Below are 47,502 nucleotides of genomic sequence, written 5' to 3'. Positions count from 1 at the left end.
ACGTGTCAGTTCGATCCGAGCGGATTTCAAAGAACCGCCCCTGCAATCATTCAGAGAGCACCCTTCACACAGGATGCGCGAAGCGACGGATACGGTTACCGTTTTCCGCCGGACCTCGCCGAGGCCGCTCGGACTTCAGCTGAAGCACGTTCGGTTTCGTTAGCAACAGTGTCGACCGTAGACCGCGCAATCTCACTCGTTGTATCGGCAACTTCGTTCGCTATTCCACGGGCCGCGTCTGCGCCCGTCGCGATCGCACTCGAGAGCGCTTCGATCGAGCCTGCGTATGTCGCGTGACTACGTGTTTCGTTCCATATATCAGTCTCCGTCGCACGAACGATTGCCAGAAAATGTCGCGTGTAAGCCGCGGCTTTCTCCGGGAACTCGGCAATGAGCGTCGATTGCCAAGTCATCCAGTCGGTCGGCGATGCCGTAGAACCCGCCTTTAATACCGTGGAGTTCTCTGCAAACACCGTATTCACCGTTTGCACGTTCAGCTCAGCGATTTGCTGCATGCCCGACGCATAGCGGCGAGCGACGTTGACGAAAGTTTGCAAGTTTGGTGCACCAAGCAAGTTCGCCGGTGGAAGAAATAGGTTGAGCATCCGCGCCTCCCGGTAAAGTTTGCGAGCGAATGAATGGCTTGTCTACCTAGTGGTGAATTGCTGCATCGCAACAATACCTATCATACGGGAGCGGTGAGATTCGTCAAGCACAATCCAATACTTCGTTATCCTATACACATCTGCTCGGCAGCTCGCTCACTTCCTCGTTGCCTTCCTAAGATTTTCGCGTGCCCGTTTCCGCGAAAGGCTGATGGCACCGCTGGCGAGTCCGTTCTTCGAAATTGTCGGTGGTGGTTTTCACAATCCGGGAGATGCCGGCGGGTGGAGCGCGCCCGTGCGACAGTGAGGCAGTAGAAGCGACCCTATTGAAAAAAACGACTGCTGAAACCGAGCGTCATCTCCTTGGCCTTCCGTCGATGCAATAAACGCGGAATGCGGCGAGTCTACGCGAGGCGTCAGCATCGCGATGCGATGAACCGCCAGGTCTCGATGGAAAGGCTTGCGTCGCACGCAGAGTCAACGCAGTCGTGGGGCACGTCCACCTGTTACTCTCGACAGCAAGGGCGCACGGGGCGCAATATCCTTGAAAAAGACGACGCGGTTGTCGATACCGTCGTTTTAAGGAGCCGCTGCTATGACCCGTCACCATTCCAACGGAAAAGTGACCTCGGAGAACGGAAACGTTTCCGCGGCTATTCATGAAAATCTCGACAAGATCTCGGGCTTTGCCAAGCGCGAGGAGGCGGAACTCACTTCGCTGCAACGGAGCATTGAGCGGATTAGCTTATCCTTCAGCGAACCGCGCTTTCTATTGACGTTCATATGTGCGTGCGTTGCCTGGATCGTTAGTGACCTCGTCGCGCACCGGATGGGCTACGCCTATTTCGATGCCCCGCCCTTCTCCATGCTGCAGGGAATCGTGACGTTCATCGGGGTGTTGGTCACGATGGCGGTTCTCGTTCGTCAGAACCGTCTGGCTCGCGCCGAAGACGATCGGGCCCATCTAGAGCTGCAAGTGAATTTGTTGGCCGAGCAGAAGGTCACACAAATCATCATGTTACTCGAGGAACTGCGACGTGATCTCCCTGGTGTTCCCAATCGGATTGACGAGCGCACCGAGACGCTGCAGGACATCACCAATCCGGATGCTGTCCTGGACGCCATTGCGCAGCGAAAATCAAAAGACACGAACGGTATGGCTCAAGGAAAAGCTGAATAGCCTCGGCTCTCGGTTCAGCACCGCTCAATCACAGCGGTCAACTCCGATGCTGTCACCGGTTTGGGGAGATAGCCATCGAATCCACCATTTTTCGCATCATCATGAAAGTCTCGGCATCCGGTCACCGCAACGATACAGGCTTCATGCGAAGCACCGGCCGCGCGCATGTAGCCGCACAGCTGGCGTCCGTCGATGTCTGGCAGACCGATGTCCATGAAGACGGTGTCATAGCGCGTGTGTGCAGTCATGCGCAACGCATCGCCGCCCGAATGTGCAACCTCGGCGCGATGGCCGAGCGATGCAGCGAGCTCCGCAAACGCTTTGGCCACGTTCTCATCATCTTCAACGAATAGAAATAGCATGCCGACTCCATCAATTACGTTTGCCGCCCTGCCCTAGTTCATTCACGAGCGTCGCATTCGGCTTATATCTTCAATCAGTGTGTCTAACTTGGCGAGATCGACGGGTTTCGAGAAGTGTCCATCGAATCCAGCGGTAAGCGCGGCCTGTCTGTCCTTCATGCTGCCATATCCTGTCACTGCTATCGCACAGATGACGTTGCCGGATGGAAGGGCGCGAAGTTTGCGAACCAATGCATAACCGTCTATTTCCGGTAAGCCGATGTCACTCAGCAATATGTCCGGCGCTCGCTCCTGCATCATCCTTAGTGCACCGTGGGCGTGGTAGGCCGTTCGCACCGTATGGCCCGACAGCTGGTAGTAAGCGGCAAGCGCGTCCGCCGTATCCACACTGTCATCGACAACGACAATGTCGAGCACACAGGCGGCACGGGTCTTCGGTTTCTTCTTTCGTGTCTCTTCGGTGGGCGTCGCTTGTTTGAGCGTCAACGTAAATTCGCTGCCATGCCCCAAGGGGTCGCTGCGCGCGCGCAGCGACCCGCCATGCCACTCCGCCAGGCGTCTGGCGAGCGGTAGACCAAGACCCATGCCGCCGCGCGCGCGGTCGAGGGATCGGTCGCTCTGGCCGAAGATCTGAAAAATCTCCTCCATATCCGCCGCGGCAATCCCAATCCCCGTATCAGTCACGCAAATCGTTACCGTTTGGCCGTTGCCCTGAATGTCGATATCAACAAGACCGCGTTCCGGCGTATATTTGGCGGCATTCGTCAGGAGGTTGGCAATGATCAATGGACACTGCACACGATCGGCCATGACCCAAGGATGATCGAGCGACGAGCGCGTGACACGATGCTGCCGCTGAGCGAGCAGCCCTTCCGCCATCTCCAGGGCTTGGTCGACGAGTTCGTCGACGGCGATCGGCTCCAGCCTGAGGTCGATGGCACCGAGTGAAACCAGGGATGCCGACAGAAGGTGCTCGACAATCTGGCCCAGATGTCGAACGTGCCGCGCGATCAATTTTCTCGCCCAACTCCGCTGCTGCGTCGAAATCGCGCTACGCCCTAGCACCTGCACGGCGGTCAGGATCGGCGACATGGGCGCGCACAACTCGTGGGCAAGCATCGCCAAAAACTGGTCCCGGCCGCGCCGTGCCTCCTCGATCGTCAACTCGATCTGCAGCATCTTCTGCAAGAGCAAAGCGACCTGCTCGCCGAGCATTCGCAGCATCTCCATTTCATGAATAACGGGCTCCCGGGAGACGCGATCCTTAATACATAGCGTTCCGAGTGGCAATCCGGCGGGTGTTCGCAGCACAAACGCCATGTAAAACAGCGTCCCCTCGTTGCCGGCGCATTCCGGATGCGTCCGCAGATCGTCGTTCCGGGTCGCGTCGAACATCACCAGGTCGTCGCCTTTCAGGAGCGCAAGCGCACAGAGCGACTCCGCGTGAGTAACGGCCTTTCTCATGCTGCCCCATGCCGACTTGCACCACGTGCGCGCGCCGTCGACAAAATTAATAAACGCTTGTGGTACGCGAAGAGCGTGCGCGGTCAGCCTGGTCAAGGCGTCGAAATGCGGGTCCGCAGGCGTATCGAGAATGCGTATGCTCTCCAGTGCGGCCAGGCGGGCGGGATCAAGAAGCAGGCTCATTTGCGGACATTCCAAGGTTCCTGATGCTCAGCAACGACTGTTCCCCAAGAAAAGGCATTGTTTGTGGTGCGTGCGTTAGCCAACTTCAACGAACACGCGCTATGGGCACTCTCGAACCACCGACACCGCCTCGCCGAAAGACGCACATGAAAAGATCGTCATCTGCGAAGCCAGAATTTCGGGCAGGCGCTATCGAAAGTTGAAAAGGATGACTTGTGTCTGATCGACATCAAGGAGGACGTCACAGCCGCCGCGCCCCGTTACTCGAACACAGCAATGCCGCGGGTTAGCGCGGAACGCGTCGTGGAAGGCGCACTTGGTGACCTGATGCGATCGTCCGACGTCAGGACCGCTCGGTCTTGATGCGTGAGCTCTTCCACAGGACCTCGAACTGTGAGTTCGAGGAGCTCAGCCAGACCGAAGCGATGAGGGTAGCGCATTACCTTGCGTCAATCGTGGAACAGGTGCACGCAAGGCAAGATGGTCAGTGCAACTCTTCGATCCTGGCCGGCGGGTCGCTGACGGATCAACACGAGGTGGATGGATACGCCGCTCTGGCTGTCACGTAGTGTTCTCGCGCTGGCCGGTGCAGATGAAATCGGCTACCTCGAACACTGCCGACGATGCGCACTCGGCAAATTTGCATCGCGAGATTCGACGCATACGAGCAGTCACAAAGGCTCAGGCGGAACAAATGCTGTCGGATTTTCGATTCTGAGCACCGATCGCACCACGCAGATTTCGCACAATTGTTGTCCACCCGGTCCGTCCCTGAATGCTGATCGGGTGGGAGCGGGATGGAAGTATTACCGAGGGGTGCTCATCCCTGTCGCTCAGTGTCGCGCAAAATCGACCCGCGCTCCAGGCAAGGAAGCGCTACCTTGTTTTCGAGAGGCTCGAATATTCCAAAATGTTCTCGTGCAGCCGCGCCGTCACGGCTAGTGTTGTCCGACGTCGCGGATGAGCTTAAGGAATGACTCGACGTCAACGGGTTTTTCGATGACCAAGTCAGCGAGATTGTTGGCTCGCAGGCCAGGGACGGCTGACCAGAGAATAATAAAGGCATGCCGCAGCGTCTCATCACTTCGGATCGATGCACATGCCTCAAGGCCGTCCATCCCCGGCATCATAAAATCGCAGATGATGACATCGGGTCGGTGGGCACGCGCGTTCCGAATTCCGTCCTCACCGTCCGCGGAGGTGATGACCGCTATCCCTGCAGCCTCCAACACCATCGACCAGGCCGCGCGAATATCCTCCTGATCATCAATTAGTAAGACGGTCGGCTTGCCGCAGAGTGAGGGGGCGGAATACGAGAGTTTCATCGCGGACACAGCTTAGTAATGCATCATCCACCACGTCAGCAACGATCGAGCCGCGACCTGTGCGACTTTTTCATTGCAGGGCTGGCAACAAGCACGACTGGGGTCCGACGAGCAAACGCTCGTACCCTAGGTTAAGCCTGCGAACGCCCTAGCGCCACCCGGCATCTTCTTTGCGCTGACCTTGTTATGCCTGCATCCGCAGACATAACCGGAGAGCGACCATGAATGAAGACCAGGTGAAGGGCGTCGGGGAGAAGGTCAAGGGCAAAATCAACGAGGGTCTTGGCAAAGTGACGAACGATCCTGCACAAGAAGCGAAGGGCGACGCGCAGCAGGTGGAAGGCGAAGCGCGAAAGGAGTTGGGCGACGCCAAGGAGGATCTGAAGGACGCCGCGGATGATGCGGCAAAGCCGTAACGGACTGCCACTAGCCAACGCCCGCCTTGCGCGGCGTTGATTTCTTTAGTGCGCCCGGCAGGGCGCACTCACTTGGAAGTGAGAGTCCTCTACACACCCGGCAAGGGAAGTGTTAGCCAGAGGCAAGGGTTTCGCGGGTGACTGAGACTCTGAACGAAGCCCGAGGCGACGCGCGGGATGAGGCAGCTAAAGAGGCCAAAATACGTTACTTGCACGGAACAATGCGGGGTATATCCGACAGGCATAAACGTGAAGGTGGGCGTCATACGTGGGGAATTCTGCACGGCTGCCACATGCTACCCCGGCGTCGAGTACCGACGGGATGGTTGTGCAGAAGTCGGCAGAGGGCATAGTAGGCGGCAAGGCTGAAGGCCCGAACATGAAGGACCGCGACTCGCGCAGGCGGGGCCACGGTGCGAAACCGGAAAAAAGTCCAGGGATGCGCTGATGATGTCGAGGCAGGCACAGCGGCTAACGGGCATACGAAAGCAGAGGAACTCCACGTTCTAACCGCTCGCAATGGGTCAAAAGCGAAGCTCGGCGTGCTCATGGGACTCACTGGCTCCAACATGGCCCACCGACTACATGGCCAGAAACGCATGGACGATGCTGAAGCGAATCGTTTCACGGAACGCCTCGGTTTGCCGGGTGGTTGGCTGGATACTTCTAGCTCGGAAGCAGAGATTCCAGAATCTGTGTCCCGCCTGCTGGAGCCTGCCTCACGCAAAAAGACGTCTGTTTCTGAGCATCAACCGAGCACCCATCCCGATGGCTCGCCGATTTCCGAACGTGTCTCGCCTGATGTGGAACCGGTTCTCGTCAGCGAAGATCATGCGGTCACCTCCTCTGAGCTAGCCGATGGCCCAGTTCGAGAGAGCTACGCCTCGGTGCCCGGATAATCGAGCAGGCTCCGGTAGCGCCCGTGCCGCAGCTTCACGCGACGCCACACGCGATAACTTCCACGACAAGTCTGGAAAATCTTGACGGTATCCAACCAATTGCGGAGGCGTTAATCAAGACACTTGCAGGCAAAGCACGCACTGGTCGATTAGACGAGTTGAAAGCGCTTGAGCTCTTGCAGCAAGCAGTGTTGTTGTGAAGCAAGCGACAAGGTAAAACTCGTTTCGAATAGCTTAACTAGGCGCGCGACTAGAGAGCCGATCCAGACATTGGCGAAGTTCATCCGGAATCTTTGCCGAGTTGCGTGCTGCGCTGATCTCGTCGGTGCTCCGGTCCCGGCGCGCGGCCCGCTTCATCATCGGGTCCGCATACAATCTGTTGTCAGACTTCGCTCTCAATTTAATTCGACCATAGCAGGCGCGACGATCGACTGCGCGAGTGCGTCTCGTCACGCTGAGACGGAGTCGCCATTCGCAGCGGGGGCCGTGGAAACGCATCAGCACGCAACTGCAAACCTTCGACTTTCGTCCCTGAGTCAGATGATCGAGCCCATCGATCGCGGCGCTCAAGAGATTCAGCGACCTACCGATAACCGGGCAATGGAAGCCAAAGCTAAATTTCCTACGAGTTCCAGCGAGCTGCGATCGACGGACACCGAACTTGCGCATCTGCGCAACATGAGTTTTTGCCGTTCGCGTTTCAATTCAGGAGCATCAACGCCCGCCTTGCCTCTGCCAATTCCTTGGTGTATTTTTCCCGCGCTAATGCGTTCACCGCAGTCGCCAAGCGCACTTCCAACTGTTGCACCTTCTTAAGCAGTTCGGTACGCCGCGCGTCAGCGGCCCGCTTCTCTTTTGACATACGACAAGTCGTCCCTTTTCCCAAATTGATAGTGGCCCGTCGAGTAGTGGGCAAGCCAGTCCATTTCAACAAGCGCAGAATCGAAAACCTGAGCGAACTCTCGACATCGGCCACCGTGTGTTTCACAGACTCTCGCCCCCCTACGGCCGACGGCGTTCATACGCTTTTCCGTTGTTTTTGATCATGCGAGCGCCGGAGGCTGCACCTTTCACTTCGAGATAAATGCCTGTTACCGCAACCGCGGAACAAACCATTCGAGAGCGAACTCGATTCGGCGGGCATTTAGTCACCGTCGTCGAACGGCTAGTGGGCGATTTCTGTTTCAATGTCTTGCCGCGCTCGGTACGTAGGTATGACCGGCTTAGACTTCATTCCGCGAATCAAGCGCTCGCGCGTGTAGCGACTCGAATACTTATCATCAACCGGCGTTGTCGCTGGCGTTCTCGATGCCACGCCGCCCAGAAGCAGCGAGCGCATTTGCTGCCGTTGCTAATCGAGGCGGATCGATTCCCAGACATATTCGCTGCTAGTACCATAAACCCCGCTCGCTGACTTGCTCATCGACGCAGCATTTCAGCGAATCCGGTAAGGAAAATGTTCATAGTCGTCGTGGTGACCAGCTTAGCAGACGTGTCAAAATTTGCCAAAAGATACGGTGCGAGCCAACCTCGATAGCGCTATCGCGTCGCGCTGCCGGGCACGGATGGACCGTTGCGCGTCACGGCGCCGGGCGATGTCAAGGGCGGACGCTATGTGTCGAACCTCGTGAAGCTGGAAGTTCATACCGCGACGTCGACCGTGGCGGCCAGCGGCGGCGGCGCCAGCACACAGTTCCAATTGCTGGGCGCCATCACGCATCCGGCGACGTTCGATCTCGCGGCGCTGCAGACGTTGCCGGCCGTAACACGAACCGTCGGCGGCAGCATCTACACGGGCGTGAGCCTGTGGAATCTGATCAACGCGTCGGGCATCCAGACAAACGCGAGCGTCAAGAACGACCTTCTCGGCTTCTACGTCGTCGCGACGGGGACGGATGGATACCGTGTGGTCATTTCACTGGGGGAACTCTCGCCCGATTTCGGCAATCAGCCGGATATCGTCGCGTTCGCGGTCAACGGTGCGTCGCTGGGGACGAACGGCTTTGCCAGACTGGTGATTCCCAATGACGGGAAAGCCGGGCGATATGTGTCCAATCTGGTCGGGCTCGAAGTCGTGTCAGCGCCGCGATAATTTCCATCGTGAACAATAGCCATTGTATCAGCCACCCGTACGCCACCATCACGCAAGCACAAGTGTTTCGTCGCCGGTCTGCCGATCTCAAAAGCCCATCACTCGCCGTACAAACTATTTTGAATAAGCTTTATTATTAACCATAAATTAGGATACCGAATAAAAGAGATTTCGCAGTGAGCGCCCCTTGCTGCGACAACTGTCAATCGACGTAGCAACCTGCTTTACTGGTCCTCGTCAGGGGTAAGCGCTGCTTCGTAATCTTGGCCGCCGTAAAAGACACCACGATCGAGACAACCTTCGGGTCCAACGTATAGGCGATGATGGCTCACTTGCGGAAATGAGTGACTCGAAGTCCGGACAGCAGATCGTCGCATGCGACACCACGCGCCGGGAACGTCTGGAGCTTCATGCAGAAATCGACGACCGAATCAACGTATAGTTCTGCTGTGATCGGAGCGCCAGCATTGACGATTCGCTTCTCAAGTTTTCGCAGCTGTTCGAGCGCTTCTGGCGCAAACTGAACGCGCCAATTCATTCGTGGCGCGTGCGAGATTTTTTCAATTCAGCACGTACCTGGTCAGCTGACAGTGCGCGGCTTGGATCGTCCCGAAGTGCTTGCGCTGCAGGAACGACTTCGTTACGCAACCACGCATCAATTGCACGGTCACGCTCGCGGAGCGCGCGAAGTGCGTCTCTCAGCACTTCGCTGTCAGACGCGTAGTCGCCGCTTGCGACTTTTGTGCGAACAAATTCGGCCATCTCGTTGGGTAGAGTGATGCTCATCTGCTGCGTTGTTCGCATGGCAGTCTCCGGTCAGTAGGAATTAATCCTATTCGCTTCCACCTTCGCCTGCAACGATCCCTGCGTGGTAGGCCCTGCCCGTTCGATCTCTCCCGCCCCAGAAAAAACGGGGACAAATGGATTTATGTAAAGTTCAGGTGCAAATCAACACGTTGCCGACATCCACTGAACGCCAGCATCGTGGACGCCACCGACCACACCATCAAAGGCATCGAGCGACGTGCTTGTTGGTACCACGACGAGGAATACTTCATTCTGACAATCCGCGCCGCATCTCCCTTAAAGATCGATGAACCAAAAAAAGGCCGGCATTCCAGCCGGCCTAAAAGTCCCCGTTGCGAGGACCCTGAGAGATCTAAAGTTCGAAGTCGCGCAACCGGCGTTTCAGACTGCTCAGAAGCCGGGACTTCGAAGCAAAACCACGTCGAGGGCTTTCTCGCGTCGTTTCGTGGACGGGGCCAAAAAGGGTGAGTTAGCCGTAAAGGCGACGCCTTATGCTCCATTCGGAGCGGAACGCCCCCGTAACCGTCGATGTGACAACCGCGTCGTCTCTCGCCTATAGGCGTAAATATTCGGACGACGCAACGTTATTCCGTTAAGTTCGCCACTAGAACATATGCCGAATGCCGATGTTCACCGCCGTAGTCGTTGCGCCGGTCGGAACAGCGAACGACTCGGGAGCCAAGACCGCGAGATTCGTCTTGAACGCACCTTGGTTATGAACGACGCCGACCTGGGTGTACACGATCGTGCGTTTCGACAAGGCGTAGTCTGCGCCGAACGCGAACATTCTCGACTTATTCTCGGATTGCCCCTTGTTGACGGCGTAATAGAAGCCACCGTTCAAGCTGAACGCAGGCGTGACGGCGTACACTGCGCCGACGCCATACACGTTGACATTCGACAACGGAGCCGAAGACGACGGATTGAGATAATTGACCCAATCAACCTTCGCAGTGACCGGCCCAATCGTGTACGCCAAGCCGGCTGTTTTGCCGATCGCGACTGTCTGGCCAGTCTCCGGATCCGCATGCGTGTAGTAGGCGCCGTTGGCCGAAAAAGGACCGTGGCTGTACGTCAGAGAGGCAGACATGCTGCGCCCGTTCTTGGTCGACCCTGGGACACCTCCGACCGCATATTCGACGGCGCCCGTGAATCCATACAGGTTGGGCGTCGTATAGACAATGGCGTTGCTGTCGAAGATCCCGACGATACCAAACTGCTGGAAATATTGTACGAGTTGGCTGCCGAACTGCGGCATTCCTCGTGGATCACCGCTCGTAACCGCCAGGAAGAATGGCGAGAACTGCAGGCCGAACTTGACCTCACCGAAGGGGCCTGCAACCCCAACGGTCGCCGCCCGCCCGAAGATCCCTCCGTTGGAATCACCCAACGCGCCCGTGCCAGTCGAGAAGCCTCCTTGCAGGTTGAAATTGACCGTGTAGCCGCCGCCGATGTCTTCTGTACCTCGGAATCCATAGACCGACGGCAAATAAGCTCCGTCGACGAAACTGAAACCGCTACGCCCGTCGGAGGCGGTCTTATTCTGATAGAGCAGACCTGAATCGAGAATACCGTAGATCGTCACGCTGCTTTGAGCTGCTGCGGTTGCGCTGAGTCCGAGCAACAAACTCGCGACCAAAGTTCGTCTCATGCTTGTCTCCTGATATTTTTATGCACATGCCCTTCGGGCTATGTGTCGTTTCGTCACTGAGTGACCGGATGCCTTATCGCTGGATAGCTTTGTGCGCCCGTCTCGTCACGATATTCAGGGTTGGGAATGAGCGATAGGTCGTGCACCGATAAAAACAAACCCGTGTTTCTATCCGCGAGCGCCCCACTTGCGTGCAACTGCGTGGCAATTCACGAGCGCTACTTAAGTAGAACGAACAGGGATGATTCGGGTTCGTGAGTCCTCAAAAAGAAAGATGCCGCAACCAAGTCCGGTCGCGGCATTGTGGGTAAAAAAACTGACGGGCACGCCATGTTCGCAGTAAGAGAATCAGTATGCGAGGGTCAGGTTGCCCCTTTCTTTGACGCTACAACGTGGGAGCCTGTACCTGCGCCTTTGCTCTGAGTTCGCGCCGCAAGACCTTCCCTGAGCTGGTCTTCGGAAGGTCGTCCACGACCTCGATCGCGCGCGGCACCTTGTAAGCAGCGAGTCGCTCTCGGCAAAACTCTAGAACTTCGTCCGTGTCAATCTCGACGCCGGGCTTGCAGACGACGAAGGCCTTGGCCAGCTCCCCCTTCGTATCGTCCGGTATGCCGACCACTGCGGCCATCGTTATGGCAGGATGCTCGCACAACACCCGCTCGAGTTCTGCCGGATAAATGTTGAAGCCGCCGGTGATGACCATATCCTTCAAGCGGTCGACGACAAATATAAACCCCTCTTCATCCATATGAGCCAGGTCGCCTGTGTGTAACCAGCCGTCGGCATCGAGGGCTTCGCTGGTCGCCTCAGGTCGGCCAAAGTAGCCCATCATGGTCATGGGCCCTTTAACTTGAAGTTCCCCGATTTCGCCGGTAGGCATATCTGCGAGCGGATGCTCTAACGAGCGAATCCTCGCGTGGAGGAAGGGAAGCGGGATTCCAATTGACCCGTGCCTTCTCGGACCATAGAGTGAATGTGTCGTACCGAGCCCTCCTATTTCGGTCATGCCCCATAGTTCCAACAACGGAGCGCCTAGGCGACTCTCGACCTCCCTCATCTTGTTCGTCGGCATCGTCTGTCCTCCGACGGTGCAACGCGTGAGGCTCGCGAGGTCATAGTCGCCTGCGACCAGAACATTCAGCAGATACATATACATCGTCGGCACGCCTTCAAACATCGTTGCCCGATGCTTCTCGATACTTGCCAGGATGGCTTTCGCGTCAAAGACGGCGTGCAGAACGAGCGTCATCCCGCATGCGATGGCGCTGTTCATGACGATATTGCCGTACACATGAGAGCACGGCAGAGCGCTGACGACAGTATCGTGCTTGGTGCGCACATGGTAGGTCGCGGTCATCGCCGTGTTGAGAAGAATCGCCCGATGCGAGAGCATGGCGCCCTTCGGGTGGCCGGTTGTTCCCGATGTGTACCCGATGGTACTGAGGTCATCGAGCCCGATACCGTCCATGGGGTACACGTCCGGTTCCTCGTCTACAAGCAGGTCGGCGAAGCGTTCTATCCCGGCGCCGGGGCCTCCGAACGAGATCAGTCGAAGGTGTTCTCGACCGAGGGTGTCACGTAACGGCACCAACTTTTCCAGCGACCCCAATACTGCGACGGCTTTGCAGTCTTTCACTGCATAAGCCGCCTCTGCAGGGGTGAGCATCAGATTCAGCGGATTGACGACGGCCCCGAGTTTGAGGATGGCATAGTAGGAGATCACCCATTGCGAACAGTTCGGCGAGTAGAGTGAGACCACCGACCCTCTTCCCACGCCGCGCTTTCGCAAAGCGCTCGCCAGTATCGACGAGCAATTGTCCAGCTGGCGAAACGACCAGCCTTCCCCGTTGACGATCAGAGCGGTTTTTTCACCGAACTGTTGGGCCGAACGCGTAACAAGAGCCCCGATTGACTGCTCCATTTCCCTCTCCACTTAGTCTCGAACTCTTGATCTCGTAATGCGCTGTAATGTATTGCACAAGCGCTGTTTCAGTTGGGCAGTGCGCGCTCCATGATGGTTTGCATGTTGCAGTACTCGGACAAGCCGTGAAGCGAGTTCTCGATTCCCATGCCTGACTGCTTGTGTCCCCCGAACGCGATGTCGGGACCGAACACGTGGATCTGGTTGATCCAGACCGTCCCTGATTCGAGGCGACGAGCGACGGCCTGCGCTTTCTCGATGTCTTTCGACCACACCGATGCGGCCAGTCCGTATTCCGTGCTGTTCGCGCGGCGGATAGCTTCATCGACGTCCTTGAATTTCAAGATGGGCAGCACCGGACCGAAGGCTTCCTCGGCCACGCATCGCGAGTCGTCTGGCGGGTTGTCGATAAGCGTAATGGGAATGAAGTAGCCCACCGAGTCGGAAGGCGCCCCTCCCAGCAGGATTCGGTGCCCTTGGGCGACCGAGTCCTGCAGCAAGTCGCTCACCTTCTCGTACTGCATTCGATTTTGCAGCGGCCCCAACTGGCTTTCGACCAATAACCCGTTGTCCACCTGCACGGTCTTCGCGTAATCCACAAGCGCCGCTACCACGTGATCGTAGATTTCTTCGTGAACATAGAGGCGCTTCGTCGCGACGCAGAACTGCGAGCTGTTCTGAAAGCTCGCCCAAAACAGATCTTGCGCAATGGCTTCTGGGTCCACGTCGGGCAACACGATTGCCGGGTCGTTACCGCCCAATTCGAGCGTCAATCGCTTGAGGTTCGAGGCGGCGGATTGCATCACCCGTTTCCCGGTCGCCGTGGAGCCCGTGAACGCGATCTTGCCGATTCCTGGATGTTCGGTCATCCATTGACCGAGTTCGTTTCCGCCCGAAACAACATTGAGCACGCCCGGCGGGAGTACAGACTGCGCGAGCTCCCCAAACCAGAGCGTGCACAGCGGCGTATACGGCGAAGGCTTCAGAACCATCGTGTTGCCCGCCATCAGCGCGGGGGCGATCTTCCACACCGCGAGGAGGAGCGGGAAGTTCCAAGGCGTTATCCCGCCGATGACGCCAATCGGGGTGTAGCGGGTCACTACCCGATTCTCGCCGTCATCGCGCACGACTTCGTCGGGCAACGACTGCTTGCCGATCTCGCGCAGCCAGTGAATCGAGCCACCGATTTCCCATTCGGCCCCTGCACGCGGTTTGCCCTGCTCGGTCGTCAGAAGCGTGAGAAACGCCTCATAGTTCTGCTCGATGAGGTCCGCGAGCTTCTCCAGTGCAGAGCGACGCTCGGCGATGCCCGTTTCGCGCCACACCTCGAACGCTGCGTTCGCTGATTCGACAGCAAGGTCGAGATGTTGCCGACTTGCCAATGGGAAGGGGGCAATGGGCTGCTCGGTCGCCGGGTTGATCGCAAAATCGGTGTGTTCCGACGCGATCCGACGACCATTGATGGACATCGCGAATTCGCGAACGGGGATCTCGGTCCCCCAAATTGCTTTCTCGACCTTCATTCCTGTCTCCGGGTGAATTTTTTGCGCCAAGCGCTGGGCGCTTATTCCATATGCAGGACTGCCTTGATGGCGTGCCCCTCTTCTGTCTCCGCCACCGCCTTGTTGATTTCGTCAAACCGGTAGTGCGTCATGATCTTCTCGACAGGGAATTTTCCTTGCTGATGCAACTCGATCAGGCGGCCGATGAAAATCCCTGGCACGCTATCGCCTTCGATGATGCCGCGCAGGGTTCGGCCGAACAGGATCGACAGCATGTCCAGCGTCACTTCAGTGCCTGCGGGCGGAAGACCGATCGAGCCACAGACGCCTCTGGCGTGAAGGCATTCGACGGCCTGCCGAAGCACCTGCGGAAGCGCAGTCGTTTCCAGCGAATAGTCCGCACCACGACCGCCCGTCACAGACTGCACGAATTCGACCGGGTTGTCGGCTTTCGCATTGACCACATGGGTGGCGCCGAGCTTCATCGCGAGCGAAAGTCGAGATTCGTTCAGATCGACCGCGACGATCGTCGTGCAACCGGCCAATCGGGCTGCCATGACGGCCGACAGACCCACCGAACCTGCGCCATAGACTACGATCGACGTACCCGCACGCGGATTGAGTGTATTGAGTACCGCGCCCGCACCGGTCTGGATACCGCAACCGAATGGTCCATAAAGCGGTAGGAGGTCGAGCGACACGGAATCGGGTACCTTCACGACGTTGCGCACGTTTGCCAGCGCGTGCGTGGCGAACGACGACTGCTGGAAGAAGTTCGCGCTGATTTCAGCGCCCTTCCTCGTGATCGACGCCGAACCGTCGATCCGACGACCGCTGAAGTTGTTCGGCATCAGGTGGTCGCAATACGCCGGCGCACCCTCTTCGCAGCTCGGACAATGGCCGCACGAGTGATAGGAGAGGACGACGCGGTCGCCCTTTTTGACGCGGGTCACGTCTCGCCCGACAGATTCAATGACGCCCGCTCCTTCATGCCCCAGCACAACTGGAAGCGGGATCGGCACGTATTGATCGCGCACGACCAGATCGGTATGGCAAACCCCTGATCCCACGACCCTGACCAAGATCTCGTCAGGACGCGGATCATCCAGACTGACGGTCTCGATGCTGAACGCGCCCGACTTCTCATTTACGACAGCCGCCTTGATTTCCATGTGCTCCTCCGATTTTGGCAACTTAGACTGGCTTCGTGTCTCTTCCGACGCGACAGCCTGCACCTAAATCAATGCCTAGTTGTACTAATCGAAATAGAATGTCCGCGTGAATCTTTGTCCGGAATTCAGCGATCGAAGTGAAGCAAGAACCGTCAGCATGCTTCGCCACTCGCCGAATCCGGAGCGAGTTCAGTGTGCTTCGTCTCCTGCGTCGGCCGTCTCGGCGACGTGTCCCAAACAAAGACGCAGTGCTTCGATGCGCTCTGGCGGAACAGAAAACTGCCGGTAGCCCAGTGCGTACAACTCGCCGATCACCTCGGTCGCCGGTGCCGCGCCCATCTCCAAAACGACGCGCCACTGGCGATCTCGCGCGGCCACGGCCAGTTGCGAAAGGGCACTCAACAGAAAGCCTTTCAACGTCCGCAGCGGCGAGTGCGAGAAATTACCAGCCGCTTCGTACTTGTCGAAGACGTCAGCGGAGAACGACAACTCATCGGGCCACCCGTGAAAAGTCCGAACGAGTTCCGGCACATCGACCCAGATATCGACACCCTCAACCGAAGCGTTCGGCAGTTCGGAGAGCAATGCGGCGTTCTGGACGAGAATCGCTGGCTGCACCTCCGGGCTTGAGCCGACACTCTTTTTGAACGCCGCGATCTCCAGCACGTCCGACACTGCCGGGAGGACGACGGTCACCGAACGGGCTTCCACTTCTTTGGCTGCACGTGCGACGCCTTTGAGCAGTGCCGTCATGAGCCGAGGCGCGCCGAGTGGAAGCAAGAGCGCAGGTTCAAGCGAGGCCCAGCCATCGACCATGTGACGCGCCCGCGAGCCGCTCAATCGTGGCAGACGTAGCGCAACGGGATGGGCGTGCGACGCACCGAGAAATGCCTTGCAGGCGTCGGCCACCGAATCGAGGAAGCGCTCCTCGACTTTCGAGGCAGGCGCAGTCGGGTTCGCGCTGAGTGCCTGTACTGCCTCGATGAGCCCCGCCGCCTGACCGCTGCCGATCAGCAAGTCGACAATCGGAACGATGCCGACACCGGTGGGATTACGCTTGCCGATTGCCAACAGTTCTGCTGCCATGCGCGCGGAGGCCCACACCGAGGCGCCTGACGTTTCCTCGGCCCAGCGCAACAACTGGTTCAGGTACGCGTTCGACGTGCCCGCCTCGTCCAACTCGATTGCGCCGAAGTAAATTCGGCCCGTCTTTCCGTCGATGGAGATCTCATCGCCTTCGCTAAACCTGCGCTCGCCCACCGTGAACGTTCGCGCGTCCTCGTCGATTTCCAGCGCGCCACAACCCACCACGCACGGTTTGTCCAACGCACGTGCGACCACCGCGGCGTGGCTTGCCGAACCGCCTCGAGCGGTCACGATCCCCTGCGAGTGCAGCATGCCCCGCACGTCAAGCGGACTGGTCGTCGGCCGAACCAGGATAACGTGCTCCCCCGAATCCGCACGTTCCACGGCGCGGTCGCTGTCCAGCACGGCCACGCCCGTCGCATGGCCCGGCGAGGCGGCGACCCCTTCGAGCAGCAGCGCCCCATTCGTGTCGGCTGCCTCCAGATTCGATGCTACAAACCCGGGGCGTACTAGTTGCCGAAGCTGCTCCTCCGTCACCCGACGAAGCGCCGTCGGTCTGTCGATCAAACCCTCGTTTGCCATTTCGACCGCAATCCGGACGGCCGCTGCCGCCGTGCGCTTGGCCGCCCTGACCTGAAGCAGGTGCAGTTGTCCACGCTCGACCGTGAACTCGATGTCGAGCGCGTCTTTATACATCGCCTCCAGGTGGTTACCGACCGACCGGATCTGGTCGGCGATTCTGGCGATGGCAGCCGATGGCGCGCTCAGTGATTCCGGAGTTTTCGTCCCGGCGACCAGATCCTCGCCCTGATGACCGGCAAGGTACTCACCGAACAGTCGGCGCTCACCCGTCATGGGGTCACGCGTAAAGGCGACGCCCGTACCGGACTGCTCGTCCAAGTTGCCGAACACCATCGCCTGGATAACGACAGCCGTGCCCAGGTCGTCCGGGATCTTATGATGCTTGCGATAAGCCTTGGCGCGCGCCGAATGCCACGACTCGAAAACCGCCGTGACCGCGCGTTCGAGCTGTTCCCTCGGCACGGCCGACGGCCGCTCGCCCGCTTCGGCGTGGATTGCCGAGAGCAATTCTGATTCAACTTGTGCAAACGTCTCGGCTAAGGGGCCGGTCGACGCTGCAGATGGCTCCTCCAATTCCGGCACGAAGGCCTCCGCGTCAACGCCAAGCACGGTATCCGCATACATCGCCCAGAAACGCAGCCAAGTATCGCGAACAAAAGCATGGTCGCCGCAGGCAGTCGCGAACTCAGCGGCGGATCCAGCGTCGAGGCCGAGGTTCAAGATCGTGTCCATCATGCCCGGCATGCTGATCTTCGCGCCCGATCGGACCGACAGCAATAGCGGAACGCCGGTCCCGCAAAAAGCCTTGCCCGTGCGCTGTTCGAGGAGGTGTATCGCCGTATCGATCTCGTCGCTGAGCGACGCGGGCAACTTCCCACCGTTCTCGTGAAAGGCCTTGAAGGCATCGGTGCTGATGACGACCGCCGGCGGGACGGGAAGCCCCATCTGCCGCATCTTTGCGAGACCGCTCGCCTTGCCGCCAAAACGCGCTGTGTCGGAGGGATCGATGGCGTCGACATCCCATAGGTACTTGATCGCAGCCATATTCAGTGCACATCCTCTACGGTTTCGCGCGGCCGCCCCACCACCGCGAGGATGTCCTCGTGGAATTCAAACCAAATGTTGTGAATCGAATCCGCGCGAGGATTGGTGACGTACGATTTGTCGCCCACGTCGACGCGCTCGATGGCCGTGACAAAGCGATCGGCGTACACGTCGTATCGGGGAATATCGTCTGCGATCTTGCGCAGCGCGGTGATTTGCCGTTCGACTACCTTCATCAGCTGCGACAAGACGCGGGTGTCGCCCTCCGAGGTCTGCCACTCGCTCACGAGCTTCAGGAACTGGCTATTCAACACCTCGAACCGTTCATACCAGGCCGTCACTGCCTCGCGTTTGGGCAGGTATGTCTCCTGGTAGTACTCGAGTACCGCGCGACGCCCCGGCACGTCGAGGAGGTATTCACCGCCCAACGCGACGATCCGTCCGTCGTCAAGCGCCTCATCGATCACGCCTTGTACATCTGCGTCAGGCAGGCGCACACACTCCACCAACCCGCCGAGGTCCGCCATCTTCTTCAGATACAGCGCGTTGAGGACCAGGAATGCGGTTTCCGTCAACATATTGATGTCTCCCAGTTTGTGACGGGCGGAGCCTGCATCGCTCCGCCGCATGCCGTTATGTCAGAGCCAGGCGTACTTCGAGTGCCGAATGTCCGCGTCTTTCGAGAACGGCAGATAGCCCTGTCCCGAGAAAATCTTCTGCGGAACCACCGACTGCACGAAGTTGCGCTTCGTGATCTCGTAGTAGTAGTTCGACACGCGCTGATCGAGCTCCCAGAAATTCAGCTTCTCGTTGACGTAATCGTAAAGCCCCGCCTTGCGCAGATGCGGCAGGATCATGCCGACGTAGTAACTGTAGATACCGTTCGTGCAGAGCTCACGACGGGGCATCTTCAGCGTCTTCTTGTACAGCTTGAAGGTTGCGTCCTTGATCTTGTCAAGGTGCGAGGCGAGGTCCTTGATGGCGACTGGGTATACTTCACCCATCGGCGTATCCCATGCTTCGCGAACGAACACGGCCGCGCCGCAGATCGCCGGCACATAGTTCTTCGGGACGGTGAAGGTCGTCGAAATGTCGTTGACACGAATCTCTTCGAGTCCGAGTTGTTCCGGATCGATGACGAGGGCAAGGGTATAGCAATGCGGCAGCCCTTCGCACACGTCGCTCCAGTGGTACACGTCCTCGTTGACGAACAGGTCGCGGATGATGAGGATCTTGCCGTCCTTCAGTTCGTACGGGCCGGTGTCGCCCAAGCCGAGCCGACAGTCGTAGTGGTCGAAGAACGCGAGAAGTTCAGCCGCTGCATTGAACGCCGTCAGCTGCTTGTACGTACCCGACTCGTGCTCGAAATACTCGACTTCATTGACCAGCCGGTCGATGAGTTCCTGATCATGAATCTGGCAACGGTAACGATCCTGCGAATTCAGGATGTAGCCGTCCTGGCGCTTCCCCCACAAGACGCGCTGTGCGAACTTCAGGATTGTGTTGCTTTCCTCGACATAGTCGTCGGGCCGGATCGCTTCGAGCGCTAGGAGACCGCAGCGCCCCATACCGAACGCGACTGCCCCCAGACACCAGTCGTGCACACAGTTGATTTTGGTACCGATCTCCTTGCGAGCGCTCGCGCCGATGTCCATCACGCCCTCGGCACCGAGCTGGTCCGTCATGAGACGCATGAACTCCGGGTAGCGGTAAAACTCCTGCATGAACGCAAGAATCTCGTACTCCTGGCGCGGGATCATGCCTGACACGCCTTCTGTCGCACGCATCACGAGCACATCCCAGATGTTCCAGGCGAAGTAGTTGTTCAGGTCGTTGAGCTCGTCGATAGTGAACTCGTCTTTCAGCACATCTTCGCGCGTGACCTTTTCGAGCACGCGGGTCTTCATGCGCGCACGCATTTCCCGGTCACCGGCAATACCGTCGGGCACGGGAGGAAGATCCTTGTAGTTGCCCGTGTACTGCAACGCCTGGAAACGCAGGCCTGCGTCGCCTTCGTCGTACCGCTTCTTGTACGTGCTCTTTCTCAGCTGATCCATGCTTGTCTCCCTGATATTATCGGTGCCTTCAGACGACGACCTGTCCGCGCTCGGCGTTCGCGCACTTCAGCGTGACCTGTTTCCCGTTCAGTTCCTTGACGATTTCGTCGAAGTGCGCGGCGTCCGTGTTGCCGACTTCATAGCGCGAGCTGCTGCTGCTCAGGTGCGCGGTCATGATGCAGGGGATCTGAAATTCGCGAGAGAGAATGCCCAGGTGCGACTCGGGAGCGCCAGACATCGTGATCACACCGATGGCGCCCATCGAAAGCGCCGGCGCGAGAAACGTGGTGGTACCGCCGCGCACGAGCAGAATGTGCTCTTGCAGTTTGCCGCTCTGAATCAGCTTCACAACCGACTGCGGATCGGCAAGGTACATTACCGTCCCGGAAGGCTCCTTGTCGGTTTCGAACGCATTGAATCCTTCTGCCACTACGGTCATCGCTGTCTCCTATTGATGGCACCGTCGGTGCTCTTTGATCGGGCTTTGTCACGACTTCCAAACTACGGCTATCTGCTTTCCATCTTAGGCAATCTCTAACGACCTCTCTTTATCCGCCAGCGATAAAAATCGGTCGCCGTTTTTCAAAATCTTTCTATTCGATGAAGCTTGCGAAGAACACCGGCTATCGAGCCTCTGACGCGTCGCCCTCTCTGAAATGAATCAACAACTCCTCGGGCCATACCGCCACGAACTCTGCACCTGCCCTTTCAAGTTGCGAGGCAGAATGCATCCCCCAAGACACGCCCACGGCCCGGGCACCGGCGGCGAGCGCAGCTTTAACGTCGCCGACCGTGTCGGTCACGAGCACCACATCGCCTACGTGGCAGCCGGCGGACTCGTCGTAGCTCGGTGTTCCTTGCCGTCCTAATCCGTAGCTCGGATCGCACAACACTTTCTGGATCGCGCTCTCCTTGTCGGGTTCAACGTCACCAGAAAAGACGTGCCCGAAGCAATGAGCCAGGCTCGCATCGTCCAGTACATTGCGGATGGCGCCCATCACGTTCGACGAGATGACCGACAAGGGATATCGGCCGGCGAGGCGTTGCACCACGTTGCGCATGCCCGGTATGACAGGGGGACGGTATTCAGCGAGAAGCAACTGGAAGAAATATTCCTTTACCTCTCTCGCCCGATCCTCATCTGGCGATCTCTCTCGAAGCGCCGCGAACAGGTTGGCTTCGGATAAGGCGTAAAACGCTTCAGCGGTATCGACGCCGAGACCAAAGTGGCGATTGACCTTCTCGAACACGCGCCACGACGCCTCTCTCGTCTGCACCAGTGTTCCGTCGAGGTCGAACAGAATCATGCGCAGGGACACGGCTATCCCCCGTTTCTCGAGACCGAGCCCGCTTCGACGCTGTTCAAGCGGGTCAAAGAAGGCACTTCGAAGAAGTCCATGACTTCGCCATACCCCGTCTCACCTTGACAATGCCACTCCGTCAGCGTGTTGAAGGCCACCATGTTCGGCCAGCACTGCCACGGAAACGTGGTCTTCGCATCACCGCGGAGTTCCCAGGTACGATCGGCGCTGTCGGTCACAGCAAGCTGGATATGCTCGGGATAGCGGTCATGCACACGGATCGTATTGCCGGTACCCGCTTTGAGCCCGTAGACCTTGCCATCCTGCAGCACATAACCATGGCTTAGCGATAGCGTCTTGCCGCCTTCTTCTTCATTGAACGAAAAAATGGCGTGCATAGCAAAGCGCTCGGAAAAATGAGCGTGCAGCCAGCTCATGTTGGGCGCGCCGCGCTCGGGACGAGGTCCCCAACTGTGGTCCATGGTCGACACGCAGTCGATCTCATATCGCTTCCCACGCAGGACGATATGCCCCTTCACAAGGCCTGTCTGATCGAAGTGACCGTTGTACGCGGTTCCCCACGCGAATTTGCCCGCCTCCTTCTGTGCCGCGACGATCGGATCCATCTCGGGATCGTGGATGTCGAACGGTTGCATCAGGGCAGAGTACTTGACGTGAATCTCGGTCTGGTGGCCGTCGTCGTAATCGATGGTCCACACCATATTCGGTTCGAGACACTTCACGCTCAGGCCGTTCGCCAGGCCGTAGTCGAGAAGATTCCTCGGTTCCGGGATGGGCAGGTGAGCCTGAAGATCGTTGAAGTCGGCGTGCCATGGCGTAAGCGCACGGCGTGAATTGATGCTAATCGTCGAGTTGACGACGCCGAGGTTCGGCCGAAAGAGCGCGTAGACCCCGACATTGATATTGGCTTCCGCTGAAAAGAAGCCAAAGTAGTTGGTCTCCGCCCAGTTCGGCTTGTCTGCGTCTGCTGCGTGGAATTGAGCGTCTTCAGCCTTGATCATGTCCTCTCCGTGTTCTCAAGATGGATAGCCTGTATCTCTGTTTCTAGTCCGCCTCTGTCGTCGCCCTTCAGAAGGCGGCCCATGTTGTTGCGTTCATCGTCGGTCGCGCTGCGTCAGGAGGAAAGATCCGCCAGGTTCCATCGCGGTGACGAAAGAAGAGCAGTTCTATCGCGTCGCTGGTGACAAAGAGGCGAACCGTCACTCCGCGGTGCCCCGTCGCGCCGTCGCGACGAAATCGCTTCACGCTCAACTGGCCCCGCTGCGCTGGCGAGAACCATTTATCGATGGCTTGTTGAAGGGAATCTCGTCTCATACGCACCTCTCGACTGCACCCGCGCTTTCTCAACGGTGCATTAATCCCAACCCGCGGCGTCCTTGCCGACACGCGTTGAACCGATACCGGTTGTAAGTCCGCGCTCCTTTTTTGCGCTGGGCACCGACGGCGTCCGGCGTTGAAACAATCATAACGACGCGGCCGCGCGCCTCGTATAGCGCCGAGGGGAGGAATGCCCGTGGGGTTTTATCGCTGGGGGATAAAAGTCACCTAGACTTGCCCGCTTCGCTGCCCAAACGGGGCTCAGAAATTAGCTTCTAAGGGAAAACGCGTATGGAAGCCCATGCCTGCGTCGGCGATACAGAACATGTTGTAACTGTGGTCTATTTGAGCTGCGACGCAGCATTTCTACGATTCAAAACGGTGCCGATGATATGGATAGCTCGCACGCAGGGACGCTCGTTTCCTCGATAGAGGCTTGTGCGACGCACGAAGTGTCGTTACAAGGCGCGCTTGATACGCTCTCGGGTGCGGTGCTCGAAGGCAGTGAATCGGTGACGAGTCTTGCCGTTGATCTCATTCAGGCCAGTACAGGCGCGCCGACGGCGACTGTGCTTCGACGAACCCAGGGTGCATGGGTACCGCAGGTCCCCCTAAGCGGGGACAACAGTCAACTTCTTGAGCAAGGCATCGAAGACCTGGTTCGCGATGACAGTCGGCTCAACGAAGGGACGTATGGTTGTTTCGTTCCTCTAGCGCCTGGGTCGGAAGCGATTTTCCTTCCGCGTTTTCAGCCGTCCCTCGTCCAGCGGGGCACCCTGCGTCTTCTCGCCTCCGCCTTCACCCTCGCCTCAGCTGCAGCCAGCCGAGGGCGTGCCGTTGTGGCGGCTCTCGACGAGATCAGCAGCCTTCAGAGCGTCGTCCGGGAGACACTCTCGGCCCGCGAATTGAATCAAGTGCTTTCGTGTGCGACGCACGAGACCCTTCGACTGCTTTCATCCAACATCTGCGGCGTCTTTCTCAGGGAAGGCGACGAGGTAATCATGAGAAGTTGCGTGGGCAACCTGCGTGTAGAGACGGCGCAGTTGCGGATGAAACGAGGCCAGGGGGTGGCCGGTCGGGTATTCGAGACGGGTGAAGCCTGCCGTGTCGACGAATATGTGAAAGACAACACAATCAGCCAGGACTACATGGACTTGGCACGTCTTGAACATGCCTACTCTGCGCTCGCCGCGCCGCTGAAGGTGCACGACGAAATCGTCGGGGTTCTGGAAGTATGGCGACGCAGAAAATCCACGTTCTCCGACCGCGACGTCCGCCGGATCAAGGCGCTTGCAGATCTAGTCGCAATCGCAATTCAGAACGCACGTCTCAACGAAGCGCAGGAACAAGCAGTCGAGCAACTTGCTTCCGCTAATCGCCAGCTAAAGAACCAGAACAGCGCTTTTGGGCAATCCGCTGAGATCCAGCAGTCGATGATCGACGCGGTTCTTGTTGGCGAAGGTCTCGATGGAATCGCCCGCGTAATCGGCCGATACGCTGGAGCAGAAGTTGCGGTCCTCACTGAGGACATGCAGCCCATGACGACCGGCGTCATTTCCCAAAGCGTCATCGCGGTGTTGCCGGAGCTTGAAAAATTACTTCATGCAGCACACGACTCTCCAATTGACCGGTGCGCTGTTGTAGGAGACACCTGGATTCGTGCCCAACCGATTACCGTGTCAGGAGAAAAGGTCGGTTGGGTCTGCATCGTCGCTGACGCAGAGCCGAACGAAATAGCCGAAATGGCACTCAGCTCAGGTGTAATTGCCTGTGCTCTGAGCTATCTTGAAAGCCGCGCAGCAATGCTCGCCAGGGCTGAAGTGAGCAGCGAAATTCTCTGGGATCTGTTGGAAGGCGATCCAAAAGTCAGGTTCGCCGCTTTCACGCGCGCTAAGGGTCTGCGAATCGATCTCAACGGGCCACATCGCGTCCTTCACTGTTCGTTGGAGCAACTCGACGCCCTCGCTCGTGCAGGCGGATGGGACGCGTCTACAGCGGAAAGAAACCGAAGGATTGCTCTCGACGGTTGCACGCGCGGCCTTGAAAGGACGGGGCTGCGTCTGCTGACCGTACGCGGGAATCTCTTGGTCGCACTAGTGTGTGCAAAAAGCAGTGACGAAATACGCCGCAGCTTGAGCTCTCTTCGCGCCGACGTCAGCGAACGAATTATCGGCTTCGCCCCAATGTGGGGAGTAAGCTCCGTCAGCGGAGGCAGCGGCGACTTTAGAACGGCTCACCGAGAGGCAGCGATCGCCTTGCTCGCTGCGACGAAATTCAGCACTGAGAACATCGCCATCTCTGACGAACTGGGCGTTCTGGGCTTACTCCTATCGATTCGACACGACAGTGATCTTGAAGGCCTCGTCGGCGCCATACTTGGCGATGTGATCGAATACGACAGCCGTCATAGCCACGCGCTATCCAAAACACTGAGAACCTATTTCGATTCCGACTGCAGCCTTCAGACGACTGCAACCGCCCTGAACGTGCATCAGAAGACGGTCCGATACCGGCTGACTCAGTTTGAGCAACTCAGCGGGATGGATCTCCGGCGCCATGAAAGCAGGATGATGGTTGACATCGCCCTTCGAATGCAGATGATCCGGCGCGAAGCGTCCAACGCGGCTTAGAAATATTGGAATAGTCCGAAGGGATCAAGCGGGAGCAGCCCTTGGCGACGAAGAATAGCTCGTCTTCGTGCTGGTGATGATTCCCGTTGAACGTACCGCTGAACTTGGGTAACCGCGGGAGCGACTTTGCGATCTCGTTGGCTTGGCGGGTGGCAAATTCCTTTATGTCAAAAGCTTGCGGCGTTGACTCTCACCATGTCTGGTTGCTGGACAACCGACCGACTGTACCGGCATCGTCAGTTTTTCGCGGGCCTCATGCCATTGCCGGCCGAGAGCCCTCGCCCTCGCGGGCTCGTGCGTCAGATCTGACCAGCGTTCCGGCAGTTCAGGTGTTCAGGTACAAACGGCACGTCTACGCTTCGTCCGATACTTCCTTCACAAGAAAATATTCAACGGACACGAACGCGCCAGCCAGATGGAAATTGATACCACGGAATGGTTTCCCTTGAACCACTATACTCAGGCCCGCGGGGGCTGGTATCAATTGAAGCTAACGAGCGGCGACACGGCATTTCGCGATTTGTGAAGGGCGTTGGAATGAGCGACCCATTCCCGTCTTCACACACTGAAAAGGCTTGAGCGCGGATCCGGGTGTCTCTGCGCGCTCCGAGTGGGCACACAAGGGGTAGCCGCGCAAGGAATATGTGCAGTTTGGGATGCGTTTTTTCTGTGGATGGAAGATTCACACTCACCAAGGAAATGAGGGGAATATCGCGCGGCGAGATTTTAAGCTTCTGTGATAACCGCGGGTAGGTCGAGGGGTGCTTCGGTGTTGCAAATGAAGTCTTCCGGCACGGCAGGCCCCCACAAATACAGTGAGTCCTCGGGCGCGAAGTCGCCCGCGGGCCACGGGTGACCGGCCGAGACGAAGTCGATGTCCGCCGAGTATTCGCAGAACGAGCCCCACGGATCCTGCACGTAATGAAAGTAGTTCGATCCCAGCACGTGGCGGCCCGTGCCCCAGCCGCGCGTATATCCGGCAGCGGCCATCTGTGCGGCACCCTGTCCCACCTCGTTGACGTTGTCGACATCCCAGGCCGCATGGTGCCAGCCGCGCGCGGTGCTCTTGGCGAAGGCCACCAGATGGTGGTCGCTGCCGTGCGGTGCGTGCGTAAAGGCGATGATGTCCAGCGACTTGTCCGACAGGCGCAGCCCCAAGGCACGCTCAAAGAAAACCAGGGCTCGCAACACATCGGGCGTAAAGAGCAGCACATGCGAAAGGCGCCGCGGACGCACGACCTGTGACTGCGAACGTGTGTGCGACCCGCGTTCATCGGCGGGCGCGCCTGCCAACACGCTTGGCGTCTTCGATGACGGACTGGTCTTCGGGCCGATCTTGACCTGGATCAGATTGCCGTCCGGATCGCGGAACCAGAAGCCGGCCGTATCGTCGACCCGTTCTTCAAAGGCCGCGCCGCTGGCCTTGACCTGAGCGCAGATCTGTTCGAGATCATTTTCGAAACAATTGAAACTGAGATAAGCGAGGGATTTACTGCTGGCCGGCAGGATGCGCGCCCAACGATGTCCGTCAGCTGCCCGGATAATGAGCGCCTCCTTCTGCTCTGCATCAGGAACGACCTGCAAGCCGAACGTGGTGTAAAAGCGTGCGGCATCGTCCACGGAGGGCACGTTCAGTGCGAAGTGGTCGATCGAATGTACGCTCGCGCCTGTGCGCGAGCCAATAGGCTCATCCATGACTATCTCCATGCTGGAAAGCAAGGTCGGCTCTGCGGCGGACTTGGTCATCCGGCTCGATGGCCGGTGAAATCACGCCGCTGGACGCTTCAGCGGGGCTTCGTCGACGATGGTGTTGCGTAGCATGCCGATCTTCTCGACCGACACCTCGCACACGTCGCCCGAGCGCATGAACAGCTTCGGCGTGCGCGCCCAGCCGATCCCCGAGGGCGTGCCCGAAACGATCACATCACCCGGCTCCAGCGTGATCGCCTCACTGATGATGCTAATGAGGCTCTCCACGTCGAACACCATCTCGTCGGTGCTCGCCGACTGCACGACCTCGCCATTCAGGCGCGTCTCCAGGCGCAAGCCCTTCACGCCCGGCGGCAGCTCGTCGACGGTGACCAGATCGGGACCGAACGCGCCGGTACCATCGAAATTCTTACCCACGGTCCACTGCGGCGTCTTGAACTGATATTCACGCACCGAGCCGTCGTTAAACAGCGAGTAACCCGCCACGTACGACAGGGCGTCTTCCTTGGCAATGTGGCGCCCGCTTTTGCCTAGAATCACGGCGATCTCGCCCTCGAAATCGAGCCCTTCAGAATCGGCCACGCTCGGGCGCACCATCGGCTGCTCGTGGGCGATCAGGCTGGTGTGAACGCGGAAGAAAAGCGTCGGATAGTCCGGCTGCTCGTACTTGCTCTCGGAGGTGTGGTCCGAGAAGTTCAGGCCCACGCAGATGATCTTCGGCGGGCGCTGCAGCGGCGGAAGAAATTTGAGGCCTTCTGCGGCCACGGTCTCTCCGTTGGACGACGACGGAACAAGCGCTGCGAGATCTGCGCCACGGGCCAGCAGCGACTCGAGCGATTCGTTGCCGATGACTCGCACCTGATCGCCGTCGCGCACACCCAACGTCGCCTCTCCATTCTGTTCAAAACTCACGAATCGCATATCTGTCTCCTGTCTCAGACCATCGGCCTTTATTCCGCGCGGATGTGTCGAGATTCATCCGCGCTAGATTGAACAACGCGGCGCCCACGGTCTCAGCATCCCAAGTTGCGACGACTCGCAAGGTGGACAACCGGACGCGCAGCGCGCTATCTCTCGACGCTGGGCTATCAAACATTGGGGGTTCCCGTTGTAAGAACCCTAAGCGAGACCTACGGAGAGAAGTCTCCACGTCTCGCCATTCTTCACCCGCGATGTGAAGAACCGGTTCTCAGGCAACCGTTAGGTGCCTTCCATGCCGAGAAAGCCTTTTGCTTCTATGCGCGGTGCAGCCAGCGCTGTGCCTCTTCCTTGATAAGGACCTCCAGTTCGCTGTTTCTCGTTGGGAAAACCCGTTTTACTGGAAAGCCGCTTATTTCGAGCACGTAGGCAAGAGCGGCATACTCGCGAGGGAAGCTGTTAAACGTTGCTGCATCTATCGCGTCCGCTCCCGGCGTAGACGTGAGGTTTCCCATGTCATAGATGCATCGCCGGGTCAGAATTCGCCATTTATCGTCTCTTCGCTCCAGCTTGTCGTACAGCCGCGCGTGCGCGTTGCATCCAAAACCTGCTGTAGCGTTATCACAGATGATGATTGCATTCGTTTCAGCGATGGCCCTGTCTTCCGCGAACTCAATGAGCGGAGTGCCCACGAAGTGCTTGGTTTTCAGCGCGGACACGCCCATTCGTCGAGAAGCGTCAATGAACGCCGTGAATGCTCCTTCGAACCAAGTGACCTCAATCGTCCCCTCCTCGTGGAACAGCTCGCTTAATCGCTCCCAGTCGGCCTTATCCCGGAACATCCACCCGTTCATCAGCTCGGCGATTTCCAGCTTGTCTGCGATGGTCGGCGGCATGTATTTCCTTCTCGTTGATTGGCGTACTAACTCCATGTACATTCTGTTCATTCTAAGGTTGTGCGGCGAAGTTCCAACTGGGGTTTGCGCGCTGATCAGAATGGATGGATGGGCATTGTGACGGACGCTTTTTCCACACTCGGAGGCGCAAAACCATTTCCTGCCGAGCGCGTTGGTGTCGGGCGGATCATGTGCTGTCACCGGTTAATTGTGGCGTATAGGAGGCCGGAGATGACGTTTGCCTTCCCGCCGAATTAGTTGAGAACGTGTTTCGGAGGAAACAATGCAGGCGACAATACATAAGCGAGACGCAAGCGGCACGGCATCGGAGGATCAAGTCGAGGATCACCGCTCGGTCGCTGCGAGGAGGAAGCGCAATGCCATGAGATCACGCATTCTGCAGACGGTAATGGATGTCTTTAGCGACCGCAAAAATCTATCGACCACGATAGAGGATGTCATTAGGGCCGCTGACGTTTCGCGTGGCACCTTCTATAAGCACTTCTCGTCCCTGGAAGAGGCGCTGACCGCCGTGGGTCGTGAGGCAACAGACCAGATGACACTGGGAATTTTGCCCGTGTATGACGTCCTTGATGACCCGGTCCAGCGGGTCAGTACAGGCATGCGCGTCTTTCTCTCACGGGCAGTCACCGACCGCCGCTGGGCACGCTTTGTCGTGCGGGCTGAGCTAATTCCCCACGAGTCCGTGCTGCTCGAATACATCTATCGCGATGTGCGGACAGGGAAGGCAGAGGCCAAGATGGATTTCGATGACGTAACGGCAGCGGCAGATTCAATTATGGGCGCAACCGTGGAGGGGATGCGTACCATCCTCCTCGAGCGTACTCCCGATACCGCAGCTTATATCGACGCCGTCATAAGAATTACGCTCCGCGGGCTTGGCGTAGACAAGCGTCGGGCGGAGAGCGCCACTGCGTTTTCGTTGGAGCATCTGGCGGCGCATATGTCGAATCGCTGATCGCGGGCCAAGGAGCCGTCTGCGGAGCCCCTTCCGAGGGAGGGTTTCTGGCGCCCTCCAGCTCGGCGGGGCTGGGTGAGGAACGATATTCCCGTTCGTCGCAGTAGCCATCTGTTCAATATGACGGGCGCAGAATCCCCAGATTGACGCGGTGAGGGTGCACACTAGAATGAACAAAACCGTCACCTGAGATGCGGGTGTCCCGCGGCGTCATCCAAACCATCGCGAGCTAACTCTGGGTCTCGATTAGAAACTTTATAACCGCTAGAACTTCGCATGCCTAATTTAATAACGGAGACTTCTGCCATGGTAAGCAGAAAAGAAACGCGCACGCTGGGCCTTGCTGCATTGGGCGCGACGTTGGAGTACTACGATTTCGTCGTTTATCTTTTCGTCGCTGCAGCGCTTAGCAAGGAGTTCTTCCCGCCGGATGTATCGCCTTGGATTCGCCAGATGCAAACTTTTGGCATCTTTGCGATCGGTTACCTTGTCCGACCCGTGGCGGGAATCGTTGCCGCTCACTTTGGCGACAAGGTCGGACGGAAGAAGATGTTCATTTTTCTCATCATCCTGATGGCGGTGCCGACCTTCCTTATTGGCGTGCTGCCGACCTACGCTCAAGTGGGATGGTTCGCGCCGCTGTTCCTGCTAATACTTCGCGCGTTGCAGGGTTGCGCAGTAGGAGGAGAGCTGCCAGGCGCTGCGGTTTTCGTGTCCGAGCACGCAGGAGCGTCGAGAATCGGCGGAGCCAGTGGCTTTCTTCACGGCGTTGTTCACCTCGGATTGTTGCTGGGTACCGCGGCTGCGGCACTGGCCGGCGTCATTTCTACCCATTTAGATATGCCGTCGCTCGCGTGGCGCCTTCCCTTCATCATCGGTGGCTTGTTTGGTCTGACGGCGGCCTATCTGCGGCGTCAGTTGGAGGAGTCGCCGTTGTATGCCGAAATCGTCCGATCCAAGCAGGTCTCGAAAACGGTGCCGCTCAAGGTCGTGGTTTCCCAATATCGTCGCGCATGCCTTTTCGGGTTCGGGCTCATGTTCGTTCAGGCTGTGTTAGCAACTGTATTCTTTCAGTACATGCAGACGGTGCTCATTACGGTTTATGGCGTGTCGACGCAGATGGCGCTCAACGCGAACATGTTCGGGATTCTCGCGCTAGCTCTGTCCATGCCGATTTGGGGGCAGGTGAGCGATCGGATTGGCTGGGGCAAGACACTTCTGATCGGTGCGGTCGGCACAGCGGTTTCGGCTGTCTACTACTTCCAACACTTGGCGAGCGCCGTCACGTCGGTCACCTCACTTTCGCTTCTGTTCGCAATCGCCGGCATTCCTGTGGGAGCAATTATCGGCCTGGTCCCTGGCCTTCTGTCGTCGCTTTTTCCGACGCAGGTGAGACAAAGCGGATACGCCCTTCCGTACAACGTTGGAGCGGCCTTGTTCGCGGGTCTCGCCCCTCTCACGCTGGCATGGCTTGTTAGGGGATTCGGTCCGACGGTCGCACTGTACCCGGTACTCCTTGCATGCGCAATCGCGCTTGTGCTCGCTAGCCTCGTTTCTGGCATGCGGTTGTACCTCGGCAGAGAGGCCGAGTTGCAGGCGCACTCGGTTGATGCGATTCGCTGAGGTCATTCATTGACGCATCTGTCTGGAGTGTCGCGTTGATACGCGCCACTATCGGGGGTCGTCTACAAAAGCAGGGGACGTACGTGAAAGGAACTCATTTTCTTCTTGTTACATCGGCGCTTGTTTGCAATGCGGCCGTTGCTCAAAGCACTCCGTCCGGACTTACGTTATTTGGACGCTTGGATGAAGGAGTTATCAATCAGACCAGCCGGGCACCAGGCGGGGCGGTCACTGCGATAAATGCGAACATGTGGTTGCCGTCGCTGTGGGGCATCAAGGGGCAGGAAGACTTGGGCGGCGGATTGTCCGCTATCTTTAATCTTGCTTCGACGATTATCGTAAACACCGGAGCCCAAGGTAGTACACAGAAGCTCTTTGACCGAAACGCGTACGTTGGCTTGGCAAGTAGTCAGTGGGGCACGCTGACGTTCGGTCGACACGTCAACACGCTCGCGGAACTCTTCTATGTCACTGACCCTTTGTACGCGAACAACTCCGCGACCAACATGAACGTGCGGCTGGGGTATCTTGGCGGACCCGGGACCACCATCCAGAATAACTTTGGACCGAACCCCGGCGTCGCGGGCGCGAGCCTTGACCGCGTCGACAACTCGATGAAGTACCAGTTCAAAGCGTCTAACGGCTTGTCTGCGATGGCCATGTACGCGTTTGGAGGGAACGCGGGCATGTTCTCAAACAACAGCGCCGCAGGTGCCATGCTGGGGTATGACGGCGGTGCGGCCACTTTGCGGGCTTCGTACATGCAATACAAGGACTCTATCGGCACGCCCTTTCGCGCGTTTGCAGGGGGCGCCGCTTATAAGCTCGGTAGCGTGACGCTTCGCGCGACATACACACAGAACAAAATCGACAGTAGGCTAAATACGGTCGCAATGCCTTATCGGAACATGAAAACGGAAGTGTATTCGGCAGGTGGCGACTGGCTCGTTACGCCGACCATTGATGTTTTCCTCGCGTATTACCATGGCAAGCGCTCTCAGGACGGGTTACCCGACCAGGTCGCAAACAAATTCTACTTCGTTCCTAGCTATTTTCTGAGCAAGCGCACGACGGTACAGGCGGTCACTGTCTATGAGCGTTTCAATGCGACTGGTGCCTCGCTCGACACCGGTACTCCCCTGGTGGCAGGTGCCAGGTCGTCGGTGTACCTCGGCGCGGGTCTCACACATAGCTTTTAACCACACAGTTCACTTTGTTCGGGCCTAACGGCTGGTTGAACAGTAAATATCCGTTCATTGTGACGGGAACGAAAACCCCAGATTGACGAGATTCTCGTACCGCATAAAATGAACATACTGTTCACTATAGGACAGGCCGTAGACGGATAGCGCTGAACGCTTCAAGTCCACGAAATTTAAACAGGTGGGATACGGTTCGTTTTCCTAATTGCTAGGTTTTGCACAAACACCGACGTCGACGGCCGGCGTCTCCAACTCAGAGGTCTCGCAATGAAAGTTGAAGCACAATCGTTTTCGCCGGATTCTGCCTTGTCAGATGCGGACTTCGTGAGCCGCGCCCGTGCGCTGGCGCCGGTTCTGGCTAAAAACGCAGCAAAATCCGAACTGGACCGTCGGGCTCATGATGAAAATATCAACGCCATTAAGGAAGCCGGTCTGTTCCGCCTGATGGTTCCCAAACGCTTTGGAGGCTTTCAGAGCACAGTACGGGCTCACCTAGACGTTACGGCGGCGCTGGCCGAAGCGTGCGCTGGCACCGCGTGGGTGACCGCGCTGACCAATGTCTGCGCGTGGTTCGTTGGGCTCTATCCGGCAAGGGCGCAGGAGGAGGTGTTCGGCGCGAATCCGGATGCGCGCGTAGCTGGCGTTTTCACTCCGTCGAAAGACTCCCGACGCGTTGATGGCGGCCTAATGGTATCGGGCAAGTGGTACTGGTCTTCGGGCAGCCTCCATGCTGACTGGGTGACCGTTGGGGTGATGGAGCATGATGCCAACGGCGCGTTCGCCGGCCAGTATCTCGCCCTTATCCCGAAGACAGATATCACGATCGAAGACACGTGGTTCACTGTAGGCATGCGCGCATCGGGCAGCAACTGCGTGGTGGCGAAGGAAGTGTTTGTTCCCGACCACCGGCTGCTGGATATCAATGCCGCCGTCAACAGCGACTATCCGACAGAGTTCAAGGACGAAGCGGAGTATCGTGGGCCGTTTGTTCCGGTCGCCGCTCTTGTTCTCGTCGGTGCGCAGTTGGGTATGGGCCGTGCCGCGCTGAAATACGTCATCGAGAAGGCGCCTCAGCGCGCAATTGCTTACACGACGTTTGAAAAGCAAACGTCCTCGGTCATGTTTCAGGCGCAGATTGCTCAGGCCGCGCTGAAAATCGATACCGCCCATCTGCACGCATATCGGGCCGCTGCGGACATCGACGAAGCAGCGCGACGCGGCGAGAAACTCGACTACTTGACGAGAGCACGTGTGCGCGCCGACTCCGGTGTGGTCGTAACGTACATCACTGATGCGCTCAACATCCTGGTTTCAGCACATGGCGCTGGTACTTTCGCAGAAAGCAGTCCGCTGCAACGCGTCTGGCGCGACTCGAACACGGCCGCGAGGCACGCCGTCGTTTTGCCAGCCGTCGGTATCGAAGTCTACGGTAAAGCGCTGCTGGGCGTTGAAAACACCGTAACACCGCTCGTCTGAACGGAGCCGACATGACTGAAATCGACACAAAGCTATACCGGTCGGTGATGGGTTTGTTTGCAACAGGCGTGACCGTCATCAGTCATGTAGTCGACGGTGCGCCGGTGAGCATGACGGCCAACGCCTTCATGTCGGTATCGATGGACCCGCCACTCGTCCTGATTTCGGTGAGAAAGCAGTCTCGATTCAACGACACCATGCGTGTCGGTGTTTGCTATGGGGTCAGCTTCCTGGCAGAAAGCCAGCAGGCAATCAGTGCACACTTTGGCGGGAAACGGGATGACACACTTCATGTGGCCTACACCTTGGGCTTGGAGGCGCCGCTGATTGGGGGAAGTCTCGCCCAAATTGTGGCGCGGACTACCGCAGTTCATGAAGCGGGCGACCATCTTCTGTACATCGGCCGTATCGAGCACCTGCAACTCGGCGAGCAGCGAAAGCCGCTCGTCTTCTACAGCGGCCGATACAAGCAGGTAGAGGCACATGCGCCGGCAGCAGGATGGGCCGCCAGCACCGACTGCTGGTAAGAGCGCGCGCATGTGGTGACTAATTCGAATCGACTCCTGCGAAGTGAGGGTCCAACGAGTTGGCCGGTTCTCTGTCGTTCGCCCATCGCAGGGAACACAAGGCGCGGAGGAACATGCCTTGTAGCGCTTAGCTACCCTACATCGATTGTGGTTTCGTGCGACCGTCGTCCAGAACTTCCCGTCGCTTCAGGTCATGGTGCACGTCGAAGTGCTTCAGTCGTTTCATTAGAGGAGGCCTCGATATCCGGTGACGACAAGAAGGATCGCGCGCCTGTCATTCTTGCTCTCAGGTTCTAGCTCGGCCGTAGGAGATGGCTAGACCTTTCAACCGACTCGATTGAGTCGGTTTTTTTTGTGTGGCCGCACGATAGCCTACAATCGCGCTCGGAAACTGGAACGGCCGCCCGAACGAGTTGGCACAATGACCCATGCGAGCCGCCAATCTTGAACGCGGTCAGAGCCGCTCTTCCGGCTCATTCTCAACGATCCCGTCCCCGCCAGACCACAGCCGCATCGAGAAGTCATCGTACGATTCGATCTTGTTCATGTTCGCGGTGGGCTCCTGCCATAGTTCCAGGCCGCTTGATCTACTCATACGAGTCAAGCGGTCGCCCAGTCATCCATATAAGCCGACGTGCAGCGCGATGGCCAGCCGGTACAAACGGGTACGCCGCGAATCGATGGGAGCGAGTTCGCTTCTGGAAAACATGAAGATCGTATTGAGTTCGAATTCCGCTTAGGTCGCGCGGAACGTGTCGAACCCCGAGATATGCCAGTCGCCAGTGGTCCACCGGATGCTCCGCACCTAGTGCTGAGACCCGCCAAGCGCAGCGACGCAAAATCAGCCGCGCCACAGTAGAAACGCGCTGGCGCCGTCACTGTAGAACCCGCCAGACTTGCCATGCTGCTCGATGTACGCACGCGTCGCCTCGAAATACCTGAAAGTCGACTCGCTTTCGGGGCACACAACGAACCGGCCGATCCGCAGTTTGAGTCTCTGACTGAACGTGTCCACCCTCGAACCTCGGCGGACCTGCTGCCACCGTCGTATGGAGGCTCGTTGCCCGCTTACTCTCACTGCCTTTGGCGTTCATTGCCTGGACCTGTAAATCAGAAGCTGTGCCGCATACCCAACATCGCACCGACCTGATTCTCGCCCGCCGCCGGCGTCGCACCTGCACCGCCCGAGCTCACCGTGAACGCCGCCTTCGCACTGTTCTCCAGATACGCCGCTTGTGCGTAGACCGCCGTTCTCTTAGATAACAAATACGTGCAGCGGATCGCGCCCATGGTGCCGCGTGTGTCGTGCTGCGTGACGATCATTCGGTACACCTCTCCGTCCAGAATCAGCGAAGGCGTCGCCTGAAAACTGCCGCCTGCGTAAAACAGATTCGCGCGCACGCCCGTGACACCGGGACCGGTGAGCGTACGCGCGATCCATCCCGCGCCGGTTCTGAATGGCCCGACCGACGCCCACGCATTCGCTTCGATACGCGTATCCTTGTCGCTGCTCGACGTGATCGGCGTAGGCGTCACCCCATCGAAGAAATTCGCAGCCGCATTGGCGCCCCCGCGCTGCTCGTCATAGACCGCCGAGGCGCCTACCACGCCGTTGTCGTATTTCAGACGCGCGCTCCACTGCCGGCACGCCGTGAACTGTCCGGGCACGCCGCCGGCGCACGTGCCCTGCCCCGGCGAGTTGCCCGTTCCCGCCGAATCGCGGCCGAACGAATAGGTCGCGCCCAAGCTGAAGCCCCGGAATGTCGCGCTCTGAAACGCAACCGAGTTGTCGCTGCGGCCGTTGGGCAGATAGGCATCGAAAGAAGCAATACCGTAGATGTTCGGTCCGAGGATGTCCGATTCCTGAATGCCGAGATAGGACATCGAGTACTGCCGGCCGAATGAGAGTGTGCCCCATGTGGTTGACTTCAGCCCGACCCACGATTGCCGCCCGAACAAGCGTCCGCCCTGTCCGAGGTCGCCACCGCGCACATTGAAGCCGTTCTCCAGCACGAAGATCGCGGCCAGTCCCCCGCCGAGCGCCTCCGTTCCACGCAGCCCCCAGCGCGACGGAAACTCGCCAGTGATGCCAGGCATGCGAACGACGGAATCCCCCTTTGCATTCGCGTGCAATACATACTCGATTCCGGTGTCGATGATGCCGTACAGCGTCACGCTGCTTTGCGCGATCGCCGGCACGGCGATCGACGCCAGCAATCCTCCAATGATTCTGCGTTTCATCTTGTCATCCTGGTGTTTGAGTTTTATTTGCCGCGCGTCAAATCCAATCGGGGCGCGCTTCAGCTCGTGACGCGCCGGGCGCTCGGATTGAGCGCGATCGCGGATGCGGCAATGACGGCTGGCACGATGCCCGCGAGAAACACTTCACTGGCGCTCCAGTGCATTTGCAGCAACATGCCCCCGATTAGCGGTCCGGAGATCGACCCGATCCGGCCGATGCCCACCGCGCAGCCGACGCCTGTCGCGCGCATCGAGATCGGATAGATTTCCGTTGCCAAAGCATTGAGCCCGGCCTGCACGCCCTGCACGACGACGCCCATAAGAAGGCTGACGGCAACGACGACCGATGCATCGCCCGCGGCATTTGCGAGCGTCATGGCGAGCGCGGCGTAGATCATCAGTTCGCACAGCAGCGCGCGCCGCATGCCGAAGCGATTCATCAGCGGACCCTGCGCGATGCAACCCGCCACGCCACCGAGGCTGAACAGCGCTACCGCCTTGATCCCTGTGCCGACGCTCTGCTGCGCGCCGACGAGCACCGCAGGCATCCAGCTCACGATGAAGTACAGGACCACGAGGTTCATGAAATAGGGGATCCACAGGAGCGCGGTCTGCATCGCGCGGCCTGGGGCAAAGAGCTCACGCATCGGGACGCGCGTGTCCGGCGTCGTCGCGTTGCCGCGTACGCGTGCAGGATCGACGTCAGGCGCGATGCGTCGGACGATGCGGTCCAGTTGGAGTCGCCTGTCGTCGCGCAGCACGAGAAAGCCCGGTGACTCCGGCAACAGCATCATCGACGCCAGGGCGACGATCAGCGGCAACACACCGCCCGCGATGAATACCGCCTGCCAGCCGTATATCGGCAGCAACGCGGCGCTGACGAGGCCGCCGAACATCGCCCCGAGCGGCATGCCGCACATCAGCGTTGAGACAACGGTTCGACTGTGGCGCTTCGGTGCATATTCCGAAGCGAGCGAGATCGCGTTCGGCAAGGCGCCGCCTAGACCGATGCCCGTCAGAAGCCTCAGCACGAGCAACTGGTCGAGTCGGGAGGCGAACGCGGTGACGAGAGACAGCGCACCGAAGATGATCGACGAGAGCACGATGAGACGTTTGCGCCCATAGCGATCGGCGAGCGGCCCGAGCGTGACGGCGCCAATCAGCATGCCGATCAGGCCCGCGCTGAACACCGGCCCGAAGTGGCTGGCGGGCACGCCGAGAGATCGCGCCATCACGGGCGCGAGCATGCCGATGACTTGCGTGTCGAAGCCGTCGAGCACGGCGGTCAACATGCAAAGCGTTATGGCGTGGAACTGCAGTCGACTCAACGGTCGTGCGTCGATGACCTCGTGCACTTGCAGGAAGGACGATGGCGTGCTCATCAGTGTCTCCGTTGCGGCTTCGCCGCTAATAATGGTTGTCTTGAGGTGCGCGTCGCGGGCTACTCGAGACGCTGTTCGCGCCACAGGCCGAGCGCCTTTTGCGCGGGACGATCCGAGAAGCTGAACAGCACCGAGTCGCCTCTGGATCGATGCGATGTCGTACTCCAGGAAGTCGCGACGAAGACATCGCCCTGCCGCCATTCGATGCGTGTATCTCCGACGATGCTCACGCCCTCTCCTTCGCGCACGCAGTACACGGTGGCATCGGTCGAACGGAACGGCCGCCCGTCAAAGCCCGCGGGCAAGAGCTGCATCCACGCGGCCATCGTCGGCATCGGATAGCCGCCCGTCGCGGGGTTCGCGTATTGCAGCTTGACCCCGTGACAGGCGTCGGTCGTGCGCGCCCGCTCGATCTGCCTCAGCGCTTCAAGCACGCGCGCGTAGGGATAGTGAAAAACCGGTGACGACACACCTTCGGGTACGTATTCGAGCGGCAGCATGCCGGAGCCGTAACGCGCGTGCGCGTCGCCGGCGGCTCGTTCGATGCGCTGCGTCTCGCCCGATGAATCGCTCTCGGCAAAACTCGCATCGAACAGATTGACGATGGGCACATCGAGACCGTCGAGCCATACGACAGGGTCATCACCAAGATTGCCGTGATCGTGAAACGTCCAAGACGGCGTAATGATGAAATCGCCCGCCGTCATCGGAATGCGCTCGCCGTTGACGGCGGTGTAGCCACCGCTGCCTTCGATGATGAGCCGGAGTGCCGCCGCCGCATGCCGGTGGCTCGGCGCAACCTCTCCGGGCATGATCAGTTGCAACCCGGCGTAAAGGCTTTGCGTGATCTGCGACGCGCCGCGAATACCGGGATTTTCCAGCACGAGCACGCGTCGCTCGGCCTCCTTCGCGGTAATCAACTCACCTGCTTCCAACAGCAAGCCGCGCATGTGCGCGTAGTCCCAGCGATGCGGGATGCAGCGCGGGCGCGGCTCGGGCGTCACCAGTTGCGACATCACCGCCCATAGCGGCGCGGAATGCATCTGATCGAGTCGACCATAGAGCGCGAGGCGCGCGGGATTATCTAGTCCAGTGCCCATGACGTCACGCTCCGCGAACGTCTACGCGCATCGAACCGATGCCTTCGATCTGCGCGGCCATCACATCGCCTGGACGAATGGAAGCGACCCCTTCCGGCGTTCCGGTGATGATCACGTCGCCCGGCTGCAGTGCGTAGAACGACGAGGCAAACTCGATCAGTTCGGGCACGCCGAGAATCAGCTCGCTCGTGTTCGATTGCTGGCGAAGCTCGCCGTTGACAGAAATCGAGAAGTCGAGCGCGCCCGGATCATCGATCTCATCGCGCGTGACGAGCCACGGACCGAGTACCGTGTACGTGTCCGGTGATTTCCGGAAGCTGCGTTCTTCCGGTCCGCGAATCGTGATATCGAGGCCGATGCAATAGCCTGCGACATGTTCGAGCGCCCGCTGCTTCGAGACGTTGGCCGCCGTTTTGCCGATCACCACCGCCAGCTCCACTTCGTGATCATTGCGCCGCTCGAGATGACGCAGCGCGACCCCCTCGCCCGCCCCGACGACCGAGCTGGTCGCCTTCAGAAACAGCCCTGCGCGCTGGATATGGTTGATCTGGTTGTCGTGATGTAGATGAGGATCGTCGAGCACTTCTTTGAGGTGCTTTCGGTAGTTCACCGGTGCAGCGATGATCTTGCCGGGATTGGCCACGGGCGTGCGCAATACGACATCGGCGAGCGCGAAGATGCGTGCGTGCGGCGCGAGTTCGGCCGCGATAGTGCGGATCTGCGCGAGGTTCGCGATCAGCACGTCATGCGACGGAAACGGATAGCGGGAGGCAGGCAGCGCATCGAGTGCGGCCGTTACGTCGCGCACGACATCGCCTTCGACCACGCCAAGGCGGTTCTCATTGAAACGGCAAATCTTCATAATGGTGTTTGTTCGATCAGGTTGAGGGCGCGTTCATTGCGCGAGCGCGAGCGTCTCGTTCTGCAGTTCTGTGGAACGAATCGCGTCAGGGTCGTAGAGCCAGGCCATGCCGTCGAGGGTCTGTTCGAGGCTGCGTGACTGGAGGAACTGATTTCGCAATTCGCGATTGACGCCGCGCGCGTGATAGAACTCACCGTAGAGGCGCGCGCTCATCTGCACTTTTCCCGTGCGCAAATAACGGCGCTCCTGGTACCGCAGGAACGAGGCAGCCGGATCCGCGGGAGTGGCGGCCATTTCTTCCGCCAGCACAACGGCGTCTTCCATCGCCATGCACGCGCCCTGCGCCATGTACTGCAGCATCGGATGCGCGGCGTCGCCGAGCAGCGTGACGTTGCCTTTCGACCACTCGCGAATCGGCTCGCGGTCGCACAGCACCCACATCCGCCACGTCTCGATCTTCGATAGCAGCGCCTTGACGGTCGGCACGGCGTCGCGGAATCGCAGATGCAATTCATCCGCGTCGCCGACGGCGTCCCAGCCTTCCACATACCGGTCGCTATGGAACACCGCGACCAGATTGAACAGTTCGCCGCCGCGCAAGGGGTAATGCACGAGATGGGTCTTGGCGCCGGCCCACAGCGTCATCGTGTTGGATCGCAGTTCGGGCGGCACTTCGTCGATCGGCAGCACCGCGCGATACGCGATGTGTCCCGACACGCGCGGTTCACCATCGCCGACGAGCTGCGCCCGCACCGTGGACCACAGGCCATCCGCGCCGATCAACGCACGGCCGCGCACATCGCCCTGCGACGTGCGCAGCACGACGCTGTCACCGTCGTCGGTGAAACCGTTGACCTTCACGTTGGTCACGATTTCGATGCGCTCCGATCCGAGACAGGCATCCAGCAAAAGGCGATGCAGATCGGCGCGATGAATCAGCGCATACGGATGCTGAAACCGTTCGAGGAAGCGTTCGTCGAGCGGAATCGATACGACCTGCTCGCCCGAAATGCCGTCCATCATGACCAGCTTCTGCGGAAGCGCCGCTTTCGCGCGCACGGCCTCAGTCACGCCGAGCCGTTCGAACACATGAAATGCGTTCGGCCCAATTTGAATACCTGCGCCGATTTCCTTGATTTCCTGCGCGCGCTCGAATAACCGCACGCGAAAGCCGGCCTTGCTGAGCGCGAGTGCTGCGGCAAAACCGCCGATGCCGCCGCCGGCGATAAGCACGGGCAGCGAAGCTTGATGGTCTGAAGTCATGCGTCTCCTCGTGATTCGCGATGCATCGTGTGGGCGCCGTCGGTCGACGCCGCTACCTGATGTGTGAATCGATTCTATGGAGGGCGCAATAATCAATCCATATGTAACAATTGATACCGTCTCTCAAAAAATTTGATATGGACAACCGCCATGGACAATCTCGATCTTAAGAATCTGATGGTGTTCGACGAGATCTATCGGACGGCGAGCATCTCGCGCGCAGCGGACAATCTCGACCTGGGGCAGTCGGCGGTGAGCATGATCCTCACGAAATTCCGCAAGCACTATGGCGATCCGCTGTTCGTGCGTACATCCGAAGGCATGCAGCCCACGCGGCTCGCGGACGACATCGTCGGTCCGATGCGCCAGGCAATGAACATACTGAAGGCTACGCTCGAGCACCGCGCTCATTTCGATGCCGCGACCTCCACGCGCATGTTCGGTCTGTGCATGACAGACATTGGGCAGCGCATCGTGATGCCCAGGCTGCTCGAACATCTGCGCCGCGCGGCACCGGGCGTGCGCATCGATCTGAGCTACACGTCGGAGCACACGGCGCGGCAGCTCGAATCGGGCGAGATCGATCTGGCCATCGGCTTTCTCGCGCAACTCGACGCGGGTTACTTTCAGCAGAAACTCTTCGATGACCGGTTCGTGTGCATCGTCAACCGCAAACATCCACGCCTACGTGGTCCTGCGATATCGCTCGATCAGTTTCAGGCGGAGTCGCATCTGATCGTCGCGACCCAAGGCACCGGGCATGTCGTCGTCGAGCAGACGCTGGAGCGAAATCACGTTCATCGAAAGGTTGGCTTGCGGATCCCGAACTTTCTCGGCGTCGTCTCGAACATCGCAAGCACGGAATACCTTGCCATCGTGCCGGAACGCTTTGCGCGAATCATCGCTGAAGGCAATCAGATCAAGGTGATGGAATTGCCATTCCCGGTGCCGAAATATCGCGTCATGCAGCATTGGCACGAACGCTACGCGCGCGATCCCGGTGTCGTCTGGCTGCGTAATACCATCGCGGAGCTTCTTCGCGAGTGAGGCAGGGTCCGACCGGTCAAGCCCGCTGAACCCCCCATAGGAGAAAACTTTCGCACGCAGTCGACTGTTCCGTACAAGTGCAATGCGTGGAACCGGCCACGCCCTTTGTCGGAAGGCGCCTTCGAGCAATCAATGCCCATAAGCAGGACTCAGTGGAGTGGTTTGGCTCGAAGACTTTTACGCGAAACGGACACGGTCCGCTCAGCTGTCCTCTCGGTGGAGCACTTCCCAACTGCACGGACGCATCGCTCACCCCCTCGCTGGCAACAACATGGTGGCTCGGCAGCGAAGCGAGCCGACAAAACGAATCTAAAAGGAAATGCCCTCAGAAGCTGGGGGGCGTTCTCATGCCGGCATTGCACTACGCAGTACGCGGCTCCGTCATGCGTTCACTGATACAAACGTATCGTCAGCAACTCCGACCGGGCGGACGCGGTCAACTCATAGCGGGCGTCGTCGTGCGACTTGCAAGCCCTGCAACTTCATGATCCGGCCAATAGGGCAGCGCCGACCACCGTACTCGCTCGGAAACCTACTATTAAGATAACTCTCAGTTTCTTAACCGTTACGTTCGCTCGCAAAACCTCAAAACTCGTAGCCAAGCAAATGAAGCGATGTCCTTTCTGGGATGTCCTGATGTCGTCTGCGTAGCGTGTGTAGGTCTCCCGGTGACGACGGTGGTTGTGGGTCGCCCGACTTCGCCCGACGACAACGTCGAGCCAAAACCCGACAGTCGTCGACGAACATCCCTTTTTGTTCGTCAGATCACCTGCCAAAGCGTCTCAAGTCTTGCGCTTCCACTGCCGTTATGCCGACATCACTCCGTCCGCGTTGGCTTGCGGCCACCACCGCTGCGCGCGACGTATAAAATCGAGAAAATAATAGAATGCGCTACAACATATGCGATACATGCGAAGCCGAAGTAAGCGCTATGACCTCTGTATGCAAACGCTGCCAGACGGCTCTGCCGCCGAATGCCCCTCCAGCGGAAGCATCGGAGGAAACTGCGACATCCACGCCTCAAAGCTTGCGCCGGCAGATCATGCTCGCGTCAAGTATCGCTATCTTCGGCGCGGTCGTTGTTGGAGGGGTTCTCGCAACCGCTCCTCGCGACGAAAGTCAAATGCAGCGCAGAACGGACGCGACGTCGGCAAGTGGTCGGGTATTTCCGGCTGAGCAGGCCGAAGGCCTCCCCTCGACAAGTGCATCAAAGTGAAGTCGGACAACGACAACGATGGCCTACGCACCTTGTTGGGGATCGATCAGAGCAAGCAGACGTTCCCGCGGTATCGGCTGTGTATCCATTTTTGCCGCGCCATCAAGCTGCCCTCGCAACTCGACGTTGGCGTATCGGCGCCGCCACTGTTCGTTCGCGTGCGCAATCCTTGATGCAACGTTCAATAGCAGATAGCCGGGCGAGTTGAACGGGCAGCAAGATGTAGTGAACTCGCAGATGATGTATGCGTGTCATCCAATACGCTGAAGCGATTGGCAATTGATGCGCTGCTGACGCTCTTACCGCGCCTACTACCTTTTCCAAGTGCGCCAACTCGCCATCCGCGTCGCGTGACGCTCTTCGGGGACCTGCACCGGTGTTGGATGCCGATGTCGCAAGGGGACCCCGCTTTGCCACGATTGACTTCATATTCTGCCTTTCCTCGACTGATCCAGACCAGCCTAGTCGTGGCTCAGTGAAGTCAAGGACAGTATTGCAATGGCGATTAGTCAGATACGAGCCATCGACCACGTTCGTAAAAAGAGGATCGCGTCCGACTGCGAATGCGTCAACAGTCTGTTCAACAACAGGTAGGCCATGAGCGAGGGCCGCCATCTGTGCACTCCCTAGCTCGACCAAGTACTGCCACCCTCTCGCTCACCGAGTGTCATTTCTTCAGGGATACGGCTCAATCGCCGCGAATTCGCGCCGTCCACATCCTGCCGTTGCAAAAAGGGAGTGGGGAGCGACAGAGGCGTCACAGTTTCCGAGGGGCTCCTCCGCGGCTTCGGGGAGATTTGCCGCACAGATCACGACGCATCATTGATCGCCGCTCGAGTTAGTGGGCCCCCAAACCTCACGGACCAGTTCGGCCGCCAACGAGGCGCGCACCACAATATCGATTCTCCTGACTTGTTATTATTTTTCTGGTTCCGTTGGACGCAGACCTCTTTCGTTCCTTCTTGCTGTATGCCTTCTCGCCGCTCACGCTCACAACCTTCTCGATCGCTGGCTCGCAAGCCCTTCAGCAAAGAGATGTTGCTGCCCTTGCCACCGTCAGCGGCACAGACCGTTGCGTTGTCGAATCATTTGACCTTCGCGGCATGTCGTGCCGGCGCTGGATCGGCGTTTCTGTTCAACGAACTTATTTACTTGCTCTACGTGACGTTCTTTGTGCAGGATGCAGGGTATGGCGAGACGGACTTAATCGTTTATGGGCGCGCCGAAGCGGCTTTGGAGCGTGGCCTGCAGCGCGCTGAAGCGGAGCGGGTATGGACGCTCGAAACCGCAGATTGGCCGTTGTTCGAAGCGGTGCTGCGGGAGGCAGATCGCCAACTCGCCGGCGCGCCGCGGTATGCGCATATTGCTGCGCGCGAGAGACTCAAGCGCTTCGCCGCGAGTGGCCGCGCCTCGCCGCTACCTTCAGACGCCGCCTGCCACAGACGCGGACAAGCGTTCGCTAGCAGCAATCGCGCGAGTCTATCCCTCCGGTATGATGGGAAGTGAACTCGGCAGCCCTCAGGATCTGAGAGCTGCGCGCCAAGCAGAGGATCGGCGCGATCGTTCGCGCTTCGTCGATTCCAGCGAAGCCAAACGGTGGCGCCAACCATGTCGCTAGCCCGGCATTCTAGAGCGTCGGCGTGACGGTGGCGCCCATTTCGGCCAGCAACTCGACGATCAGATGCTCGTAGTGCTCGATGTGATGGGACCGCTTTAAATCGACGATGGGTGCTGACATCCGGTCGCCAAACAGCATCACAGCCATTGACTGGTTGTCCTGCTTTGACATCCACATCAGCCCCTGCGCATCGGGCAGGTTTTGCCATACCCAAAGCGCCCATTCACGGGTGCGGGGATAGTCGGTCTTGTCGCCGTCGAACAGATCCGATGGCGCCAAGCCCGGTCCACGCAATCCCGTCGCAGTCATATTGGCCAGTTTCAGGTCGGCTAACCCGATCTGGCTCAGATGCAAAGACGAAGCAAGGTCCCGCTCGAGGTCGTGCTGATAGCCGGCAGACGGGGTTGGCACGTCATGCAGAACCACTTCCATGATCGCCCCTCGCTCAGATGCGGCGGCATAGATGGTCGGGATGACTTCCCCGTTGTCCGGTCGATGCAGAGGACTGAAACGAGCGTTGCCCAGACCGGAATCGTTGAAAGCGTCCGGCGCGTAGTTGCCTGTCGCCGAATCGAGCGGATGAACACGGAACCACGTACCAGACGAGACCTTGCCGAGCGTGAGCGGAGAAGCAGGCGGCGGGAACACCGGACTACCCATGCACCGCCCCCACAACGTGGTCCTTTGCCGCTTCGATCACCGCTTGCGGATTCGTTGCGAGCACCTCACGCGGACGCTTGCCGCGGAGCATACTGTTTGTCGACTCGAACCACGATGCGATTCGAAACGGCCGGTAGCCCGCGAAAATCTTGAGGATCTCCGCAACTTCGGGGATCGGGTTGCCGAGCTCGTCGAAGACATACTTGGGATAAAGCGTCTGGCCAGCACGTTCAATTGAAAAAATCTTGCCCTCCCTCTTCCACCGGCTCGTCACTGCATGCTGATTCGTCGCGTCAGGATTTTGCCGCTCACCGACCCTCTGCGCAGTCAACCACGTCGTCCCGTTGAGTACAGCTTTTACCGCCTTCGCTTCCAATTCTGCCCGCGAGTCAGTCAGCAGCGAGACCGGAGAAGCGTCGACGAGCCCCTGCAATACAAGTCCTTCCTGCTCGCTGACGCTAAGGCGGACCTGGCGTGTCATCTCGACCTTCGCTGCCGGCGTGAAATCGGCAGTCTGAATCTTGTCGATTAGCATTGTCGCCGCCGCTCGAGTGGCGTCGAGGGCCATAACGTAGCGACCGATGTCACTGGCAACAGCCGAGGGGGTACTTACCAACGGCGATGCCAATGCAACGTGCGCGGCGGCCGCACTCTTGGGACCCGCCGATTGCGCCTTGGCCATGTTCATCCTCAAATTAGGATTGTGATAAGCATCATATATATCACAATTCTCACTTTTCAAGCGACTGAGGCATGGGAAATCGAAGGCTTCTCTGCACCAGCGACCATGGGGCAACGCGCGGACGGAGGAGTAATCGAAGCGCGTTTGTCGCTACCTATCGTTTCAAGCCGTCCGACCATTGCCGAGGCAAACGTTTTCTGTGAAACCAATAGGAATTTGACCCTAAATAAAGTGACGCGATTTGTATTCGCAACTGACCTGGATATCGCCTGCCGACTGCGCATGTGCGCTCGTCACGGCCGCCATGCTCATGGCTGAGAAGGCCGCGCATGCAGCCGGCTGGATGCACTTCGCACCGCAGGATTCGAGTGGCCCTTTCAACGTCACCGCACTGGGCCAGACGGTTACGAAACAAGGCGCGAGCGCGTCAGTGAGTGATGCCGATACCTTCGGACTGACGCTCCAGTATTTCGTCACGGATCA

General features: G+C 58.8%; 40 protein-coding genes and 1 pseudogene. 12 read left to right on the top strand and 29 right to left on the bottom strand.

The genetic code is table 11. From position 1 onward, the window contains the following. Positions 1-95: 95 nt before the first annotated feature. Complete coding sequence (gene phaP / locus AWB80_RS38395) at positions 96-605, bottom strand: TIGR01841 family phasin (RefSeq protein WP_061179846.1); 510 nt, start codon at positions 603-605, stop codon at positions 96-98. Positions 606-1,200: 595 nt separating this feature from the next. Between phaP and AWB80_RS38390 the strand changes: the two genes are divergently transcribed. Beyond that, positions 1,201-1,785 carry a DUF1003 domain-containing protein gene (locus AWB80_RS38390; RefSeq protein WP_061179845.1) on the top strand — a complete coding sequence of 195 codons (585 nt, stop codon included), beginning with the start codon at positions 1,201-1,203 and terminating at the stop codon, positions 1,783-1,785. A 14-nt stretch (positions 1,786-1,799) separates the two neighbouring features. Here the strand turns inward: AWB80_RS38390 and AWB80_RS38385 are convergent, their stop codons facing one another. The 3 genes from AWB80_RS38385 to AWB80_RS38370 all read right to left on the bottom strand — a co-directional run bounded on the left by AWB80_RS38385 (position 1,800) and on the right by AWB80_RS38370 (position 5,119). Then, positions 1,800-2,147, bottom strand: a complete 348-nt coding sequence (locus AWB80_RS38385; RefSeq protein WP_061179844.1) for a response regulator — start codon at positions 2,145-2,147, stop codon at positions 1,800-1,802. A gap of 42 nt (positions 2,148-2,189) precedes the next feature. Then, positions 2,190-3,794: a hybrid sensor histidine kinase/response regulator gene (locus AWB80_RS38380; RefSeq protein ID WP_061179843.1), complete on the bottom strand. Its 1,605-nt coding sequence runs from the start codon at positions 3,792-3,794 to the stop codon at positions 2,190-2,192. Positions 3,795-4,732: 938 nt separating this feature from the next. Further along, complete coding sequence (locus AWB80_RS38370) at positions 4,733-5,119, bottom strand: response regulator (RefSeq protein ID WP_061179841.1); 387 nt, start codon at positions 5,117-5,119, stop codon at positions 4,733-4,735. 221 nt (positions 5,120-5,340) lie between these two features. On the opposite strand from AWB80_RS38370, the gene AWB80_RS38365 reads away from it, so the two are divergent. Together AWB80_RS38365 and AWB80_RS45685 are read left to right on the top strand one after the other, a co-directional pair. Continuing rightward, on the top strand, positions 5,341-5,535 hold the full coding sequence (locus AWB80_RS38365; protein WP_061179840.1) for a CsbD family protein: 195 nt from the start codon (positions 5,341-5,343) through the stop codon (positions 5,533-5,535). Between the two features lie 599 nt (positions 5,536-6,134). After that, on the top strand, positions 6,135-6,434 hold the full coding sequence (locus AWB80_RS45685) for a hypothetical protein (protein WP_425266934.1): 300 nt from the start codon (positions 6,135-6,137) through the stop codon (positions 6,432-6,434). 700 nt (positions 6,435-7,134) lie between these two features. On the opposite strand, the gene AWB80_RS44180 is transcribed toward AWB80_RS45685, so the two are convergent. Then, positions 7,135-7,296 carry a hypothetical protein gene (locus tag AWB80_RS44180; protein WP_160147514.1) on the bottom strand — a complete coding sequence of 54 codons (162 nt, stop codon included), beginning with the start codon at positions 7,294-7,296 and terminating at the stop codon, positions 7,135-7,137. Positions 7,297-8,007: 711 nt separating this feature from the next. Here AWB80_RS44180 and AWB80_RS38355 point away from each other — a divergent pair. Then, positions 8,008-8,526, top strand: coding sequence for a molybdopterin-binding protein (locus AWB80_RS38355; RefSeq protein ID WP_061179839.1), 519 nt, complete (start codon positions 8,008-8,010; stop codon positions 8,524-8,526). A gap of 328 nt (positions 8,527-8,854) precedes the next feature. On the opposite strand, the gene AWB80_RS38350 is transcribed toward AWB80_RS38355, so the two are convergent. From AWB80_RS38350 to AWB80_RS43700, 13 genes are all read right to left on the bottom strand, one after another. Further along, positions 8,855-9,064, bottom strand: a complete 210-nt coding sequence (locus AWB80_RS38350; RefSeq protein WP_244206972.1) for a type II toxin-antitoxin system RelE/ParE family toxin — start codon at positions 9,062-9,064, stop codon at positions 8,855-8,857. Continuing rightward, entirely contained in the window at positions 9,061-9,330 is a 270-nt protein-coding gene (locus AWB80_RS38345; RefSeq protein WP_087131939.1) for a type II toxin-antitoxin system ParD family antitoxin, read from the bottom strand. Before AWB80_RS38345 ends, AWB80_RS38350 begins: the two co-directional genes overlap by 4 nt. Before the next feature lie 607 nt (positions 9,331-9,937). Beyond that, complete coding sequence (locus tag AWB80_RS38340) at positions 9,938-10,984, bottom strand: porin (protein WP_061179838.1); 1,047 nt, start codon at positions 10,982-10,984, stop codon at positions 9,938-9,940. Between the two features lie 385 nt (positions 10,985-11,369). Continuing rightward, positions 11,370-12,905 carry a class I adenylate-forming enzyme family protein gene (locus AWB80_RS38335; RefSeq protein ID WP_061179837.1) on the bottom strand — a complete coding sequence of 512 codons (1,536 nt, stop codon included), beginning with the start codon at positions 12,903-12,905 and terminating at the stop codon, positions 11,370-11,372. A 68-nt stretch (positions 12,906-12,973) separates the two neighbouring features. Then, positions 12,974-14,428, bottom strand: a complete 1,455-nt coding sequence (locus AWB80_RS38330; protein WP_061179836.1) for an aldehyde dehydrogenase family protein — start codon at positions 14,426-14,428, stop codon at positions 12,974-12,976. 41 nt (positions 14,429-14,469) lie between these two features. Next, positions 14,470-15,579 carry an NAD(P)-dependent alcohol dehydrogenase gene (locus AWB80_RS38325; protein ID WP_061179835.1) on the bottom strand — a complete coding sequence of 370 codons (1,110 nt, stop codon included), beginning with the start codon at positions 15,577-15,579 and terminating at the stop codon, positions 14,470-14,472. A gap of 189 nt (positions 15,580-15,768) precedes the next feature. Beyond that, positions 15,769-18,291 carry a pyruvate, phosphate dikinase gene (locus AWB80_RS38320; RefSeq protein WP_061179834.1) on the bottom strand — a complete coding sequence of 841 codons (2,523 nt, stop codon included), beginning with the start codon at positions 18,289-18,291 and terminating at the stop codon, positions 15,769-15,771. A 2-nt stretch (positions 18,292-18,293) separates the two neighbouring features. Next, positions 18,294-18,869: a hypothetical protein gene (locus tag AWB80_RS38315; protein WP_143328231.1), complete on the bottom strand. Its 576-nt coding sequence runs from the start codon at positions 18,867-18,869 to the stop codon at positions 18,294-18,296. Positions 18,870-18,929: 60 nt separating this feature from the next. After that, positions 18,930-20,348: a hypothetical protein gene (locus AWB80_RS38310; protein ID WP_061179832.1), complete on the bottom strand. Its 1,419-nt coding sequence runs from the start codon at positions 20,346-20,348 to the stop codon at positions 18,930-18,932. Positions 20,349-20,376: 28 nt separating this feature from the next. Beyond that, on the bottom strand, positions 20,377-20,787 hold the full coding sequence (locus tag AWB80_RS38305; protein ID WP_061179831.1) for a PEP-utilizing enzyme: 411 nt from the start codon (positions 20,785-20,787) through the stop codon (positions 20,377-20,379). Positions 20,788-20,971: 184 nt separating this feature from the next. Then, positions 20,972-21,655 (bottom strand): HAD family hydrolase, encoded by a 684-nt coding sequence (locus AWB80_RS38300; protein ID WP_143328230.1) that lies wholly within the window; start codon positions 21,653-21,655, stop codon positions 20,972-20,974. A 14-nt stretch (positions 21,656-21,669) separates the two neighbouring features. Beyond that, on the bottom strand, positions 21,670-22,671 hold the full coding sequence (locus AWB80_RS38295) for a DUF7064 domain-containing protein (protein ID WP_061179829.1): 1,002 nt from the start codon (positions 22,669-22,671) through the stop codon (positions 21,670-21,672). Positions 22,672-22,738: 67 nt separating this feature from the next. After that, positions 22,739-22,984 carry a hypothetical protein gene (locus tag AWB80_RS43700; protein ID WP_143328229.1) on the bottom strand — a complete coding sequence of 82 codons (246 nt, stop codon included), beginning with the start codon at positions 22,982-22,984 and terminating at the stop codon, positions 22,739-22,741. 395 nt (positions 22,985-23,379) lie between these two features. On the opposite strand from AWB80_RS43700, the gene AWB80_RS38290 reads away from it, so the two are divergent. After that, the gene (locus tag AWB80_RS38290) at positions 23,380-25,617 is read left to right on the top strand and encodes a helix-turn-helix domain-containing protein (protein ID WP_061179828.1); all 2,238 of its coding nucleotides are present in this window, start codon (positions 23,380-23,382) and stop codon (positions 25,615-25,617) included. A gap of 726 nt (positions 25,618-26,343) precedes the next feature. Here AWB80_RS38290 and AWB80_RS38280 read toward each other — a convergent pair. The 3 genes from AWB80_RS38280 to AWB80_RS38270 all read right to left on the bottom strand — a co-directional run bounded on the left by AWB80_RS38280 (position 26,344) and on the right by AWB80_RS38270 (position 29,141). Beyond that, complete coding sequence (locus AWB80_RS38280; protein WP_061179827.1) at positions 26,344-27,312, bottom strand: VOC family protein; 969 nt, start codon at positions 27,310-27,312, stop codon at positions 26,344-26,346. A 72-nt stretch (positions 27,313-27,384) separates the two neighbouring features. Continuing rightward, positions 27,385-28,248 (bottom strand): fumarylacetoacetate hydrolase family protein, encoded by an 864-nt coding sequence (locus tag AWB80_RS38275; RefSeq protein WP_061179826.1) that lies wholly within the window; start codon positions 28,246-28,248, stop codon positions 27,385-27,387. Between the two features lie 314 nt (positions 28,249-28,562). After that, positions 28,563-29,141, bottom strand: coding sequence for a nuclear transport factor 2 family protein (locus AWB80_RS38270; protein ID WP_061179848.1), 579 nt, complete (start codon positions 29,139-29,141; stop codon positions 28,563-28,565). 382 nt (positions 29,142-29,523) lie between these two features. Here AWB80_RS38270 and AWB80_RS38265 point away from each other — a divergent pair, with 382 nt between their 5' ends. The 5 genes from AWB80_RS38265 to AWB80_RS38245 all read left to right on the top strand — a co-directional run bounded on the left by AWB80_RS38265 (position 29,524) and on the right by AWB80_RS38245 (position 34,948). Further along, positions 29,524-30,120, top strand: coding sequence for a TetR/AcrR family transcriptional regulator (locus tag AWB80_RS38265; RefSeq protein WP_244206971.1), 597 nt, complete (start codon positions 29,524-29,526; stop codon positions 30,118-30,120). Between the two features lie 306 nt (positions 30,121-30,426). Next, the gene (locus AWB80_RS38260) at positions 30,427-31,743 is read left to right on the top strand and encodes an MFS transporter (RefSeq protein ID WP_061179824.1); all 1,317 of its coding nucleotides are present in this window, start codon (positions 30,427-30,429) and stop codon (positions 31,741-31,743) included. An 83-nt stretch (positions 31,744-31,826) separates the two neighbouring features. Beyond that, entirely contained in the window at positions 31,827-32,942 is a 1,116-nt protein-coding gene (locus tag AWB80_RS38255; RefSeq protein WP_160147513.1) for a porin, read from the top strand. Positions 32,943-33,212: 270 nt separating this feature from the next. Continuing rightward, positions 33,213-34,421 (top strand): acyl-CoA dehydrogenase family protein, encoded by a 1,209-nt coding sequence (locus tag AWB80_RS38250; RefSeq protein ID WP_061179822.1) that lies wholly within the window; start codon positions 33,213-33,215, stop codon positions 34,419-34,421. A gap of 11 nt (positions 34,422-34,432) precedes the next feature. After that, positions 34,433-34,948, top strand: a complete 516-nt coding sequence (locus tag AWB80_RS38245; protein WP_208635747.1) for a flavin reductase family protein — start codon at positions 34,433-34,435, stop codon at positions 34,946-34,948. Between the two features lie 590 nt (positions 34,949-35,538). On the opposite strand, the pseudogene AWB80_RS45160 reads toward AWB80_RS38245, so the two are convergent. From AWB80_RS45160 to AWB80_RS38220, 6 genes and pseudogenes are all read right to left on the bottom strand, one after another. Further along, positions 35,539-35,739: pseudogene (locus tag AWB80_RS45160) on the bottom strand (hypothetical protein); the annotation flags it as partial. Positions 35,740-36,058: 319 nt separating this feature from the next. Further along, positions 36,059-37,189, bottom strand: a complete 1,131-nt coding sequence (locus tag AWB80_RS38240; protein ID WP_061179821.1) for a porin — start codon at positions 37,187-37,189, stop codon at positions 36,059-36,061. Between the two features lie 59 nt (positions 37,190-37,248). Next, the gene (locus AWB80_RS38235; protein WP_061179820.1) at positions 37,249-38,571 is read right to left on the bottom strand and encodes an MFS transporter; all 1,323 of its coding nucleotides are present in this window, start codon (positions 38,569-38,571) and stop codon (positions 37,249-37,251) included. 59 nt (positions 38,572-38,630) lie between these two features. After that, positions 38,631-39,671, bottom strand: coding sequence for a gentisate 1,2-dioxygenase (gtdA, locus tag AWB80_RS38230; protein WP_061179819.1), 1,041 nt, complete (start codon positions 39,669-39,671; stop codon positions 38,631-38,633). 4 nt (positions 39,672-39,675) lie between these two features. After that, a complete protein-coding gene (locus AWB80_RS38225) occupies positions 39,676-40,533 on the bottom strand; it encodes a fumarylacetoacetate hydrolase family protein (RefSeq protein ID WP_061179818.1) in 858 nt (285 codons plus the stop codon). 33 nt (positions 40,534-40,566) lie between these two features. Continuing rightward, positions 40,567-41,796: a 3-hydroxybenzoate 6-monooxygenase gene (locus AWB80_RS38220; RefSeq protein ID WP_061179817.1), complete on the bottom strand. Its 1,230-nt coding sequence runs from the start codon at positions 41,794-41,796 to the stop codon at positions 40,567-40,569. Positions 41,797-41,946: 150 nt separating this feature from the next. On the opposite strand from AWB80_RS38220, the gene AWB80_RS38215 reads away from it, so the two are divergent. Beyond that, positions 41,947-42,843, top strand: a complete 897-nt coding sequence (locus AWB80_RS38215) for a LysR family transcriptional regulator (protein WP_061179816.1) — start codon at positions 41,947-41,949, stop codon at positions 42,841-42,843. A 2,251-nt stretch (positions 42,844-45,094) separates the two neighbouring features. Then, positions 45,095-45,565 carry a hypothetical protein gene (locus AWB80_RS38205; protein WP_061179815.1) on the top strand — a complete coding sequence of 157 codons (471 nt, stop codon included), beginning with the start codon at positions 45,095-45,097 and terminating at the stop codon, positions 45,563-45,565. Between the two features lie 121 nt (positions 45,566-45,686). Here AWB80_RS38205 and AWB80_RS38200 read toward each other — a convergent pair whose 3' ends face one another. Together AWB80_RS38200 and AWB80_RS38195 are read right to left on the bottom strand one after the other, a co-directional pair. Further along, positions 45,687-46,337 (bottom strand): RES family NAD+ phosphorylase, encoded by a 651-nt coding sequence (locus tag AWB80_RS38200; RefSeq protein ID WP_061179814.1) that lies wholly within the window; start codon positions 46,335-46,337, stop codon positions 45,687-45,689. Then, a complete protein-coding gene (locus AWB80_RS38195) occupies positions 46,330-47,019 on the bottom strand; it encodes a hypothetical protein (RefSeq protein WP_143328228.1) in 690 nt (229 codons plus the stop codon). Before AWB80_RS38195 ends, AWB80_RS38200 begins: the two co-directional genes overlap by 8 nt. Positions 47,020-47,502 lie beyond the last annotated feature (483 nt).

Origin of the sequence: Caballeronia pedi (assembly GCF_001544915.2) — a bacterium.
Lineage (GTDB): Bacteria > Pseudomonadota > Gammaproteobacteria > Burkholderiales > Burkholderiaceae > Caballeronia > Caballeronia pedi.
The sequence above is the reverse complement of the archived record's forward strand: the minus strand, read 5'-3'. Positions and strand labels throughout refer to the sequence as shown.

Coding starts and splice junctions, on each gene's coding strand:
- AWB80_RS38200 (WP_061179814.1), bottom strand. CDS start 46,337: ATGGGTAGTCCGGTGTTCCCGCCGCCTGCTTCTCCGCTCACGCTCGGC.
- AWB80_RS38240 (WP_061179821.1), bottom strand. CDS start 37,189: ATGAAACGCAGAATCATTGGAGGATTGCTGGCGTCGATCGCCGTGCCG.
- AWB80_RS38305 (WP_061179831.1), bottom strand. CDS start 20,787: ATGACCGTAGTGGCAGAAGGATTCAATGCGTTCGAAACCGACAAGGAG.
- AWB80_RS38225 (WP_061179818.1), bottom strand. CDS start 40,533: ATGAAGATTTGCCGTTTCAATGAGAACCGCCTTGGCGTGGTCGAAGGC.
- AWB80_RS38270 (WP_061179848.1), bottom strand. CDS start 29,141: ATGCCGCCGACCATCGCAGACAAGCTGGAAATCGCCGAGCTGATGAAC.
- AWB80_RS38280 (WP_061179827.1), bottom strand. CDS start 27,312: ATGGATGAGCCTATTGGCTCGCGCACAGGCGCGAGCGTACATTCGATC.
- AWB80_RS38300 (WP_143328230.1), bottom strand. CDS start 21,655: ATGATTCTGTTCGACCTCGACGGAACACTGGTGCAGACGAGAGAGGCG.
- AWB80_RS38380 (WP_061179843.1), bottom strand. CDS start 3,794: ATGAGCCTGCTTCTTGATCCCGCCCGCCTGGCCGCACTGGAGAGCATA.
- AWB80_RS38345 (WP_087131939.1), bottom strand. CDS start 9,330: ATGCGAACAACGCAGCAGATGAGCATCACTCTACCCAACGAGATGGCC.
- AWB80_RS38250 (WP_061179822.1), top strand. CDS start 33,213: ATGAAAGTTGAAGCACAATCGTTTTCGCCGGATTCTGCCTTGTCAGAT.
- AWB80_RS45685 (WP_425266934.1), top strand. CDS start 6,135: ATGGACGATGCTGAAGCGAATCGTTTCACGGAACGCCTCGGTTTGCCG.
- AWB80_RS43700 (WP_143328229.1), bottom strand. CDS start 22,984: ATGAGACGAGATTCCCTTCAACAAGCCATCGATAAATGGTTCTCGCCA.
- AWB80_RS38265 (WP_244206971.1), top strand. CDS start 29,524: ATGAGATCACGCATTCTGCAGACGGTAATGGATGTCTTTAGCGACCGC.
- AWB80_RS38370 (WP_061179841.1), bottom strand. CDS start 5,119: ATGAAACTCTCGTATTCCGCCCCCTCACTCTGCGGCAAGCCGACCGTC.
- AWB80_RS38245 (WP_208635747.1), top strand. CDS start 34,433: ATGACTGAAATCGACACAAAGCTATACCGGTCGGTGATGGGTTTGTTT.
- AWB80_RS38290 (WP_061179828.1), top strand. CDS start 23,380: ATGGATAGCTCGCACGCAGGGACGCTCGTTTCCTCGATAGAGGCTTGT.
- AWB80_RS44180 (WP_160147514.1), bottom strand. CDS start 7,296: ATGTCAAAAGAGAAGCGGGCCGCTGACGCGCGGCGTACCGAACTGCTT.
- AWB80_RS38275 (WP_061179826.1), bottom strand. CDS start 28,248: ATGCGATTCGTGAGTTTTGAACAGAATGGAGAGGCGACGTTGGGTGTG.
- AWB80_RS38220 (WP_061179817.1), bottom strand. CDS start 41,796: ATGACTTCAGACCATCAAGCTTCGCTGCCCGTGCTTATCGCCGGCGGC.
- AWB80_RS38215 (WP_061179816.1), top strand. CDS start 41,947: ATGGACAATCTCGATCTTAAGAATCTGATGGTGTTCGACGAGATCTAT.
- AWB80_RS38365 (WP_061179840.1), top strand. CDS start 5,341: ATGAATGAAGACCAGGTGAAGGGCGTCGGGGAGAAGGTCAAGGGCAAA.
- AWB80_RS38315 (WP_143328231.1), bottom strand. CDS start 18,869: ATGTTGACGGAAACCGCATTCCTGGTCCTCAACGCGCTGTATCTGAAG.
- AWB80_RS38335 (WP_061179837.1), bottom strand. CDS start 12,905: ATGGAGCAGTCAATCGGGGCTCTTGTTACGCGTTCGGCCCAACAGTTC.
- AWB80_RS38330 (WP_061179836.1), bottom strand. CDS start 14,428: ATGAAGGTCGAGAAAGCAATTTGGGGGACCGAGATCCCCGTTCGCGAA.
- AWB80_RS38320 (WP_061179834.1), bottom strand. CDS start 18,291: ATGGCTGCGATCAAGTACCTATGGGATGTCGACGCCATCGATCCCTCC.
- phaP (WP_061179846.1), bottom strand. CDS start 605: ATGCTCAACCTATTTCTTCCACCGGCGAACTTGCTTGGTGCACCAAAC.
- AWB80_RS38350 (WP_244206972.1), bottom strand. CDS start 9,064: ATGAATTGGCGCGTTCAGTTTGCGCCAGAAGCGCTCGAACAGCTGCGA.
- gtdA (WP_061179819.1), bottom strand. CDS start 39,671: ATGGGCACTGGACTAGATAATCCCGCGCGCCTCGCGCTCTATGGTCGA.
- AWB80_RS38295 (WP_061179829.1), bottom strand. CDS start 22,671: ATGATCAAGGCTGAAGACGCTCAATTCCACGCAGCAGACGCAGACAAG.
- AWB80_RS38340 (WP_061179838.1), bottom strand. CDS start 10,984: ATGAGACGAACTTTGGTCGCGAGTTTGTTGCTCGGACTCAGCGCAACC.
- AWB80_RS38310 (WP_061179832.1), bottom strand. CDS start 20,348: ATGGATCAGCTGAGAAAGAGCACGTACAAGAAGCGGTACGACGAAGGC.
- AWB80_RS38235 (WP_061179820.1), bottom strand. CDS start 38,571: ATGAGCACGCCATCGTCCTTCCTGCAAGTGCACGAGGTCATCGACGCA.
- AWB80_RS38385 (WP_061179844.1), bottom strand. CDS start 2,147: ATGCTATTTCTATTCGTTGAAGATGATGAGAACGTGGCCAAAGCGTTT.
- AWB80_RS38390 (WP_061179845.1), top strand. CDS start 1,201: ATGACCCGTCACCATTCCAACGGAAAAGTGACCTCGGAGAACGGAAAC.
- AWB80_RS38205 (WP_061179815.1), top strand. CDS start 45,095: ATGTTGCTGCCCTTGCCACCGTCAGCGGCACAGACCGTTGCGTTGTCG.
- AWB80_RS38260 (WP_061179824.1), top strand. CDS start 30,427: ATGGTAAGCAGAAAAGAAACGCGCACGCTGGGCCTTGCTGCATTGGGC.
- AWB80_RS38195 (WP_143328228.1), bottom strand. CDS start 47,019: ATGGCCAAGGCGCAATCGGCGGGTCCCAAGAGTGCGGCCGCCGCGCAC.
- AWB80_RS38325 (WP_061179835.1), bottom strand. CDS start 15,579: ATGGAAATCAAGGCGGCTGTCGTAAATGAGAAGTCGGGCGCGTTCAGC.